The organism is Nonomuraea sp. NPDC059023 (genome assembly GCF_042740095.1).
Classification (GTDB): domain Bacteria; phylum Actinomycetota; class Actinomycetes; order Streptosporangiales; family Streptosporangiaceae; genus Nonomuraea.
In genome coordinates this window covers 1-57292 of the sequence record NZ_JBHYIO010000045.1, presented here as the reverse complement: position 1 = coordinate 57292, position 57292 = coordinate 1, and the positions used below count along the sequence as shown (strand labels likewise).

Below are 57292 nucleotides of genomic sequence, written 5' to 3'. Positions count from 1 at the left end.
GCACCGCGGACCTCGCCACCGTGCTGACGGTCACGGTCGTCATGGCGCTCTCGGCAGTCCTCGGTGCCGCGGGCACCGCGCTGACGATCGTGGTCGCCACCCGCGTCTACCACTCCATCCTCGCCGCGCTGCGCGAGCGGCTCGTGGGCCACGCGATGACGCTCCCCCAGCACCTCGTCGAGCGCGCCGGCACCGGAGACCTGATCTCGCGATCCAGCGACGACGTCACCGCGGTCGCCGACGCGGCCCCCGCCGTGATCCCGGCGCTCACCGTCACCGCCTTCACCATCATCGTGTCGCTGGGCGGGCTCGCGGCACTGGAATGGCCCTACGCGGCCGCCTTCGCCGTCGTGCTGCCGGTCTACTTGCTGGCCGTGCGGTGGTACGTGCGCGCCGGACCAGGGGTCTACCGCGCCGAGCGCACGGCGATGAGCGCGCGTGCCCAGCAGATCCTCGAGTCCCAGCGCGGCTACGCCACCGTGCTCGGCTTCGGGCTCGCCGAGCGACGACACCGGGCCGTGATGACGGACTCCTGGCGCGTCGTACGGCAGACGCTACGCGCACGCACCGTGCTGAGCATGCTCAACGCCCGGCTCAACCTCGGGGAGTGCCTGAGCCTGGCCGCCGTACTCGTCGTCGGCTTCGTCCTCATCGACCACGACGCGTCGACCGTCGGCGGCGCCACCACCGCCATGCTGCTCGTGCTACGCCTGCTCGGACCGGTCAACCAGCTGCTGCTGGTCATCGACACCCTCCAGTCCGCCCTCGCATCGCTGAGCCGCATGATCGGGGTCGTCACGATTGCGGGCAGCTCGCCGGATGTCCCCGTGCGGGCCGCGAGCACCGCCGTACAGCTCGACGAGGTCTCGTTCCGTTACGGCGAGGGGCCACGGGTGCTCGACGACATCACCCTCGACATCCCGTCCGGTCAGTGCGTGGCCGTCGTCGGCGTGTCCGGGGCGGGCAAGAGCACGCTCGCCGGCGTGGTCGCCGGCACCCACCTACCCGCGGGCGGGAGGGTGGCTCGCCCCAGCCGTACCGCGATGATCACCCAGGAGGTCCACGTCTTCGCGGGCACCCTGCGCGACAACCTCACCCTCGCCGCACCCGGGGCCACCGACCGCGACCTCCACGCAGCGCTGGTAGCCACCGGCGCCGCATCGATCCTCGATGTTCTGCCCGACCGGTTGAACACCCTGCTGGGTGTCGGCGGACACCCGCTCACCGACGCACAGGCGCAGCAGCTCGCCCTCGCCCGCCTGCTGCTCACCGACGCTGACCTGGTGATCCTCGACGAAGCGACCGCCGAGGCCGGCTCCACCTACGCCGGACAGCTCGACCGTGCCGCTGACGCCGTCCTCGCCGGCCGGACCGCGGTCGTCATCGCGCACCGGCTCTCCCAAGCGGCGACCTGCGACCGGATCATGGTGATGGAGCACGGCCGCATCATCGAGACCGGCACCCACGGAGAACTGGTCGATGCCGGTGGCGTCTACGCCGGGTTGTGGAGGGCCTGGGAGACCGCTCAGTGACAACACCCCGATGCGTCGTCGTCCCTTCGCTGTTGGAAGGAGCGAGCGTGCGGGCGATGCCGTGGATGAGAATGGTGAGCATGTCTGGACGAATGCCCCCATGAAGGCGGGAAATCTGGTCGCGGTGAGCGACCTGCACGTCGCCTATGCCGAGAACCGGCGTTTCGTCGAAGGGTTCGTGCCGGAGCACGAGGACGACTGGCTGATCATCGCCGGTGACGTCGGCGAGCGCGCCGCGGACATCGAGTGGGCGCTCAGCCTGCTGGCCCGCCGGTTCGCCCAGGTCATCTGGGCGCCCGGCAACCACGAGCTGTGGACGCCGAAGGGCGACCCGGTCCAGCTTCGCGGCGACGACAGATATCGCTATCTCGTGCGGATGTGCCGCCGCCTGGGCATCCGTACCCCCGAGGATCCGTACCTGGTCTGGGACGGACCCGGCGGCCCGGTCACCATCGCGCCGCTGTTCGTGCTGTACGACTACTCCTTCCGCGTTCCCGGCGTGAACACGAAGGAGGAGTCGCTGGAGCTGGCCTACGAGAGCGGTGTCGTGTGCACGGACGAGCTGCTGCTGGATCCGGCTCCCTATCCGACCCGGGAGGAATGGTGCTGGGCCCGCGTGGAATGGACGGAGCGCCGCCTGGACGCGTGCGATCCCGATGTCCCGCTCGTGCTCGTCAACCACTATCCGCTGGTACGCCAGCCCACTCGCGTCCTGCGCTATCCGAGGTTCGCCCAGTGGTGCGGGACCGAGCTGACCGCCGGCTGGCACCTCAGGTACCGCACGGCCGTGGTCGTCTACGGCCACCTGCACATCCCGCGCACGACGTACTACGACGGCGTCCGCTTCGAAGAGGTCTCCCTGGGCTATCCACGGGAATGGCGCAGACGCGGTACGGTCCCCCGCCCCGCCCGGCAGGTCCTCGTGGCCCACGAGCTCACGCCATGATCGAGGCGCCGTCGCGAGACGTCCGCTCCGGGTCACTCACATCAGTCCCTCCAGGTAACAGACACACCACCGTGTGCGACGTACCGTCGTGAGCATGGCCAAGGACGAGAAACCGGTGTGCGATACCTGCCTCGGCGCCGGCGGGGAGTGGATGGAGCTCAACGGTACGCGGGACCGGGAACGCACCTGGGTCGCGTGTACGGCCTGCCAAGGCACCGGCAGAGCGTGACCGACCCCATCGAGTGTCCCGAGTGCGGGGGCCGGAAGGGTCAGCGCGTCGGCGGCCTGTTCCTGGGCTGTCGGTTCTGTGGTGGGCTGGGCTGGGTCGGGGGGGACAATGAGCCGGCCGAGCGGGGGGCCGAGCGTCAGGCTCCTCCTTTGCCGCCGGCCTGGCAGCATCGGGTGTGGCAGGACCCCTTCGTGTCCGCCGCCTTCCCCTGCCGGCTCTGTTTCGGGTCGGGGAGCCTCACGCACGTGGACGCGCAGCAGGGGACGCTGATCACCATCGCCTGCGCCTGCGTCGAGGAGGTAAATGAGGTGTGACGCGGCACGCGTACCTCTACCAGCCGATCGACGACGAAGGCGAGCAACTGCCGCCGGAGTCCACGCGGGTGCAGGTGCAGGCCGACGACCCGGCCGAGACCTGGAGCCAGGACGTGCACACCGAGGCGTGGCGGACCGAGCCGGTCAAGACGACCCGGACCAAGAAGGTGCCGCGCAACCACGTGCTGGCCGAGGCCACGGACAAGCACCCGGCCCAGGTGCAGGTGTTCACCGAGGACATCGTGGTCGGCTACTGGACGAAGGTCGCCTTCTCCGGCGCGCTGCCGCAGCGCCGCGTCAACGAACTGCTGGCGCGCGTGCAGAAGCTGCAGGACGCCGTCAAGTTCGCCCGCGAGGAGGCCAACGGCGCCGACATCGTCGACCGGAAGATCGGCGAGAAGGTGTTCTCCTACCTGCTCGGGTAGGAGCCATGAACCCCCTCGCCTGCGTGCGAGGGTGCGCCAGGAGCGCAAGCTGAGGCTGAGGCTGAAGCTGACCAAACGGCCACAGTGAAGGTTCGACACCTTCCCGGGGCACCACGCGTCCCGGTAGCCCAAGAGGTAGAGGCAGCCGATCAAGTTCAGATTCTCGCTCCAGATTCAGCATCGCCGTCGAGCGCCAGATCGACCGAGGTGGACTGTGATGGTTGAGGTGCCGGTTCGAATCCGGCCCGCGGCTCTTCGTGCCGCGGTGGCTCAATGGCAGAGCACACGTCGTAAGGACTGATCCATCCTCTTAAAAGCAGCTGGCGCCGCACATGGCGGCAACTTCTAAGGCCCCCCGGCTTGGGTAGTCCGGGGGGCGCCGGCGTTCGGCGGGGAACGGGGGAGTACGCTGCTTCTCGTCCATACCATACGGTATGGTATGTTTCTGGGAGGTTGTCATGGAGCCGTGGTCGCGTCGCCTGTTCTACGCCGGGGCCGTGCTGATCGGGTTGATCGGCGTGGCGCACCTGCTGATGTTCCATTCGCCGCTCACCGGGCCGCTTCCGGCGGGGGAACGGGCCGTCGCGGATCTTGCGGCGGTCACCGCGAGCCCGATGTTCGAGAACGGGCGCCAGGTCACCGTGCGGGACTTCAACGACGGGACCAGCGCCGAGATGGGGATGCTGGCGATGATGTTCTCGGTCGTGGTGGTCGTCGCCGTCCGTGCGGCGCCGGGGCTCCTGCGGCGTTGGTCGCCTTTCACGCTGGCGTGCACCGCGGTCTCGGGATTCTCGGTGTGGCTGTGCGTCGCGTACTTTCCCGAGCCGCTCATCGTGCTCACCGCGATGTCCACGGTGTGCTTCGGGCTCGTCTTCGCGGCGCCGTTCCGTCCGGCCCCGCTCAGATCGGCCTCGTATAGGTGACCTGCGGGAAGGGCGTGAATCCGAACGACTCGTACAGGGCGCGCGCCGGTGCGTGGAAGTCGTCGCCGCCGGTGCCGATCGAGATCATCTCCACAACCCCGGTGGCCTTGATCTGGTCCAGGGCGTGTTCGAGCAGCGCCCGGCCGAGCCCCAGCCGCCGGTGCGCCGGGTGGACGGCCAGGATGTCGATCTCGCCGTGACGTTCGGATTCCTGTACGGCCCAGCCGGCGAAACCGGCCACCTGGCCGTCGACCAGGGCAGCGGCGGCGAACTTCCCGTTGGCCGGGTCATGGACACCGGCCAGGTGGCGCCGGTAGTCCCCCTTCCAGTCGCCGTGCCGGTTGGCGAAGACGGTTTCGCCGACCACGGGCAGGAAGGAGTCCAGGTAGAACGGCCCGAACACCGTGCAGGCGAGATCTACCAGGGCCGGAAGGTCGGCGGGCTCAACGGGGCGAATTTCCATGGGGAAGGTACCTTTCAACTGTTTCGTCCGGCGGTGAGTGCGAGGGCCGCGTCGAGCAGTGCGGTGGTGAGCGCCGGGAGCCGGTCCGGGGTGCCGTCCAGCAGGAACAGCCAGGCGAAGATGGGTCCGACCACCAGGGCGTTGAGGACGGCCGGGTCGGGCCGCCTGGCGAGCTCGCCGCGCAGCGCCGCGCGGTCGAGGATCTCCTCGAAGGTCTGCCGCTGGGCGCCGACGTACCTGGTGACGAACCGCTGGTGGAGTTCGGGGTCGGCCTGGATGTCGGCCAGCAGGCCGGGGACCGTACCGGGTGGGGCCGAGGCGAAACTGTCCGCGCTCTCGGCCAGCACGGCCGCCAGGTCGGCGCGCAGCGACCCGCGGTCGGACGGCACCGGCAGGAACGCGCCCTCCACGAGCACATCGAAGATCATTTCTTGTTTGCTGGCGTATCGCCGGTAGATCGCCGCCTTCCCCGCTCCGGAACGCGCGGCAACCTCGGCCATCGTGAGCCGCGCGTACCCCGTCTCGGACAGCAGTTCCCGCACGGCGGCGGCGATGGCGTCATCGACGCGGCTGTCCCGGGGCCGGCCCCCGCGGCCGCGGGCTTGCTTTCGATCGGTCATGGATGCATGATACGGGACTAGGAGTTACGGAACTCGCAGTTGCGGAACTTGGAGTCTCGAAGCACCTGGCACCCAGGAAGGAATGACAGATGCGCATCCCGGCAACCGCCCATCTCGCCCAGCCATGGCGGATCCACGAGTTCACCCCCGACTTCCGGGTCGAGGACGTGTGGACCTTCCGCACCCCCGGCGCCGGCCCCGGCGACTTCCCCGTGATGCTCGCCGCGCTCCGGGCCGCCTACGACGCCGGTGGGCAGCCCGCCGTGGTCCGATTCCTGCTCGGGCTGCGCTGGAAGATCGGCGCCCTGTTCGGCTGGGACACGCCCAGGACCGGACTGGGGCACCGGGTCGCCTCGCTGCGCGAGCGGCTGCCGCGTGAGCTGGCCGAGACCGCGGACGGCGTACCCCCGTGCACCGACCCGTTCACGGAGGTGTACTTCCTGGACCGGGAGGCCGCCCGCGAACTGGCGAACAAGACCGTCCACACGATCATGCACCTGAGCTGGCTGCCGACCGGCGACGGCACGTACCACCTGAGGTGCACGGCCCTGGTCAAGCCCAACGGCCTCTTCGGGCGCCTGTACATGGCGGGCATCGCCCCGTTCCGCCACCTGATCGTCTACCCCGCGCTGACCCGGCAGTGGGAACGCGCCTGGCGGGACCGCGCGCGCCTGCTCGCCCGGGAACAAGCCGGTTGATCGAGTTCTTCGGGGTACGGTGCGGCATACCCTAAGGTACGGTCGACGCACGTACCGCAGAAGGAGCTTCGTGGCGAACCGACAGGATTGGCTGGACGCCGGGCTGGTGATCCTCGCCGAGCACGGCGCACCGGGACTGACCATCGAACGGCTGATGGCCCGGCTGGAACTGACCAAGGGCTCTTTCTACCACCATTTCAAGGGCATGCCCGGGTTCAGGACCGCCCTGCTGGAGCACTACGAGGCGACGATGACCACCCGCTACATCGAGACGGCCCTGGCGGGCGACCCGGACCCGGAGGAGAAGATCAAACGCCTGCTGGAACTGGTGGCCAAGGAGCCCACGTCGGACCCGGAGGTCGCGGTCCGCGCCTGGGCGATGCAGGACCAGGACGTCGCCGCCATGCTGCGCAGGGTGGACCACACCCGGATCGAGTTCCTGCGTACGGTGTGGCGGGAACGCTCCGGCGATCCGGCCGCGTCCGAGGTGATGGGCAAGCTGCTCTACCTGATCCTGGTCGGCGCCAACCACATGCTGCCGCCGATCACCGGCCGGGAACTGCGCGCCCTGTACGCCGTGGTGCTCGGCGCGGACTTCGGGTGAGACGGCACCTGTCCATCGCCCTGCGGGGGCCGGCGGCCGAGCGGCTGGAACGGTTGCGGCGGACCTGGGACCCGCGCATGGCCCACGTGGTGCCGGCGCACGTGACCCTCGTGTATCCCGAGGAGACCCTCGACGAGACTCTGCTGCTGAAGCGCGCCGCGTCGCAGGCCGCCGAGCGGCCGCCCTTCCGCCTGCGCTTGGGCGACGTCTTCGCGATGGACGGCGGCGTGTTCGTTCGCGTTCTCGACGTGGACGGCGCCTGGGCGGGCCTGCGCCGCACGCTGCTGCCGCCGCCCATGGCCGCCATGGGCTTCCCGGCCCACGCCACGATCGCCCACCCGCGCACGTCCACGCTGGGTGCGCGGTGCGCCGCCGCGCTCGCGGGGCGTGAACTGGCGGGGGAGTTCAGGGTGACGGAGATTCAGTTCACCGAGGCCGGCGCCGGATCCTTCTCCGTATTGCGCCGGTTCCGTCTCGGCCAGGCGCGCACCGCTTCTGGTCCCGGGTTCGGGGGGCGGGGTTCAGGCCAGGTGGCAGGCGACCTGCCGGCCGTTCACCTCGCGTAACTCGGGCGGGGTCACGCGGCAGCGGTCCTGTGCCAGGTGGCAGCGCGGATGGAAGGAGCAGCCGGGCGGCGGGGCGGCCGGGCTGGGCGGGTCGCCTCTGAGCACGATCCGCTGACCGCTCGCCTCCTCGTCGGGGTCGGGCACGGGGATCGCGGACAGCAACGCCTGGGTGTAGGGGTGGGCGGGTTCGGCGTAGAGCCGTTCGCGGGGGCCGATCTCCACGATCCGGCCCAGGTACATGACCGCCACGCGGGTGCTCACATGGCGTACCACGGCCAGGTCGTGCGCGATGAACAGGTAGGCCAGGCCGAGCTCGGCCTGCAGGTCGGCGAGCAGGTTGACGATCTGGGCCTGGATCGAGACGTCGAGCGCGGAGACGGGCTCGTCGCAGACGATCAGCTTCGGCCGCGACGCCAGCGCGCGGGCGATGCCGATGCGCTGGGCCTGGCCGCCGGAGAACTGGTGGGGGAAGCGGCCGGCGTGCTCGGGCGAGAGCCCCACCCTGGTCAGGAGTTCGGCCGTGCCCGCGTGGTCGAGCAGGCGCCGCGGGCCGGAGATGATCTGGTGGACCGTCTGCCGGGGGTTCAGCGAGGCGAACGGGTCCTGGAAGATCATCTGCATGTCCTTGCGCGAGGACAGGAGATCGCGCCGGCCGGTGTGGGTGATGTCACGCCCGTCCAGGTGGACGCTGCCGGCGGTCGGCTCCAGGAGGCGGACGATGGCCCGCCCGGTGGTGGACTTGCCGCAGCCGGACTCTCCCACCAGCCCCAGCGTCTCACCGGCGGCCAGGTCGAAGCTGACCCCGCTCACGGCCCTGACCTCGGCGCGGCGGCCGGTTTTGAACCCCACCCGCAGGTCGCGGACGGACAGCAAGGTCATGGCTGCGCTCCTTCGAGATGACAGGCGATCATGCGACGGGTGCCGGTCAGCGCCGGGGCCTCTGCCGAGCAGACCGCCATGGCCGAGGGGCAGCGCGGGTGGAACCGGCACCCGGCCGGGAACGCCGGCGGCGAGGGCGGGGCGCCGGGGATCGCCCGGAGCCGGCCCGCCCGGTCCGGGCCCATCCCGGGAATCGATTCCAGCAGCCCCTGGGTGTACGGGTGGCGCGGATCCTTGAAGAGCGGCCTGGCCTCGGCTCGTTCCACCGCGCGCCCGCCGTACATGACCAGGACCTCGTCCGCGACGCGGGCGACCACACCGAGATCATGCGTGATCATGATGACGGCCAGCCTGCGGTCTTCCTGGATCTGTTTGATCAGTTCGAGGATCTGCGCCTGGACGGTCACGTCCAGGGCGGTCGTCGGCTCGTCGGCGATGAGCAGGTCGGGCTCGCAGGCCAGCGCCATCGCGATCATGACCCGCTGGCGCATGCCGCCGGAGAAGCGGTGCGGATGCTCCCCGGCGCGCCGGCGCGGGTCGGGGATGCCGACCTCGGCGAGCATCTCCACCGCCCGCTCGCGCGCGGCCTTTCTGCCGGTACGGCGGTGCAGCCGGTAGGCCTCGGCAATCTGTTCCCCCACCGTGTAGAAGGGGTGCAGCGAGGTCAGCGGATCCTGGAAGATCATCGCCATCCGGGAGCCGCGCAACCGCCGCAACCGCTCGGCGGGCGCGCCGACGAGTTCGTCCCCGTCGAAGACGATCGAGCCGGTCACGGTGGCCGCGCGGTGCAGCCCCATGACGGCCAGCGACGAGACGGACTTGCCGGAACCGGACTCGCCGACGATGCCCAGCGTCCGGCCGCGGTCCACCGACAGCGAGAGGCCGTCGACCACCGTGGTGGCGCCGAAGCTGACGGACAGGCCGGTGACGTCGAGGATCACGAGTACCTCACCCTCGGGTCGATCACGCCGTAGAGCAGGTCCACGGCCAGGTTGGCGAAGGTGACGAAGAACGCCGCCAGCAGCGTGACACCGAGGACCACGGGCTGGTCGGACCTGGCGATCGCGTCGAAGGTCAGCTTGCCCAGCCCCGGCAGCCCGAACATCGTCTCGGTGATCATGGCTCCCGCCAGCAGGCCGCCCAGGTCGATGCCGAAGATGGTGAGGATCGGCGTCATCGTGGCGCGCAGCCCGTGCTTGACCACCACCGTCCGCTCGTGCAGGCCCTTCGCCCGCGCGGTCCTGATGTACGGCTCCGCCATGGTCTCGATCATCGAGGCCCGCGTGAGCCGGATGTACATGGCCGCGTACAGGGCGGCCAGCGCGATCCACGGCAGGATCAGGCTGGTCAGCCAGGCGGCCGGGTCCTCGAGAAGCGGCTGGTAGTCGGGGAAGGGCAGCAGCTCGCCCCGCAGGACCACGACGTACAGCAGAAGCGCGGCGACCAGGTAGACCGGCACGGAGGTGGTCGTCAGCGCCGACAGCACGATCCCGCGGTCCAGCAGCGACCCCTTGCGCAGCGCCGCCACGACGCCGAGCGCCACGCCCGTCACCAGCCACAGGACGGCGGCGCCCGCGGCCAGCGAGGCGCTGACCGCCAGGCGGTCGAGCAGCAGGTCCCAGACCGGGGTGGCGAACTGCCAGGAGTAGCCGAAGCAGGGCGCCGCGCACTCCAGTCCGGTGGTGCCCAGCGTGCGGCCGGTGAAGATGCCGGCCAGATAGGTCGCGAACTGGACGATCACCGACTGGTCCAGGCCCATCGCGTGCCGGACGTCTTGGAGCCGTTCGGCCGTGCAGCTCTTGCCGCAGGCGTCCAGCGCGGGGTCGTCGGGCAGCAGGTAGAAGACGGCGAAGGTGATGGCGCAGATGGCCAGCAGGATGAGGGCCATCGCGCCCAGGCGCCGTAGCGCGTATCCGATCACGCGCTCGCCTCCTTCGGGTCGAAGGCATCGCGCAGGCCGTCGCCGAGCAGGGTGAAGGCGAGCACGGTGAGTCCCAGGAAGAGGCAGGGCACGGCCAGGTACATCGGATCGGTCATGAACCAGCCCCGGGCATTGTTGATCATCTGGCCCCAGGACGGGGTGGGCTGCCTGACGCCGACGCCGAGGAAGCTCAGCGCCGCCTCGGCTCCGATGTAGGCGGGGATGGCCTGGGTGGCGTAGACGAGGAGCGGCGCGCTCAGGCCGGGCAGCACCTCCTTACGCAGGATGTGGCCGGTCATCGCGCCGCCGACCCGGGCGGCCTCGACGTACTCGCTGTGCCGGAGCGTGAGCACCTGGCCGCGGACGATGCGGGCCACCACCGTCCAGCCGAAGATCGCCATGACGGTGACGAGCAGCACGATCCGGTTGATGTCGCGGACCACGGACAGGATCGCGATCATGAAGATCAGGCTGGGGAAGGACATCAGCAGGTCGATGAGCCTGCTGATCACCGTGTCGACCCAGCCGCCGAGGAACCCGGCCAGCATGCCGAGGACGATGCCCGTGATCACGGTGATCACCGTGGCGAGCAGGGCGATGAGCAGTGAGATCTGCCCGCCGTACAGGATTCTGCTGAGCACGTCGCGGCCCGTCACCGGCTCGACGCCGAGCAGATGGTCGGCGCTGACGCCGCCCCACGGGCCGCGGGGGAGTCCGCCGAGGTTGGGGTCCACGGCGGCCTTGTCGAGGGTCTCCGGCGCCCAGCCCGTCCACGCGGTGATCACCGGAGCGAGGACGGCGAGCATGACCAGCGTGCTCGCCAGGACGAGACCGGCCATCGCCGGGCGGTCGGCGCGCAGCCGTGCCAGCGCGATGCTGCCCGGAGAGCGTGGCCGGGCCGCGGTCGCCACGGTCACTTCTTGACGCCGATGACCGCGTAGTCGAGCTGGGCGGCCCAGACCGGATGGTTGACCGCGCCCACGACGTTCTTGCCCACCAGGTAGCCGCGCTTCTCCAGGTAGAGCGGCGCCTGCGGCAGCTGTCGCATGATCTGGGAGTCGAGCTCCTGCCAGGCCTTGTTGGAGGCGTCCTTCTGGAGGATGGCGTAGATGTCGTCGATCTTCTTGTCGATCGCGGCGTCCTTGAAGTGGGCCACGTTGCCGCTGTTGCCCGTCTTCTTGATGCCGCGGCTGTCGAAGAGCGGCGGGAGGAAGCTGGAGCCGTTGGGGTAGTCGGGGCACCAGCCGTAGACGCCCATCTCGTCGGCCTTGGCCTGGTCGCCGAGCAGGTCGTAGTAGACGGAGCCGTCGACCGCGTTGATCTCGACGTCGATGCCGATCTTCTTCAGGCTCTCCTGGATCGCCACCTCGACGTTGTTCGACGAGCCGGTGGTGGCGGTCAGCTTCGCCTTGAGCGGGGTGGCGATCCCGGACTCGGCCAGCAGGGCCTTGGCCTTGGCCACGTCGCCGGCGGGCGGGATGGCGTACACGTCCTGCTTGGCGCCGCCGGTCATGGCGGGCGGCAGGTAGGCGGTGGCGATGTCGGCCATGTTCGGCCCGCCCATCGCGGTCTGCACCGACTCCTTGTCGAGCGCGTAGTGGATCGCCTGGCGCACCTTCGGATCGTCGAAGGGCTTCTTGGTCATGTTGAACACCAGTGTGCTCGTGCAGCCGGTGACGCCGGTGAACAGGCGCTCCTTCGCCCGCGGGTCGGGAAGGATCTTCGACAGGCTCTGCGGTCCCGCCGAGCCCCAGGCCACGGCGGTGGCGTCCTCGCCCGACGCGGCGATCAGGCGGTCGGTGATGGTGTCCTTGTCCTGGCCCTGCTTGACGTGGATCCGGTCGGGTAGCGCGAGCCGTACCGTGTCGGTCCTGGGGTCCCAGTGCTCGTTGCGCACCAGGACGAGCTCCTTGCCGCGGTCATACTTCTCGATCTTGTACGGGCCGGAGGAGAACGGGCGGTTGTCGTACTCGACCTTGGTGTCCTTGGCCGGCGGCACCGGAGAGAAGGTGGTCAGCGTGACCGTGTACGGGAACTCGCCCGCCGGGCGCCTGAGCTTGAAGATGATCGTCTTGTCGTCGGGCGTCTCGACGGAGTCGAGGCTCTTGCCGTCGTAGGGGCCCTTGTAGTCCGTGCCGCCGACGAGCAGCTTCTGCGCGTAGTCCGGCCCGCTGCTGATGTCGGGGGACATCGAGCGCTCGACGTTGTACTTGATGTCGGCGGCCTTGATCGGCGTGCCGTCCTCGTACTTGAGGCCGTCCTTGAGCGTGAACTTCCAGGTCGTGCCGCCGTCGGCGGAGGTGCCCAGGTCGGTGGCGAGGTCGGGAACGATCTCCGAGCTGCCCGCCCTGTACGTGGTCAGCGTGCGATAGATCAGGCGGGTGCCGAACATCATGTCCGGCATGGTCCAGTTCCGCGCGGGATCCAGGTGCCCGAAGTCGCTGATCGCGAGGACGGTGAGCGTTCCGCCCTTCGTGCCGCCCTCTTCGGCGGGCGGGCCGCCGCTCACCTGCTTGACGCCTCCGCAGGCGGCGCATAAGAGGGCCGCGACGGCCAGCAGGCCGAGCTTCTTCGGCATCGATTTCATGATCACTCCGTTGCCTGTGCCTGTCCCCGAAGACTGCTGTATAACATTGCACATGGCACATAGCACTTCAAGACCCTAGATCGGGCTCGGGTGCTCGGCGCACAGGCAGCCGACCCCGCGTTCGATCCACTCCCGCATCCGCCACTCGGGATGCCGTTCCACCAGGAGGGTGGTGACCTCGCGGGCGATCGTCTCCTCGGGCATGGCCGAGTCTCTGCGCCTCCAGGTCTCCTCGCGCAGTTCCTTGAGGTAGTCCCGGACCTCGGCCAGCAGGCGCGCGTCGCCGACGTCGCCGTGGCCCGGCACCACCACCCGGGGCCGCTCCCCGGACAGCCGCTCCATGACCTCGATCCAGCGCACGCCCGAGACGTCCGTGTCGTGCGGGGGAAACCACGGGAAGATGGCGAACTGCCCGGCCTCGGCCAGATCGCCGGTGAACATCACGCCGGCGTCGGGGACGGTGATCACCTGGTCGCCCTTGGTGTGCGCGCGCCCGGTGGGCCGCAGGCGCACGACCCGGCCGCCGAGGTCGAGTTCGTAGGAGCCGTCGTAGGTGACGTCCGGCGCGGGGACCCGGGCGCCCTCCAGTTCGCGGGCGACCGGCTCTCCCAATCCACCGAACATGGCGAGATATCCGGCGCCTTTGGCGGCCAGGTCGCCGGCCTGCGCCGCGTTCACGAGATAGGTCGCCGCCTCGCCGAACACGCTCGCGCCGAACGCGTGCTCGGGATGGAAATGGGTGGTGGTCAGGTACAGGCGGCGGCCCTTCGCGTATTCGGCGGCGAACGCGAGCACCTTCCCGGCGTTGCGCGGGCCCAGGCCGGTCTCGACGACCAGGACCGCCTGCGTGCCACCGATCACGCCGATGTTCGGCACCAGTTCCACGTCCCGGTTGGGGATCACCACGAGGTCGCGGCCCACTTCCTGAACGTCCGTGACGTCCACGACGGGATCGGGAAAGGAGTATTCGGACATGCGGCGCTCTCCTTGACATAGGGGACTGATCACGTCCAGTGCAGCACCGCGCCGGCCGCGCCGTCCAAGTCCGTCTGGGTGGCGCCGATACCGTGCGGGTATCGTCGCGGGTCATGGAGCTACGCACGCTGCGCTACTTCGTGGCGGTCGCCGAAGAACTCCACTTCGGCCGGGCCGCCGCCCGGTTGCACATGAGCCAGCCGCCGCTGAGCCGGGCCATCAGGCGGCTGGAGTCGGACCTGGACGCCACCCTGCTGCGCCGTTCCGCCGCTGGCGTCACTCTCACCGCCGCCGGCGCGGCGCTGCTGGACGACGCGCGCACCCTCCTCGACCAGGCCGACCGGGTACGCGCCCGCGTCGCCGTGGCCGCCGGGGCATCGTCGATCACCGTCGGCTTCCTGAGCGACAGCGCCGACCGGGGCGCGACGCGGCTGGCCACCGAGTACCGCCGGTCGCACCCCGGCGTCGAGGTCCGCATCCGCGACACCGACCTGACCGATCCGACCTGCGGGCTGCGCGCCGGACTGGTCGACGTGGCGCTGACCCGCGGGCCGTTCGACGAGAGCGGCCTGACCGTGCACCAGCTACGCGCCGACCCGGTGGGCGCGGTGCTGCGCGCCGACGACCCGCTGGCCGGCCGCGACCACCTGACCCTGGCCGACCTGGCCGACCGGCGCTGGTTCCAGTTCCCCGACGGGACCGACCCGATCTGGCAGGCGTACTGGAACGGGGGGCTGGCCAGGGAGGGGCCGGTGGTGCGGGCCGTACAGGAGTGTGTGCAGGCCGTGCTCTGGAACGGGACGGTCGGGCTGACCCCGCTCGGCCACCACCCGCCCGCGGAACTGGCCGTGGTGCCGCTGATCGACATGGCGCCCAGCCCGGTGGTGGTGGCGTGGAACGAGGGTGACACCAACCCGCTCATCCGCTCGTTCGTCCGGACCGCGGTGGCGAGCTACCGCGAGCGTCAGGGCCAGTAGCTGTCGGTGATCCGCTCGCCGCTCAGCAGTTCGCCGAAGAAGTCCTCCCACATCGGCATCACCACCTCGATCGCGTATCCGCCCGCGGTATTCGCCGCCGCCGCCCCCATCCGGAGGCGTTCGGCGCGGTCGGACATGAGGCGGTCGAGGGCGGCGGCGAAGGCGCCGACGTCCCCGGGGGCGATGATGAGGCCGTCGCGGCCGTCGGTCAGCACGTCGGCCGGGCCGGTCGGGCAGTCGAAGGCGACGATCGGCAGCGCGTGGGTCATGGCCTCGATCATGACCATGGGCAGGCCCTCGAAGCGGGAGCTCAGGGCGAAGACGGAGGCGCCGGCGAGCTTGGCGTCCAGGTTCTGGGTGCGGCCCATCAGGCGGGCCTTGGCCTGGAGGCCGTGGTCGCGGATGAGGGCGGTCAGCTGGGGGTGTTTGGGGCCGGTGCCGTAGATGCGGAGTCTCCACTCGGGGTGCCTGGCCGACACCTGGGCGAAGGCGGGGATGAGCAGGTCGAAGCCCTTCTGGTGGACCAGGCGGCCGGCCGCGATCACCACGGGGTTGTTCTGCGTGGCGGCGGCGGTGTCGGCGGTGTGCACGGCGTTGGGGATGCGGACGACGGGGGTGGCGGGCAGGGCGGTGCGGTACTCGTCCCGGCTGGCTGCGGTCAGGACGGCCACGGCGTCGAGCTTGGCGTAGTGGCGCAGGATCTGCGCGCGCACGGGCTCACGGTAGGCCGACAGCGGCATGTGCTCCTGCGCCACGCGGATCACCCGGCGCGAACCCCGGCGCGCGGCGATCAGGCTCAGCGCGGGCCGGGTGGTGACCAGGACGCCGCCGCGCACACCGGCCACGTAGTCGATGACGGAGCGTTCCACACGTTCGGTGAAATAGTCGGCGGCGAACTCGCCGAGCGGCACGATCTTGCCGCGCACGCGCCGCCACGCCTTGCGCGCCGTGGAGTCGGCGGCGATCCCGGCACGCTGGTCGACCAGCGTGGACACGCGCAGGCGCGGCTCGAAGGGGAAGTGCGGCTCGTCGCGGCGGCGTACCACGCTGACGACCTCCACCTCGTGCCCGAGGCGGGCCAGCGCCCCGGCCTGGCCGAGGACGGTGCGCACGGTGCCGCCCATGCCGTAGGCGTGCAGGAGCAGGTATCGGACTCTCATGGTGTGTATCCCCATGCCTCGCAGATGGGCCGGAGGATCTCCGGGGTGCCGGCCGGGGCCTCGCGCGCGGGCTGCACGACACCGGAGGCGATCTTGTCCGTCCAGTCGCCGAGGCCCTTGCGGATCACGTCTGGCCGGCCGTACTCGATCATGCCGGGCTCCCACGCGAGGCCGAGGAAGTCGCAGACGGCGCGGGTGGCACGCTCGGGGGCGGCGGTGAGGTCCTCGTAGCGGACGGTCGGTCCCGGCAGGGCCTGCCTCGCGCGCTGGACCGCGTTCATGTAGCGCAGCGCGTCGGCCGCCGCCTCCTCGCGGGTACGCCGCTCGGGCGCGGCCTCGTACCAGGAGGCGGCGATCGCGGCCGGATGCCGCACCAGGAACACGAACCGCGCGTCCGGCCAGCAGGTGGCGAGCCGCCGGTAGGCGAAGGCGTTGGCGGGCGTCTTGTCCACCAGGTACGGCTTGCCGCTGCGCACCAGCTCGCGATGGAGCACCCGGTCCCACAGCAGGTGTTCCAGATCGGCGCGATTGTGCCCGAGCTCGGTCATGGCGTGCTGCGCGAGCTTCGTCCCGAATCCGACGGTCAGGCGGCGGATGTGCAGCTCGTGCGGGGCGTGCAGCTGGGAGTGCGCGTTGAGCATCGCCCGCAGCAGCGTCGAGCCGGAGCGCACCGGGCAGATCACGAAGACCGGCGCGACGAGCAGCCGATCGGTGCCGGGATGGGCGGGCGGCCGGACGGTCCCGAGCTCAGCGGGACGGGTTCCCCCCTTTTCCGGGCGCTTGAGTTGGTATCCCGTGTACCTGGCCAGCGCCTTGTTGAACCTGCGCTGCCATGTCATGCCGCCGGACGGTACTCCGCGAATCTGAAGCCCAGCTGGCAGCCAGATCCTTTGCCCTTTTTAGGTTGTTTGCCGCGTTCCTATTGTTAAGAATCCTTCGAGAAACCCGGTCAAGGGAGTCAGGACAATGATCGCCTGGATTGTGTTGTTCTACGCAACGCTGACGGTCGTCGGAGTATGGGCGACCGTGCGGCTGACGTGCCCGCGCCGCCAGAAGCTCCCCGCCCCGCCCGACCCCTCGCGCCTCCCCGCCCGCACCTCCTAGCGGAACCTCCTTGCGGAACTTCAGCAGGAAGATGTTGCGCGGGTCGCGGCCCTGCCATTCGAGGATGGTGCGGTGGAAGGTGGACTCGGCCTGGTGTGACTGGATCGTCGCGCGCACGAGCCCGCTCGGGCTGAACTCCTCCATGACGAACTCCGAGATCGGAAGGTCGCAGATGAGGCGGCCGACGATGCGGTCCACGCCTTGGGTCGCCACCCTGCCCATCGTGAAGATGATGTAGTCGTGCTCGCGTTCTCTGGTGAACGTGTCGTTCCACCGGCAGCTGACCTTGAGGAAGAACTCGCCGCCCGGCGGCAGCGGGGGATCGAACGCGATCGCGATGGCCTTGAACAGGGGCATGTCCTTGACCAGCTCGACCTTCGGGTCCTCCTCCGGCCTGAGCATGTCCACGACCGTGATGTCGAGGGCCTTCGCGGTGGTCGGCCGGTCGCCGTAGAACTTGACGTGGAGCCGCTCTGACGGATGTTCCGTGGCGTTGTGCCCGCGCAGGGTCCAGTTGTACGTGCCGTCGTCACCGTGGATCGCGTACTCCTCGGTGACATGGGTGAAGTGGTGAACGTAGTCGGCGCGCGGCTCCTCGGTGAGGTAGGAGACGAAGCCGGACAGCACTTGGGTGAGGCTCTGCACGTTGGCGCTCTCCTTGGTGTGGGCCGTCAGCTTCTGGCAGCGGGCCTCCAGTTGCCGGATCTCCCTCTGTCCGGTGTAGATGCGGGTCGTCAGCATGGCCGTGATCACCAGGAGGGCGTACACCACCAAGGGGAGGATCTGCTGGGTCAGGTTCCAGATCGCCACCCCGAGACCCAGATATCCGACCAGTGCGCCGCCGAGTCCGGCGACCTGCGCCAAGCCCCACTTGTCGTGTTTCACTCGCCTCCTCCGCCGGAAGGTGTGAAAGATGCGGAAATATCGCCCAGCGTCAGAGGGTAGTCGAGTGGGTCTGACTCCGCAGGTAAGTGGCGGATCTTGGGTGGGTTGGCTGGTGGGGTGGGTGGGCTGGTGGCGCAATCTCGCCGTTATCCCTATTAACCTACCGGATTGCTAGGTTTGGCCGTGTGGAGACACGGCGACGGGCGGATCGGGCCCGGCAGGTGGCCGATCTGCTGCGCGGGCAGATCGTGGACGGGCAGTTCGGGCGTGGCCGGCTGCCCCGGGAGGCGGCGCTGGCGCGCGACTTCCGGATCTCGCGCAACACCGTCAGGGCCGCGCTCGATCTCCTGCGGGAGGAAGGGCTGGTCGAGCGGTGCCCGGGCGTGGGCACCACGGTGGCGGCGGAGAAGTATCCCCACGGGCTGCACCGGCTGCTCGGCCTCGCCGAGACCCTCCACGAACACGGCGAGGTGGTCAACCTCGTCCGGACCATGACCTTCATCGAGCCCCCGGCCGCGGTCAGCCGGCGGCTGCGGGTACCGCCGGGCGAGGAGGTCGTCTACCTCGAACGGCTCCGGCGGCTCAACGGCGTGCCGCTCTCCCTCGACCTCACGTACCTGGTGCGCGAGGTCGGGGAGCCGCTCTTCGACGCCGACCTGGCCCACAACGACATCTTCGTCCTGCTCGAAGCCATCGCCGGGCAGCCGCTCGGCACGGCCGAGCTCAGCCTGGAGGCGGTCAACGCCGACGCCCACACCGCCGCCGCGCTCGAAGCGCCGCGCGGCGCCGCGCTGCTCATGGTGGAGCGGCTCACCCACCTGTCCGACGGCCGCCCGGTCGACCTGGAGTTCATCCGCTTCAGGGGCGACCGGCTGACCATGCGCGGCCACCTGAACCGGGAGTAGCCATGGCTCTGATCACCCAGCGGGTCGAGGTGCCCGTCACCATCGACGAGACCCTCTGCATCGACGGCTGCACGCTCTGCGTGGAGGCCTGCCCGCTCGACTCGCTCGCGATCAGCGACGAGACGGGCAAGGCGTACATGCACGTCGACGAGTGCTGGTACTGCGGCCCGTGCGCGGCCCGCTGCCCCGTCGACGCCGTCACCATCGACATCCCCTACCTGCTGCGCTGAACTGAAAGGACGAGCCATGCGCGTGGTCCTCGCCGCCGCCCTCCTGCTGGCGCTCGCCGGCTGTTCACTCTCCGGTACGGCCGCCGCCCCCGGCAAGAAGAAGCTGGTCGTCGGCTACCAGTCCAAGACCATCAACACCGTGACCGCGGGAACCCTGCTGCGCGAGCTCGGCTACCTGGAAAAGCGCCTGCGCGGCGGGTACGCCGTCGAGTGGCAGGACCACGACACCGGCGCCCCGATCACCGCCAAGATGGTCGCCGGGAAGATCGACATCGGCTCGATGGGCGACTACCCGCTGCTGATCAACGCCGCCCGCGCCAAGAACACCGAGCTGGTCTCGATCACCGGCTACAACCTGCGCGGCGGCCTCAACATGGTGGTCGTCCCGCCCGCCTCGAAGGTCACCACCCTCGCCGGGCTCAAGGGCGCCAAGGTCTCGGCCAGCGTGGGCTCGGCCGGGCACGGCACGCTGGTCCAGGCGCTGGAGAAGGCCGGGCTCGACCCGGCGGCCGACGTCGAGGTGGTCAACCACCAGCCACCGGTCGGCGCCTCGCAACTGGAGGCCGGCGGCGTGCGGGCGTACGCGCAGTTCGTGGCCTGGCCGGGGCTGCTGGTCTTCCAGGACAAGGCCAAGCTGATCTACGACGGCTCCGCCCTGGGGGTGCCGACCTTCCACGGGGTGGTGGTCCGCGAGCCGTACGCGAAGGAGAATCCGCAGGTCGTGGACGCCTTCCTGAAGGCGCAGCTGGACGCCACCCGCTACCTGCACGAGAATCCGCTGCGCGCGGCGGAGCTGGTGGCGAAGGCGACCGGGCTGCCGCCCGAGGTGGTCTACCTGTACAACGGGCCCGGCGGCATCGCGACGTTCGACGTCACGCTCAAGCCGCAGCTGAAGGCCGCCCACCAGCACGACATCCCCTACCTCAAGCGCATCAGCCAGGACTTCGCGGGCGTGGACCTCTCCCGCTTCGTCAACGACTCCTACCTCCGCAAGGCGTACGGCCCCGCCTACGACGCCGACACCGCCTCGACCGCCAACCCGGCGAAGATCACCGGCACCGACCCGGCCTGTGGCGTCCCGGTGGCCGACCCGCGTACCGCCTCGGAACTCTGGCTGGCGGCGGGCGGCACCCAGCCCGCCGCCACCCCCACCTGCCTGCTGCGCCAGATCGCCGCCGCGGGAGCGGGAAAGGTCCGCGCGGCGTACGTGCCCGACGCCGCCACCGGCACCCGCTGGTTCGCCGACAAGGCGGTCTGGCTCCGGGAGAAGGACTCCTACCTGCCCTTCACCACCCGCGACGGCGCCGACGCCTACCGCGCGGCGCACCCGGGCGCCAAGCCCGTCACCTACGCCGAAGCCCTGGAGAAAGAGGCGGCGCGATGAGACAGGCCGCCAGGATCGGCTCGCTGCTGGCCGCCGCCGCGCTCTGGCAGGTGCTCACCGTCACCGACGCCCGCCTGTGGCTGCGCTTCGACCGGCTGCCGTCGCTGGACGAGGTCGCGGTGCGCTTCGCCGCCGAGCTGACCACCTCCCTGTACTACCTCGACCTGCTGCAGAGCCTGCTGCGCATCCTCACCGGCTTCGCCATCGCCGCCGTGGCCGGGGTCGCGGCGGGCGTGCTGGTCACCCGTTCGCGCCGGGCGGGGCCGGTGCTGCTGCCGCTGCTGGAGGTGGTGCGGCCGATCCCGGCCATCGCGCTGGTGCCGATCGCGATCCTGCTGTTCCCCGCCGACGAGCAGGGCATCGTCTTCATCACCTTCGCCGCCGCCTTCTTCCCGATCATGGTGAGCACGCGGCACGCCGTACGCGCGCTGCCGACGCTCTGGGAGGACGCGGTCAGGACGCTCGGCGCCGGTCGCCGCCACGTGCTGTGGCACGTCGTGCTGCCCGGCATCCTGCCCGGCGTGTTCGGCGGGCTGTCGGTCGGCATGGGCGTGGCCTGGATCTGCGTGATCTCCGCGGAGATGATCTCCGGCGCGTTCGGGGTCGGCTACCGCACCTGGAACTCCTACACGCTGGTCGACTACCCCGCCGTGATCGTCGGCATGGCCACCATCGGCCTGCTCGGCTGGCTCACCTCCGCCGCCGTCGAGCTGGCCGGGCGCCGGCTCACCCGCTGGCTGCCGCGCGGAGAAGGGAGCGTCGCGTGACCACGCTGACCGAGCGGCCCCCCGCCGTGCGCGGGCTGGCCTTCGCCGTCGAAGCGCTCACCCTCGGCTACGGCCGCGCGCCGGTGCTGCGCGAGCTGGACCTGGCGATCCGGCCGGGGGAGGTGCTGGCCGTGGCGGGCGCGTCGGGGTCGGGCAAGTCCACGCTGCTGCGCGCCCTGGCCGGGCTGCTTGCGTCCGCCGCGGGCCGGGTCCTGGCCGACGGCGTCGTGGTGTCCGCCACCTCCGCCGATCGCGCCATGGTCTTCCAGGACGACGGCCTGCTGCCCTGGCGGACCGTGCGGCGCAACGTGGAACTGCCGCTCGCGCTCAGGAAGGTGCCGCGGGCCGAGCGCCGGGCCGCGGCGGCGTCCTGGCTGGATCGCGTGGGCCTCACCGGGTCGGCGGACCTGCTGCCCCGCGAGCTGTCCGGCGGCATGCGGCAGCGGGTGCAGCTCGCCCGCGCGCTGGCCGGGGCGCCGCGGGCCGTACTCATGGACGAGCCCTTCGGCGCGCTGGACGCGCAGACCCGCGCCGAGATGCAGCGGCTCCTGCTCGGAGTGCTGCGTGAGACCCGCGCCACCGTCGTGTTCGTCACCCACGACGTGGACGAGGCGCTGCTGCTCGGCGACCGCGTCGCGGTGATCGGCGGCGGCGCGCTGCGCACGGTGATCGAGATCACCCGAGAAGAGGTCACCCGAGAAGACGACCTGCGCGCCCGCGTGCTGAAGGAGCTGTAGATGGAGATCCCCGAGCTGAGCGAGCGCCTGGAGCTGGAGTGCGAGGTGCTCGTCGTCGGCGGCGGCACCGCCGGCACGATGGCCGCGATCACCGCGGCCGAGCGCGGCGCCCGCGTCCTGCTCCTGGAGAAGGCCCACGTACGGCACAGCGGCGCCCTGGCCATGGGCATGGACGGCGTCAACAACGCGGTCATCCCCGGCAAGGCCACCCCCGAGGACTACGTCGCCGAGATCACCCGAGCCAACGACGGCATCGTCAACCAGAAGACGATCTACCAGACGGCCACGCGCGGCCACGAGATGGTCCGCCGCCTGGAAGGCTACGGCGTGAAGTTCGAGAAGGACGAGTACGGCGAGTACGCCGTGCGGCGCGTGCACCGCTCGGGCAGCTACGTCCTGCCGATGCCGGAGGGCAAGGACGTCAAGAAGGTCCTCTACCGGGTGCTGCGCAGGCGCGACATCCGGGACAAGGTCCGCATCGAGAACCGCGTCATGCCCGTGAGGGTCCTGGTCGAAGCCGGCCGGGCGGTGGGAATCGCCGGATTCGACACCCGCTCCGGCGCCTTCGTCACGGTCAGGGCGGGCGCGGTGATCCTGGCCACCGGCGCCTGCGGCCGCCTCGGCCTGCCGGCCAGCGGCTACCTGTACGGCACCTACGAGAACCCCACCAACGCCGGTGACGGCTACGCGATGGCCTACCACGCCGGGGCCGAGCTCAGCGGCATCGAGTGCTTCCAGATCAACCCGCTGATCAAGGACTACAACGGGCCCGCCTGCGCGTACGTGGCCAACCCGTTCGGCGGTTACCAGGTCAACAACAGGGGTGAGCGCTTCGTCGACTCCGACTACTGGTCGGGCCAGATGATGGCGGAGGTGGCGGCCGAGATCGCCTCGGCCCGCGGCCCCATCTACCTGAAGCTGACCCATCTGCCGGACGAGACGATCAGCGCGGTGGAGACGATCCTGCACTCGACCGAGCGGCCGACCAGGGGCACCTTCCACGCCGGGCGCGGGCACGACTACCGCACCCACGACGTCGAGATGCACATCTCCGAGATCGGCCTGTGCGGCGGCCACTCCGCCTCCGGCGTCTGGGTGGACGAGCACGGCCGGACCACCGTGCCCGGCCTGTACGCGGCGGGCGACCTGGCCTGCGTCCCCCACAACTACATGATCGGCGCCTTCGTCTTCGGCGACCTGGCCGGAGCCCACGCCGCCGCCGCGGCCACGCCCGTACCGGCGACCTTGCCGCTCGACCAGGTGAGCGCCGCCCACGAACTGGTCTACCGCCCGCTGCGCAACCCGGACGGACCGCCCCAGCAGCAGGTCGAGTACAAGCTGCGCCGCTTCGTCAACGACTACGTCGCCCCGCCCAAGACCGCCGCCAAGCTGGACCTCGCGCTGGAGTCGTTCGAGCGCATGCGCGAGGAGATCGCCGCGATGGGCGCCCGCACCCCGCACGAGCTGATGCGCTGCGCCGAGGTGGACTTCATCCGCGACTGCGCCGAGATGGCCGCCCGCGCCTCCCTCACCCGCACCGAGAGCCGCTGGGGCCTCTACCACGACCGCGCCGACCTGCCCGCCCGCGACGACGCCGCGTGGTTGTTCCACCTGAACCTGCGCAAGCGCGCCGACGGCGCGATGGAGTTCCTCAAGCGCCCGGTCGAGCCCTACCTCGTCCCGGTCGAGGAGTTCGCGCCGACCGCCGCCGCCCCCGCCGTCCTGGCCGCCCACACCTGCGCCCCGGTACGGCGGGCCGCCCCCGTCACCACCGGGCGCACCGGCGTGGGCCGCCGCTCCCCGCGCATACTCGAACTGCACCGCCTGGCCGAGCAACATCCCACCACCGAGCAGCTCGCCCCCTACCTGGCCGACCCCGACCCCAAGGTGCGCAGGGCCGCGATCGCCACCCTCACCGAGACCGTCCCCGACGGCGCCGGCCCCGCCCTGGTCGCCGCCCTCGCCGACGAGCACGGCACGGTACGCCGGGCCGCCGCCACCGGCCTGCGCGAGCTCGCCGAGGTGCTCCGCCCGCCCCTCGCCCTGGACGCGGCGCTGGCCGGCGGCGACGCGCTCGTCCGCGCCACCGCCCTGGACCTGCTGCGCGCGCTGCGCCTGGGCGGCAGAGACGTCTTCGCCGCCGCGACCGCCGACGCCGACCACCGGGTGCGCATCGAGGCCATCCGCGGCCTGGTCTCGCTGGACGAGCCCGACCTGGTGGCGGCCGCCGCCGGTGACCCGTCGCGGGAGGTACGGGTCTGGGTGGCCAAGGGGCTCGGCATCATCGGCAAGCCCGCGCCCGTGCTGGAGACGCTGGCCGCCGACGCCGACCCGCTGGTCAGGGCCGCCGCCCTGGAGTCGTCGGCCGGTGCGGGCGGGCCGCTGGTGGCGGCGGCCGTACAGGCGATGGACGACCCGCGGTGGCAGGTGCGGGTGGGCGCGGCCCGCGCGCTCGCCGCCGACCGCGCCAGCGCGCTGCCGCCGCTCGTGGCGGCGCTGTCGGACGAGAACCTCGACGTGCGCAAGGCGGCCGTGCTGGCGCTGACCCGCTGGGCCGGCACGGCGGCAGCGGGCGCGGCGCTGGAGGCGGCGCTGGGCGATCCGGACGCCGACGTGCGCGCTTACGCGCGACGGGCGCTGGCCGGGTAGCGCCGCCACGCCGCCTCTCCATCCCTCAGGCCGGTCAGCCGGTCGATTCCGGCTCGGCCGACGGCGAGACCACGCTGCCGTCGTCCGCGTTGACCTTGACCTTCGCCTTGGTGCCGTCGGCGGCGGTCACGTCGGCCTCCCAGACCACCGTGCCGTTGTCCCTGTCCAGGGACAGCTCGGTGATCTTGCCGTCCGGGTACTCGCCGGCGACCTTCTCCGCGGCGTCGGAGTAGCTGGTCTTGGCCGCCTCGGCGCGCGCCTTGTGCTTGGCCTTCTCCGCGTCGTCGTCGGCCTCCGCGGACGGCGTGCCGACGACCTTCCAGGTCATCGCGTCGACCCGGACCTTGCTCTCGGCGCCGTCCGCGCCGATGACGGTGACCTTCCACACGCCGTTGTCGGAGTCCAGGCCGGTGACCGTACCTTCGACGGAGGCCAGCGCGGCCTCGCCCGCCTTCTTGATGTCGTCGGCACCGGTACCGGCGCCCGGCGAGCCCATGTCGCTGGGATCGGCCGGCGGTGTGGCAGGACTCTGGACGGCGAGGCCGGCGGTGTTCTGGGCGCCCCCGGAACCGCAGGCCGCGATCGTGAACAGCGCGGCGGCGGCCGCGGCCGCGCGAATAGCGTACTTCTTAGAATTTTCCCCCATGACGTGCACGCTGCCCCGAATATCTCCTAGGCATTCCCGCAGGTCAGTAGATCATGAAGACGTACGGCCGGGCGGGCAGCGCTCCGGATATGCCACGATAGATCCCGAAATAGGCGACGGCGGATCGAGGAAGCCGGTGTGAACCCGGCGCGGTCCCGCCACTGTGATCGGCGAGCGAGCCCCGACGAAGCCACTGCCCCCGCGGGCGGGAAGGCCGGGGTGAGCGTTGACCCGAGAGCCAGGAGACTCACGCGGTCGCCACCTCACGACCTTGGGGCGGATCTCCCCATGAGAGGAACGGTGGACGGCATGTCCTTCCCCGCGAGCCCGCGCGCGCTCGTACCCCTGCTCGTCGCCTCGGCCCTGCTGGCCGGCTGTGCGAGCACCCCCGCACCCGCCGCCGAGCAGGCGGCCGGAGCCCCCGCCGGATTCCCCGTCACCGTCGTGAGCTGCGGCGTCAGCACCACCTACGAACGGCCGCCCCGCCGGGCCGTCGCGCTCAACCAGCACGCCACCGAGATCATGCTCGCGCTCGGGCTGGAGAAGTCGATGGCGGGCACCGCTTACCTCGATGACGCGATCTTGCCCGAGTACAAGGCGGCATATGACCGGATCAAGGTACTGGCCAAGGAGTACCCCTCCTTCGAGGCGTTGCTCTCGGCCGAGCCGGACTTCGTCTACGGCGGCTTCGAGAGCGCCTTCGACGCCAAGGAGGGCCGCGGCCGGGACGTGCTGGCCAAGTCCGGCATCGACACCCACGTCAACTCCGAGGAGTGCCCGAACGGCCCGGTCACCGCGGCCCAGGCCGAGGAGGAGATCCGTACCATCGGCCGCGTCTTCGGCGTCGGCGAGCGCGCGGAGCGGCAGGTCACCGCCATGCGCACCGTCCTGGACGGCGTCAAGAAGAAGCTCGGCGACGTCGAGCCGGCCAAGGTGTTCGTCTACGACTCCGGCGACAAGACCGCCTTCACCGCGGGCGGCGCCGGGATCGGCAACGAGATGATCAAGCTGGCCGGCGGCGCCAACCTCTTCGCCGACCTGCCCAAGGCCTGGGGAAACGTCTCCTTCGAGCAGGTCGCCGAACGCGCGCCCGAGATCATCGTCATCTACGACTACGGCCAGACCACGGTCGAGGCCAAGAAGAAGTTCCTGCTGGCCAGCCCGGCGCTCAAGGACGTGCCCGCGATCAAGAAGCAACGATTCGCCGTGCTGCCCCTGTCGTCGGCGGTCCTCGGGGTGCGGGTGCCGGCCGGGGTGGAGGCGCTCGCCCGGCAGATCCATCCGGACCGGTTCAAGTGACGCAGGCGGTACGGCGTGCGCCGTACCCGCTGATCCTCGCGGTGCTCGCCGCGCTACTGCTGCTGGCCGCGACGGCGGGCGTCGCGGCCGGGTCGGTCGGGCTGCCGTTCGGGGAGGTCTGGTCGATCCTGCTGCACCGGCTCCGGCTGCCGCTGGGCGAGCCCACCTGGCCGGCCGTGCGCGAGACGATCGTCATGAACGTACGGCTGCCGCGCGTGCTGCTCTGCGCGGTCGTCGGCGCCGGGCTGTCGGTCTGCGGCATGGCCCTGCAGGCGCTGGTGCGCAACCCGCTGGCCGACCCGATGCTGCTCGGCGTCTCCTCCGGCGGCACCGTCGGCGCGGTCTCCGTGATGGTGCTCAACCTGTCGGTGTTCGGCGCGCTGACACTGCCCCTGGCCGCCTTCGCCGGCGCCCTCCTCGCGCTCTTCCTCGTGTACGGCCTGGCCAGGGCGGGCGGCCGGATGACCACGATCCGGCTGGTGCTGGCCGGAGTCGCCACGGCCGAGGTGCTGTCGGCCGTGGCCAGCTTCCTCATCGTCACCTCCAACGACCCGCACAAGGCCGACTCGGCGCTGCGCTGGATGCTGGGCGGCCTGGCCGGCACCACCTGGGACCTGCTCTGGGTCCCGGCGGCCGCGGTCCTGCTCGGCACCGCCGTGCTGCTGGGCGTCAGCCGTCCGCTCAACCTGCTGCTGGCGGGGGAGGAGGCCGCCGCCGCGCTCGGGCTGGACGTGCACCGCTTCCGCGGCGCGATGTTCGTGCTCGTGGCGCTGATGATCGGCGCGATCGTCGCGGTCAGCGGGGCGATCGGGTTCGTCGGGCTGATGATGCCGCACGTGGTGAGGCTGCTGGTCGGCGCCGACCACCGGCGGGCGCTGCCGGCCGCCGCGCTGATGGGCGCCGCCTTCCTGATCGCCGCCGACCTCGCCGCCCGCAGCCTCATCGCCCCCGAGGAGATCCCGATCGGCATCCTGACCGCGGTGACGGGCGGGCCGTTCTTCCTGTGGCTCATGCGGAGAAAGGCGGCCCGATGACCCCCGGTGAGCTGCGCGCCGAAGGCGTGAGCGTCGTGGTGAACGGGCGGGCCCTGGTCAGCGAGGTCACCCTGGCCGTCGCGCCGGGGGAGCTCGTCGCGCTCGTGGGCCCGAACGGGGCGGGCAAGTCCACCCTCCTGCGGACCTTCTACCGCGCCATGCGGCCCACCTCCGGGCGGGTACTCCTGGACGGGCACGACATCTGGCGCATGCCGGCCAAGCGGCTGGCCCGTACGCTGGCCGCCGTTCTGCAGGAGTCGCCGGGTTCCTTCGAGCTGACCGTGCACGACGTGGTGTCGATGGCGCGCACGCCGTACAAGCGGCCCTTCGAGGGCGACGACGACTCCGACCGGAGCATCGTGCGGGGCGCGCTGACCGAGCTGGACGTCGCCGACCTGGCCGAGGCGCCCTTCGACCGGCTGTCGGGCGGGGAGAAGCAGCGCGTGCTCATCGCCCGCGCGCTCGCCCAGCAGCCGGGCACGATGATCCTCGACGAGCCGACCAACCACCTCGACCTGCGCCACCAGCTCGACGCCCTGCGGCTGGTGCGGCGGCTGGGCGTGACCGCCGTGGTCGCGCTGCACGACCTCAACCTGGCCGCCGCCTTCTGCGCGCGCATCTGCGTGATGGACGGCGGGCGGCTCGTCGCCGACGGCCCGCCCGCCGACGTCCTCACCGAGGACCTGCTGGCCGAGGTCTACCGGGTCTCGGCCGAGATCCGCCCCCATCCGCGCACCGGAGTGCCCCAGGTCAGCGTGCCCGGCGACTGACCAGCGCCTTGGTTCGGCGACTATCCGAGCAGGGCCCTAGTCCGGTGGTGGGCCTAGCAGGGCTCGGGCCCGCGTCGCCAGGGAGGTCATGCCGCAGGGGAGCGCGGTCTGCAGGACCTTTTCCACCAGGGGCGCCGCCTCCTCCGGGCGGCCCTCCAGCACCAGCGCCCTGGCCTGGTCGTAGCGGAGCCTGGCCAGCTGCGGGCGCATGCCGCCGGTGAACTCCTGCGCCGTCCGCAGCCGGCTCAGGGCCAGGTCGCGATCGCCCGCGGCCATCGCCGCCACCGCGCCGAACCGGGCCGCCGGGCCCATCAGCACCGTCGGCCACCCGGCCAGCGCGACCTCCCGCTCGTGCGGGGTGAACAGCTCCGACACCCGCGCGGCCAGCGCCGTCAGCTCACTCCCGCCCGCGCCGGCCTCGTGCAGGTTCCCGCACGACTCGGCCAGCAGGCTCAGCGTCGGCACCCGCCAGCCGTGCGGCGGGAACGCCGCGAAGCCCCGGGTGTCGTCGGCCAGTTCGGTGAACCCGTCCATCGCCTCGCCGTACCGGCCGGTCTCGGCGTGCGCCAGCACCAGCGCGGCCCGCCAGATCGGGAAGTAGCCGTGCTGCTCCACCCGGCCGGCCAGGTCGGAGCGCAGCAGCACCTCCAGCTCGCCGCGCTCGCGCAGCAGCCAGTAGACCTGGCCGTCCCAGGTCTGGCGCAGCGTGCCGGCGGGCAGTACCCGGGCCTCCTCCAGCTCCTTGACCGAGCGCTCCGCCTCGCCGAACAGCCGGGCCGCCGCCTCGTCGAACCGGCCGCGCCACAGGTCCATCAGCGTGTCGAGGGCGGTCTGCAGCCACTCGCCCAGGACGCGCGGATGGTCGGCGATCTGGCTGCGGTGCCGTTCCACCAGGGCGGCGGCGGGCTGCAGCGCGCCGAGCCGCATCTGGTCGATGGCCAGCGCCACCAGGGCCTCGCTGTGGAAGTAGGCCGAGCCCGCGCGGATGCCCGCGTCGTGCAGGGACTTGGAGATGCCCACCAACTCGGCGGGCGGCGCGAAGTCGTACAGGCCCCAGCGGCACTCGTTGAGCACCTCGCAGCGCACCTCGGGCGGGCAGCCGGGGCGCAACCCGGCCAGCGTACGGCGGGCCAGCTCCGGTCCGTCCAGCCACTCCCCGGCGACCGTGCCGGGGCCGACCGCCATCGTCGCCTTGTGCGCCAGGTGCGCGCTGAGCTGGGAACGCAGGTCGGCGGCCTCCTCCTCGTCGTCGTCGGCCAGCGCTTCGAGCGCGTCCTGCAGCAGGCGCAACAACTGCTCGTCGACCTGCCCGGGGTCCGTCCAGCGCCTGGCCAGCTGGACCGCGGCGCTCGCGCGCAGCCTCGGCAGCTCCGCCGCCGTGTCGTGGGCGTCGCGGTAGTGCACGCCGGCCGTGTGCATGTCGCCCTGGGCGTTGCGGACGTCGCCCAGCGTCATGAGCAGGCCGAACCTGGTCACCGGGCCGCTGGGCAGGCGCATGCCGTACTCGGCCCAGGAACGCGCGGAGCCGACGCCGAAGGCGGCGAGCTCGGCGCGCGCGGCGGTCAGGCAGGCGGTGGCGACCTGCTCGTCGGGCACGTCGGGGCGGGCGGCGCGGGCGTGCACGGCCATGCGCACGGGAAGGTCGGCGGTCACCCGCTCGGCCGTGCGCAGGTGCTCACCGAGCACCTCGAACGCCCGCTTGTGCAGCCGCCTGGCCAGGGCCGGGTCCTCCTCCAGCGTGGCCAGGACCTCCTCGCGCCACAGCTCGTAACGGAAGCGCACGCCGCTGTGCGCCTCCACCGCGCGCTGCGTGACGGCCTCGGCCTGCTGCCTGTCGGCTTCGGCCGGTTCCAGCCCGAGCACCGCGGCGACCAGCGCGGTGTCGATCTCGCCTCCTCCGCAGGTGATCGCCGCCGCCGCCAGCCATGGCAGCAGCGGGCCCGGCCGCCGGCCGAAGCCGGGCAGGACCGACAGCTCGCCCTCGGAGTCGCGTACCTCGCACAACCGCTGCGGCAGCCCGCCCGTCAGCCGGAACGCCTCGGCCACCTCCCGCTCGGACGGCTCGCGCCCCCACACGGCGGCCAGCCACGCGGCCACGTCGAGCGGGCCCAGCGGACCCACGGTCACCGGCGACGCCGGGGCCTCGCGCCACGGTCCCTCCGGCCGCCCGGCCAGTACGAAGCCCACGGCCGCCTCGCCGAGCCCGCGGCGTACCTCGACCAGCAGGTCGCAGGCCGCGCGGCTGAGCAGCTCCGCGTTGTCGAAGGCGACGATCAGCCCGCCGCCCCTGGCCGCCCAGCGCAGCAGGCCGGCCAGCAGCGACAGCAGGCGCTGCCGGAAGTCCTCCAGGACCGCGGGCGCGGGGGAGCCGGGCATGGCCGAGATGAAGTCGACGAGCGTGCGGTGGTCGGCGGGGGCCAGCGGGTTGTCGCCCGTGCCCAGGTCGCGCTGGAGGCGCGCGTACACCATGCCGGCCAGCGAGCGCCACGGCTGCAGCTCGCCGCTGTCCTGGCAGCTCACCACCACCGTGCGCGGACGGCTGGCCGCCGTGCGCGCGGTCAGCTCGGCCAGCAGCCTGCTCTTGCCCGCGCCCGGCACGCCCCGCACCGCCAGCAGCCCCGGCAGGCCGGTGCGCAGCGCGAGCAGGGCGGCGAGATGTTCCTGCCTGCCGACCAGTTCGCCGGGCACCTCGGGCGCCCGCGTCCGCGCGCGCGTGCCGTCTGGCGGCCGGTGCACGTCCACGCCGTGCTCGTGCAGCAGCAACAGGGAGAACGCCCGGTCGACGGCCTCGTCGCGCGGGTGCCGTTCCTCCAGGAGGCTTTCGGCCGCCGCCGCGCCCTCGTCGCGCAGCGTGCGCATGAAGCGCAGCAGCCAGATCGGGCCCAGGCCGTCGTGCCCCTCGCCCACCGGCCCGGCCAGCAGCGCGGCGACCTCGTCGTAGCGGGCCAGGCGCAGCGCGGTCTGGGCGAGGTTGCGTACGAGGTCCAGGCGCAGCCGTTCCAGCCTGCGCGCGTGGCGCGCGCAGGCCTCGGGAAGACCTTCCCGCCACGACGCGTACGGCCGGCCGCGCCACTCCCCGGCCGCCTTCGCCAGAACGGCCAGCGCCCGCGCGTCGTCCCCGGCCCCGAGCCCGAGCAGGCCCTCCTTGACCGCGCGCTCGAAGCGGTGGGCGTCGACCACCTCGGACACGTCGCCGTCGAGCACGTACTCGTTGGAGCCCCGCTTGGAGCTGATGACGAGCCCGGCCCGCGCGAGGGTCGGGCGGAACCTGGACACCAGCGGCGCGATGCCCTCGCTGAGCGGCGCCTTGCCCTCCTCCCACAGGGCGTCGGTGAGGATGTCGCGCGAGACGGACCTTCCCGCCGCGATGAGCAGGGTGAGGAGTCTCGCGGTCTTGCCCGGCACTTGCTGCGGGCGCCCGTCCACGATCACTTCAGTACGGCCGAGCACCCGAATCTCAAACGTCACAGCGTCTCCACCCATCAATGCAAGATCATTGCAATGAGCGGCCCGCACAGTAGTAAACACGGCGATCGATGAAGTTTCTACCTATTGCGGGGGTGTTTGCTGATGTCACCGCCGAGGCATTTGTCGGCCGAGCAACTAGAGCGCATAAAAGCGGATGTTCTGCATAAATACGAAAAAGAGGCTTCTAAGCCGCTTTCTGTGGTCATCATGGGGCAGACCGGTGCCGGTAAGTCCTCGCTGCTCAACGTGCTGTTCGGTGCCGACCTCCCGACCGGTGACGTCCGCCCGGTCACCAAGGAGCCGGAAGCCATTCACCTTCCCGGAAAATCCGGCCATTCCCTTACTTTTTGGGATATGCCGGGAATAGGGGAATCGGTCGGCGCGGACGTCGATTATATGGCGATGTATAGGGAGAAACTCATCGGGTGTGACGTCGTCATCTGGGCGCTCCACTCCGACAACCGATCCACCACCTACGAGGCGTCCTGCCTGCGCCGCCTCCTGACCGCCGTAGGCGGCACAGGCAGCACCGGCGGCACAGACGGCACAGACGGCACAGACGGCGCTGCCCTGGCCAACAAGCTCACGTTCGTGATGACCAAGGTGGACATCCTCACGCCGCCGTCCTGGATCTTCGCCCTGCACCGCGACAGCGGCGTCTTCGCTCCCGGCGCCCGGCTGGCCGACAAGCTGGCCGCCAAGGCCCTGCACTACGAGGAAGTGTTCGTCCGGCCGTGGGCGCACGCCCTGGTCTCCACCACCTACAACCCCGGCGGCTTCGCCCACAGCGACGACCGCCTCGGCTACGACGACTACACCATCCGCTACCGCGGCTACGTCAGCGCGGAGGTGTGCCAGAACTACCAGCGCCGCTTCCCGGCCGAGGCCGAGGTGTTCGCCCGGCTGCGCGACAACCACCGCGTACTGGCCTGCTCGGCCCTGTTCCGCTTCAACCTGGCCCAGCTCATGGTGGCCGTGGTCAACAAGCTCGGCCCCGGCGCCACCGCCCGCTTCCGCCGTCTTCTCGGCGAGACGGAACGGCTGGCAGAAGTGCCCGTCGACACCATGCGCGGCCTCGGCAACTTCCTCATCTGGGACGGCGCCCGCAAGCTGCTCGACCTGTCCGACCCGACCCTGCCACCGAAGCTCTGAGAGGAGCGCCGATCCATGGCGACGATCAGCGACGAAGACATCCTGTACGCGGTCAACCAGCGCAGCAGACAGGACTCCGAATACCGCCGGCAACTCGACAAGGCCATCAAGCGCAAGGACGAGGACGACATCGCCCGCCTCGTCCGCAAGGCCGTCAAGAAGATCCTCGGCATCCTCGTGGACGTCACCTTCGACATCATCGAGCGCATCCTGGGGAGGTGGTGAACCCGATGCGGAAGCGGCGCAAGAGCGGCGACTCCCGCGTCCTGCCGGCGGTCGTGCTGGTACTGAGCTGGTTGATCACCACCCCGGCGCCGACCGGCTCGCCCGTGCCCACCGTCTCCCCGGCACCCAGCACCTCCCCGACCACGACCTCCTCGCCACCCGTCACCTCCTCACCGACCTCGGGTTCCTCACCGACCTCGGGTTCCTCACCGACCTCGGGTTCCTCACCGACCTCGGGTTCATCGCCGTCCGCCACCTCGGCGGCCCCCACCCCAGCCCTGGCCTCCGCGCCTCTCTACCGGGTCGGTGGCATCGGCTGCGACGGCCACCCGCACCAGGAGCAGGCCGGAACCGTCACCCTCACCCGCGACGGCGGCTCACTCAAGGTCGACGTCGAGGTGACCGACACCCTCTACCCCTCGCGCACCTTCACCGTCGAGGCATGGGAGGAGGCGCCGGGCTGCTACCCCGACAACGCGCTCAGAGTGCCCGGCGTGGGGCTGAGCACGAACTCCTCCGGCTCCGGCTCGACCTCCTTCACGCTGGCGCTGCCGTGGAGCCGGCTCTTCCCCGACGGCAGCACAGTCGTGCTGGGCGACGGCCAGGGCAGCGAGAGCCTCGTCGTCGTCCTGGACCGGGACAACTCGACCGGCGCCGGCGACAGCTACGCCGCCGGGCCCATCCGGCTCGACCCCGGCGGCCAGGCGCACGCCGACTTCACCACCACGCCGGAGGAGTCGGGCACCGACATCAGGTTCGACGCCTCGGCCAGCACCGTGCCGGACGGCGCCACCGCCCGCTACCGCTGGGACTTCGACAACGACGGCGCGTACGACGAGGAGAGCACCACCCCGGTGGTGCGCCACACCTACCCCGACAGCGCGGAACGGCAGGCCACGCTCACCGTCGTCCCGAGCCAGGGCGCCCCGGACACCGCCACCAAGGCCGTGGCCGTGCCCGCCGACACCGTCGTCGTCCTGTTACGCGGCATCGAGGCGTTCGGCGTCACCCCCAAGGAGAGTGCCTACAAGCTGGTCACCGAGGCCGCCGCCTTCCGCGACCTGCTCAACCGGCTCGGCTGCACCGACCTGGCCGAGGTCAACAGCGTCACCAAGCGCTGCAACACCAGCACCCGGGCCAGGCTGCACTGGTCCCCGTACTCCTACCGCGGACCGAACGGCCAGGCCGCCCCCCTCACCTACGGCGGCGCCGACACCTGGCCCGCCCTGAGCACCACCTCCGCCCACCTGGACCGCCAGATCAGGGAGATCGGCCGCAAGCACCACGGCGCCAACGTGGTGCTGGTGGGCTTCAGCGAAGGCGGCACCGTCGCCACCCGCTGGGCCGCCGACACCTCGAACACCTCCACGCCCATCGTGACCATCGACTCCCCGCTCTACGGCTTCTGGCCGGAGGACCGCGCCAGCGTCTGGCCCGAGGACATCCTCAACTACTGCGGCATCTCCGTCGCCGGCAACAAGGTCGCCGCACCCGGCCCCGACTGGACGTTCTCCCAGGTCTGCTCCCGATGGAACCAGTTCGGCTTCCGCAGTCCCGTCTCCTACGACTGGCGGGCCGGCCGTTCGTTCGGCGAGGCCGGGCAGTTGTCCAGGGCGGTGCCGCTACAGCTCTTCAGCGCCACCAACCTCAACGACCTGGTCGCCCCGCCGTGGTGGGCCCTTTCCCCGCTCGCCGACGGCAACCGGATCACCACCTGCTCCAGTCTCGCCGACGGCCACCACGGCTGCGCCCTGCACGACGCGGGCGTCCTGACCGCGGCCAAGGGCGTCGTGGACGCCTCTCTCACAGCAGCCAAGCACCGCGTACGGCCGGACGTCGCCCAGACCAGGGCCGGTTGGGGCGCCGGCCTCGGCTCGCAATGGTTCGACGGTCACACCGCCACCGTCACCGCCCTGGGCGGCCTCGGCAGGATCGTCTCCGTCGGCCACTTCGGCACCGGCGACGGCGCCGCGGCCGGCCGCCTGACCTGCACATGGACAGGCAATTCTCCCGCGCGGAGCGTCCCGCTGACCGTCACGGACTGGACCGCCCGCTCGTACGTGGTCTTCTGGCGCCCGCCGGGCATCGACATCCTGTTCCGCAGCCGGGTCCGCGTCCTGCCGTACGGCAACGGCAACACCTACACCGCCGACGTCACCGCCAACGACTCCAGCCTCCTCCTCACCCCCGACCCCTGCCACCCATAACTCTGCACCCCCGCCCCAGCCTCCACCCTCGCCCAGGCCGCCACCCCCGGGGAATCCCGACACCCCCGGCCGAGCCGGGCAGCCCCCGACAACCTCGGACACGTCGGGGGCTGCCCGGCTCGGGGGAGCCCACCAGGCTTCCCCACCACCACCCCCCACCGCCCCACCACCCCACCACCCCACCGGCATGCCGCTCCCACCCCACGGGCGTGCCGCCCCGCCCCTAGGTCGCCTGCCACTCCGCCACTCCGCCACTCCGCCGCTCCGCCGACCGGCTTCCCGCTGGGGTGCCCGGTCCACTGGCCCGGCGCAGCGGGGAAGTGGGCCGCATCCCGATTGGGCTGGTCCGGTGTGCGGGGTGATGCCGGGTGGCGGGGCCGGGGCGGGTTCGGGGCAGGGTGTCCCACGGGCAGGTGGGTCGGGTGGGTAGGCGGGTAGGGGAAAGGGGGCAAATCCGTACGACGTTCCGGATCCGCACCTGCGGGCCCTGGACGTCATAGCCTTGGGCGCACAGCCGAGCGGAGGTGCGGGGTTGGGGCGCAGGCCGACGATTGACCGGGACGAGCTGGCGAGGCTTGTCGCGCGGGGGCTCAGTGTGGCGGAGCTGGCCGGGCACTTCGGGGTCAGCGAGTCCGGGGTGCTGCAGGCCAAGCGTTCGGCCGGGCTGGTGAAGGGGCTGCTCGACCACAAGGCGGCCCTGCCGTGGAAGGTGGCGCGCGAGCACACCCAGTCGGGCCCCGCCACGAACCTGCGGAACCTGTCGGCGGCCGCGCAGGGCAGAGCCCCCCAGCCGGAGCGGCTCAACACCGCCCTGCGCTGGGCGCAGCGGCTCGTGGACAACGACCTGGACGTGGCCTACGACCCGGCGGAAGGGTTCAGGGAGGTGCCGGTCGCGGGTGTCTCGCACGTCGGGGCCGTGCTCGCCGCCGCCAGACAGGCTCTGGCCCGCGAATAAACCCTCTCATTCAGGGCAGCCGAAGGTCTCAACCAAACAGACCGGAGGCGATGAGAGATGACCGCCGAGACGTGGATCTGGGTGGCCGTTGTCGTGGTCGTCCTGGCGGCGATCGCCGCCGTGGGTTACGTGGTACTGCAGCAGCAGAGGCGGAGCAAGCTTCGCTCGCGGTTCGGCCCCGAATATGAGCGCATCATGTCCGAGCACGACACCCGGCGTGAAGCCGAGCAGGACATGCTCGCACGTGAGCAGCGGCACGCCGAGCTGGACATCCGGCCGCTCAGTCCCGAATCCCGCGACGCCTACGCCAGGCGCTGGACCGAGGTGCAGGAGCGCTTCGTGGACGCGCCCGGCTTCGCCGTCACCGAGGCGGACCAGCTGGTCACCGCGGTGATGGCCGAGCGCGGCTACCCGACGGAGGACTACGGGCAGCGGCTGGCCGACCTGTCGGTCGCGCACGCCGCGACGCTCGACCACTACCGGCAGGCCCACCAGATCAGCGGGCGCGCCGCCCACAAGGAGGCCTCGACCGAGGAGCTCCGCCAGGCGATGGTGCACTACCGCGCGTTGTTCGAGGAGCTGCTGGAGGAGACGACCCGGGAAGGGCGACGAGATGGCTGACCACGAGCGCCGCGAGGACGAACTGCTCGTCCCCGCCCCGCGCGACGACGACAACGCACCCAACGACAACGCACCCAACGACATCACGAACGACGACACCAGAAACGACGACACCCGCGACGGCTACGACACGAGGGCCGTGTACGACACGCAGCCTTCAGCTGCCCCGGTGGAGGCGACCGAGGAACACGAGGCCGACCGGAGCCGTGAGCCCTACACCTTGCCGGCCGACGACAGCGTGCCGCCGGCGCCGCCGTACCCCACAGCCGTCGATACGGCGCGGGCGAGCGGTCAGGAGTTCGGGGACGGCGCCTACGCCGGCGGCGGCCAGATAGCCGATCGCTGGCGCGACGTCCAGGCGGGCTTCGTGGACGATCCCAGGGCCGCCGTGGAGCGTGCCGACGACCTGCTGGAGGAGCTCCTGCAGGACGTCACCCGTCAGGCCGGTGAGATGCGCGAGAGCTGGAAGAGCCAGCAGGACACCGAACAGCTCCGCCTGGCCCTGCGCGAGTACCGGTCCGTCATGGAGCGCCTGATGGCGTTCTCAGAGAGGAAGTGACCCCCTATGCTGGCCATCGTCTCAGCGATCATTTTCGGCCTCGGCTTCCTGCTCGACCTGTTGAACACCAGGATCGCGGGCGGCATCACCGGGACCACGTTCATGCTGCTCGGTCTGTGCCTGCTGGCCCTTCACCAGGCCGGCATCGGTACGGCCAGCATTCGCGGCGGCACCGGCTCCTGGAGGGGCCGTAGCAGGCGATGACGCGTACACGAACTCCCGCCGCGGCTCGCGGCGGGAGTGCGGCACCAGCGCGTCACCCTTTCCCCGCGAAGCGGAGAACGACCGTCGTCCCATCCTGGTCAGGATGAATCTGCACGCTCGCTGACAGAAGCCGCGCCACCCACAGCCCCATGCCGCGGGTGGCGTTCGGCGCCGGACGGGTCCGGCCGTAGTCCTCGTCCGTCCAGACGCCGCGGTCGTGGATCTCGATGACCAGGTCGCCGCCGTCGCTCCAGGAGCGCACCCGGGCGGTGGGCGAGCCGTGGGTGACGGCGTTGGTGGCGACCTCGTTGACGGCGAGCACGAGGTCGCCCGCCTCGTCGTCGTGCAGTCCGGCCTCGCGGGCCTGCGCCTCGGCGAAGAACCGGACCTCGGGCAGGCCGCTCAGGGTGAACTCGAACCCGGACACGGGGGCACCCGGCGGGGGGCCGAACGCCCTCGTGCGCGGGTCGGTGTCTCCGTTCACCCGATGGCCTGCCAATCAGCTGGTGAGATCCTGCCGCAACTGGTCGAGGACCTTTCTGAGAATGCGGGAGACGTGCATCTGCGAGATGCCGAACTCCGCCGCGATCTCCGCCTGTGTGAGATTACCGAAGAAGCGCAGCAGCAGGATGTTCTTCTCCCGGTGCGGAAGCGCGTCGATCAGCGGCTTGACGGACTCGCTGTCGATGAGCTTGCTGAGCGAGTCGTCCGTCTCCGGGATGACGTCGCCCAGTGAAGCGGCGTCGTCGTCGCTGCCGAGCGGCGCGTCGAGCGAGAGCGTGCTGTACGCGGCGGAGGCGTCGAGCGTGAGCAGGACGTCCTCCTCGCTGATGTTCATCTTGGCCGCCAGCTCGGCGACCGTGGGCGAGCGCCCCAGGTCCTGGCTGAGCTCGGAGACCAGGCGGTTGAGCTCAGAACGGCGCTCCTGGTACACGCGCGGAACCCGGATCGCCCAGGTGCGGTCGCGGAAGTGCCGCTTGACCTCGCCGGTCATCGTCACCACCGCGTAGCCCCTGAAGGCGTGGCCCAGCGTGGGGTCGAAGCCGTTGACGGCCTTCATGAGGCCGACGTACGCGGCTTGGAGAAGGTCCTCGATGGGTTCGCCCCGGTAGCGGTAGCGGCGGGCGATCTCCATGGCGAGCGGGCGGTGCATCTCGACGATGCGTTCGCGCAGCCGCTCCTTGACGCTGTCGGGGGTGTCCGGCTCGGTCGTCTCGGCCAAGAGCTGTTCAGCGGTCAGCTCTTCGAGGGCGTATTCCTTCACAGCCATAGCTGCTCCTTGGTCCAAGCCATGGAACGGCCGTCCGCCCGAAAAGCGAAAAAGCCCAGGCAGAGGCACGCCTCACAGCGTTGCAGACGGAAGCCCTCTGCTGGACTTCGAGGATCAGTATCCCCACTTTCGCCGGAAGTATTCCACCCTTCTCGGGTGACAGTAAGGTTGCCTCGTGACACTGACCCTGACGTCCTCGCCGCAGGACGGGCTGACGGTGATCCGGGTGGACGGTGTCCTCGACGCCACCACCCGCGATCAGTTCGCCGACTACCTGTCGGCCGCCGGTTCCGACCTTGTCCTGGACCTGTCCGGCGTCACGTTCATGGACTCGCGCGCGCTGGGCCTGGTCGTTCACCAGTGGCAGACCAGCCTTGAGGCCGGTTCCCGCTTCGCGCTGATCGGCGTGCGGTACAGCACCGCGAAGGTGATGTGGATCACCGGGCTGGCCAGCCGGCTGCCGCTCTACGACACGCTGGAGGAAGCCAAGAGCGCCCTCGCTTAGCCGTTGTTGCTGCTGTGCTCCTCCACCAGCAGCTTGGCGAGGTCGGCGACCTTGATCTGGTGGTGCTGGGAGATACGGCGCAGCTCCTCGAACGCCGCCTCGGCCGAGCAGCCGCTCGACTTCATGATGATCCCCTTGGCCTGGTCGATGATCGCCCGGCCGGCCAGCGCCTCCTGCATCTGCGCGGCGTCGGTGCGTACCTGCTCGAAGTCCCACAGGTTGGCCATGGCCACGCCGACCTGCTCGGTCAGCATGCCGGCCAGGGCGTGGGCGTCGTGGCCGGGCAGGACGCCGGGCCGTACCGCGTAGAGGACGACCACCAGCAGGACCGGGTCGACCCTGATGGGCAGGGCCAGCACCGAGCGCACCCCCCAGCCGACCGCCAGCCCCGCGTACTCCGGCCAGCGGGGCTCGCGCAGCAGGTCGGGGGCGCTGACCGGGCTGCCGGTGCGCCGCGCCTCGACGCTCGGGCCCACGCCGAGTTCCCGCTCGCCCTCGACGAGGCTGATCAGCTCGCTGTGGGAGCTGGCGACGAGCACGCGCTCGCCCTGCCACTGCTCGGCCGAGCCGCCGGAGCAGCCGGGCACCCCCGCCGCGACCGCGTTGGTCAGGCCCCGCAGCACGCTCTCGGTCGAGTTCTCGTTGTCCAGACGCCCGAGAGTCGCAAGCTCGCGGGCCAGCACCATGGTGTCCATAACGAGTGGGAACCTTCCCTATATGGCCGTCTTAATCCCTGATGGCGTAGCGTCGGCGTCATGACGACCCCGCTCGAACGCGCCCTCGACTCGCTGACGGAGCGGGTGTCGTCCCTCCGCACGGCCAGGACCGCCTACCCCGATCAGGCGGGTGAGACACTGGACGCCGCCCTCGCCGAGCTCGACACCGCGCTCGAACTGCTCGCCGAGGCCCGCAAACAACTCCGCCAGACGCCCAAACAGGGCGCCAAGAGCGGCGCGCAGCGTGAGCTCAAACTTCTGCGGCAGGTGCTGCGCGTCTTTCCCGTCCCGGTGTTCGTCCTCGACGGCGGCGCGGTGATCAGGCGGATCAACGCCGAAACCTCCCGGGTGCTCGGCAGCCCCGACGGCTACCTGGTGGGACGCTCGTTCCCGCTGCTGGTGGAGACCTCGCGCCGGGCGGCGTTCCGCTCGCATCTGACCTCCGTGCTCCAGACCGGGCAGTCTGCCACGTTCGAGACACGTCTGAGCCACCAGGGCCGCACGCACACCGTCCAGCTCGTGCTCACCAGGCTCACCCTGCCGGGCGAGCCGCAGCCGCTGGTCGCCGCCGTCGCGCTGCCCACCGAGCTTCAGATTCAGGGGTACGGCGCCGCCCCCGCCGCCGCCCGCCCCGACGCCGCCCTGCTCATGGCCGCGGCCCGCCGGCAGGAACTGCTGGCCGAGACGGCCCGCATCCTGCTGGACGAGGAGAGCCTGCGCCGCCCGGTCGCCCTGGCCCGCGCCGCCAGGCTGCTGGCCGCCGACTGGGCCGACTGGGTGATCGCCGACGTCGTCCGCGACGGTGTGGCCCGCCGTACGACGGTGCTCGCGCCCAAGGACGAGCCCGTCGGCGAGCTGGCCCGGGAGGTGGAACGCGCCGACCCGCTGGCCGGTCCGCTGGTGGCCCAGGTGATGGAGCAGGCGACCGGCGTCCTGCACGAGATGGTCGACGACGAGGCGGTGCTCGGCACGTACGCCGGCGGGCCGCTGCTGACGGCGATGGGCGCCGTGTCGGTGATGTGCGTGCCGATCGGCCCGGGGGAGGGGGCGCTGACGCTGGTCAGGACGCACAACCGGGCACCGTTCACGCTCGGCGACCTCGGCCTGATGGAGCAGGTCGGCGTCCAGCTCGGGCTGGCCGTGCGCGCCCAGCGCAGCTTCCAGAGCAGTTCGCGGGCGGCCGACGCGCTCACCGCGAGCGTGGTGCCGCGCACGATCCCCGAGACGCCCGGCTTCGAGGCGGCGGCGATCTACCACCAGGGCGCCTCGGTCGGCGCCGAGTTCTACGACGTCTTCCCGGTCTCCACCGGCTGGGGCTTCGCGCTCGGCGGCGCGGCGGGCAAGGGTGAGGAGGCCGCGTCGGTCAGCGCCATGGTCAAGGGCGGGCTGCGCGTGCTCAGCGTGTGGGAGAAGGACCCCGACCAGGTGGTCAGGCGGGTCAACGAGGCCATGGTGGCGCAGGGTGGCGGGATGTTCGTGATGGCGCTGGCCGGTTTCGTGAACGGCCGCCGCCTGACCCTGTCCTCGGCGGGTCACCACCCGGCGGCGCTGGTCTCGGCCGACGGCTCGGTCCGCTTCGTCTCGGGGGGCGGGGTGCCGCTGGGCATCGCGCCTGTGGCGGAGACCGCGAGCGAGGAGCTGACGCTGGCCTCGGGGCAGACGCTGGTGCTCTACTCCGACGGGCTGGTCTCCTCCAGGAACGAGCGCGGCGAGCCGTACGGGGAGGAACGGCTGGCCGACGTGCTCGGCCGGCACGCGGGCCGCCCGCCCGCGACGGTGGCCAAGGCGATCGAGGACGACCGGCACGCCTTCTCCGGCGGCCAGGTGTGGGACGAGATCGTGATCCTGGCCTTCCGACCTGCATAGGTTTGCGATCGGGGCGAAACAGGGTAGACATAGGGGCGTAGATCGCGTGCCTAAGACGCAGGCACACCTTGAACGCGCTATCGCTGAGGTGTGCCATGAATATCGCCATTGTCGCTTCGACCACCGGCAACCAGCGTCGTCATCTTCTCGCCGCCGCCCGTGAGCTCGGACACGACCACCGGGTCACCATCTACAGCCGCCGCACCAGCGCCGAGCCCAAGCAGCGCACCCGGCTCACGCAGGGCGTCACCATTGAGCACATCGACGCCGGGCCGGCCCGTGACCTGCCCGCCGACGACGTCGTCTCCTATCTGCCCGAGCTCGGCCGCTACCTGATGCGCAGGTGGAGCGCCGAGCGGCCCGACGTCATCCACGCCCACTCCTGGACGACGGGCCTGGCCGCCGTGGCCGGCTCCGAAGGACTGGGCGTGCCGGTGACGCAGACGCTGCATCCGTCCGAAACCACGCACCTGAAGCTGGAGCAGGCGCTCGGCCGCCGCGCCAGCGCCGTCATCGCCGGTTCCGGCGACGAGGAGTCGGCGCTCATCCGGCTGGGCGTGCCGCGCCGCAGCATCGCGGTGATCCCCGCGGGCGTCGACGTCAGCAGGTTCCGCCGCCTGGGCGCGGTCGCCGCCCGCGGCACCCGCAAGCGCATCCTGCACGTCGGCTCGCTCACGCCCGGCATGGGCGCCCACACGGCCGTGCGCGCGCTGAGCGCGATCCCCGACGTCGAACTCGTCATCGCCGGCGGCCCCGACCCCGCCGACCTGGACACCGACCGCGAGGCGCGCCGCCTGACCGACCTGGCCGCCAACCTGGGGGTCGGCGACCGCGTACGCCTGCTCGGCCGGGTGCCGCGCGCGCAGGTGCCGCGCCTGATGCGCAGCGCCGACGCGGTGATCACGCTGCCGCGCGAGGCGCCCAGCGGCGTCGTCGCCCTGGAGGCCATGGCCTGCGGCGTCCCGGTGATCGCCTCGGCCGTCGGCGCCCACCTCGACTCGGTGGTGGACGGCGTCACCGGCATGCTGGTCCCGCCGGACCGCCCCGCCCGTACCGCGCGGCTGGCCCGCACGCTGCTGACGGACATCACGCTGCGCACCGCCCTCGGCTACGCGGGCGCCGACCGCGTCCGCTCCCGCTACTCGTGGGAACGCATCGGCCAGGAGCTCCTGCGGGTCTACGAGGACGCTCTCGTCCGCGCATGATCACTCAGCTGTACGGCGGCGCCGCCCGGAGACCCCGGCGGCGCCGTCCACATGTTCCGGACGGGCCGAAACGCGGCCTTAACGGCCCCTGCGATGGCGATTGTCCATGTCAGGTGGGATATGGCCTGTCTAGGGGCTTCACACGTGATTTTTCCGTCGTTGACAGGCTTCGCAACTGATGTTTATTTAGGCATGCCTTGCCTAAGTTCAGTAAGGCGAGCCTAACCTTTGGAGTGGTAAGCGTGCTGAAGGACCTCATAGGGCCGCCGCCGCTGCCCGTGACGGGCGTCAGATGGCAGGTCACCCCGGTGGATCCACAAGCGGGTGACGCCGAGATCGTCCACACGTGGATGAACGAGCCGCACGTGGCCACCGCCTGGGACCAGGCCTGGCCGCTCGAGCGCTGGAGCGCGGAACTCGCCAGACAGCTCGGCGGCGATCACTCCCGCCCCTGCCTGGCCCATCTCAGCGGCGACCCGGTCGCCTACCTGGAGATCTACCGGGTCGCGCGCGACCGCCTCGCCCCGCTCTACCCCCACCGCCCCGGCGACCTCGGCGTACACATCGCCATCGGCGCTCCGGGCAACATCGGCAGGGGCCTCGGCCGCGACCTGCTGCGTACCGTCGCCGACGGCCTGCTGGCCGCCGACGACTCCTGCACCCGCGTGGTCGCCGAGCCGAACATCCTCAACACGGCCTCCATCCGCGCCTTCACCGCCGCCGGGTTCCAGCGCGCCGGCGAGGTCACGATGCCGCACAAGATCGCCGCTCTCATGGTCCGCCCGCGCGACGAGGGGGATCTCCCCACATGGTGAACTCGGTCCACGACCTGGTGGGGATCGGTTTCGGCCCCTCCAACCTGGCCCTGGCCATCGCCCTGAACGAGCCGGAGGGCGCGGGCCTCGACGCGATCTTCCTCGAGAAGCAGGAGTCCTTCGGCTGGCACCGCGGCATGCTCATCGACGGCGCCACCATGCAGGTGTCGTTCCTGAAAGACCTGGTCACGATGCGCAACCCGGCCAGCCCCCACAGCTTCGTCGGATATCTGCACGACAAGGGCCGGCTGGCCGAGTTCATCAACCAGAAGACCATGTACCCGACCCGGCTCGAGTTCCACGACTACCTGGAGTGGGTGGCCGGCCGCTTCGAGCACGTCGCCCGCTACGGGACCGAGGTCATCACCGTCGACCCGGTCGTCCGCGACGGCGTGGCGCGCTGCCTCGACATCGTCAGCCGGGCCGACGGCGAGTTGGTCACCCACCGCGCGCGCAGCGTCGCCATCGCCGCCGGGCTGCGGCCGGTCCTGCCCGAGGGCGTCATCGCCGGTGACCGGGTCTGGCACAGCCAGGAACTGCTGAGCCGGCTGGAGGGGTTCGCCGAGCCGTACCCGCGCAGGTTCGTGGTCGTGGGGGCCGGGCAGAGCGCGGCCGAGGTCGTCGAGCACCTGCACAGCCGCTTCCCCTCCGCCGAGATCTGCGCGGTCTTCTCCCGGTACGGCTACAGCCCCGCCGACGACAGCCCCTTCGCCAACGCGATCTTCGACCCGGCCGCCGTCGACCACTTCTTCGAGGCGCCCGGCGACGTCAAGCGCATGCTGCTGGACTACCACGGCAACACGAACTACTCCGTCGTCGACCTCGACCTGCTGCAGGAGCTCTACCGGCGCATCTACCAGGAGAAGGTCGCCGGCCGCCCGCGGCTGCGGATCCTGAACATGTGCCGGGCCGCCGGCCTGGAGACCCACCGCTCCGGGGTGTCGGTCGGCGTGCGGTCGCTGGTCACGGGCGAGGCCGAGACGCTGCGCGCCGACGCCGTCGTGTACGCCACCGGCTACCGGCCGACCGACCCGCTTGACCTGCTCGGCGCGGCGGGCGAGTACTGCCTGCGCGAGGAGGACGGCGGGCTCAGGGTGGGCCGCGACCACCGCGTGGAGACCGCGCCCGAGCTGCGCTGCGGCATCTACCTGCAGGGCGCGACCGAGCACACGCACGGCATCACCTCCACGCTGCTGTCGACCACGGCCGTGCGGGCGGGGGAGATCCTTCGGTCGCTGCGCGCCCACGCCCGGTCCGAGGTGGAGGAGCCGGCCCGGTGACCGACTCGCTGCTGGAACTCATCGAGAGCCGGATCGCGGCCGCTCCCGGTACGGAGGCCGTGCGCCACGGGCCCGCCTCGCTCACCTACGCCGAGCTGGACCGGGCGGCGAGCGCGCTGGCGGCCCGGCTGGCGGCGCGCGGAGCGGGGCCGGAGCGGATCGTCGCGGTGTCGCTGCCGCGCTCGCTCGAACTCGTGGTGGCGCTGGTGGCCGTGCTGAAGACGGGCGCCGCGTACCTGCCGGTGGATCCGGAGTATCCGGCGCACCGGGTGGAGTTCATGCTCGCCGACGCCCGCCCCGTCGTGACGCTGCGCCCCTCTGACGTGGACCTTTCCGCCGGTACGGCGGCGCCCGGCGTGCGGACGGACCCGCGCAACCCCGCCTACGTGATCTACACCTCCGGCTCGACCGGGCGGCCCAAGGGCACGGTGATCACGCACGAGGCGATCGTCAACCGGCTGCTCTGGATGCAGGACGAGTACGGGCTGAAGCCGGACGACCGCGTCCTGCAGAAGACGCCCTCCAGCTTCGACGTGTCGGTGTGGGAGTTCTTCTGGCCGCTGATCGCCGGGGCCACGCTGGTCCTGGCCGATCCCGGCGGGCATCGCGATCCGGCGTACCTGGCGGCGCTCATCCGGCGCGAGCGGATCACCACGGTGCACTTCGTGCCGTCCATGCTGCGGGCGTTCCTGGCCGAGCCGGGGGCGCGGGAGTGCGTCTCGCTGCGGCGGGTCGTCTGCAGCGGCGAGGAACTGCCCGCCGACCTGGCGGCCGAGTTCCACCGGGTGCTCGGCGACCGGCTGCACAACCTGTACGGGCCCACGGAGGCGGCGGTGGACGTCACCTCGTGGGCCTGCCGGCCTGGTGCGGCGGGCCCGGTGCCGATCGGGCGGCCTGTTTGGAACACCGCGATCCGCATCCTCGACCCGGATCTGCGCCCGGCCGCGGAAGGCTCGGAAGGGGAGCTGTACATCGCCGGTGTGCAACTGGCGCGCGGCTATCTGGGGCGTCCTGGGCTGACCGCCGAACGGTTCGTGCCCGACCCGTTCGGGCCCGGCCGCATGTACCGGACCGGTGATCTGGCGCGGTTGCGGGACGACGGCGCGATCGAGTACCTGGGGCGGACCGACGATCAGGTGAAGATCCGGGGGTTCCGGGTGGAGCCCGGCGAGATCGCCACGGTGCTGGCCGAGTGCCCGGGTGTCCGCCACGCCGTGGTGGTCCCCCGCACGGCTCCCGGTGGCGTTCAACTGGTCGCCTATGTCGTCCCAGAGGCCGGTTTTTCGGGAAATATCGAGCTTTGGCGGGAGTTTCTGGCGGAGCGGTTGCCCGCTCACCTCGTGCCGTCGGCGTTCGTCGCCATCGCGGAGCTGCCCGTGACCGTGAACGGCAAGCTCGACCGCGCCGCCCTGCCCGAGCCCCAACGCGAGACCGGCGGCGAAGCCCCCGCCACCGCGGCCGAGCGCACGCTGGCCAGGTTGTTCGCCGAGGTGCTCGGGCTGCCCGAGGTGGGCGCCGGTGACGACTTCTTCCGGCTGGGCGGGGACAGCATCCTGGCGCTGAGCCTGGTCGGCCGGGCCCGCCTGGAGAACCTGGCGCTGACGGCCGGTCAGGTGCTGGAGCTCGGCACCGTACGCGCGCTGGCCGCCGCGGCCCGCGCGGGCGTCGTCGAGGAACCTCCCGAGCAGGCCCTCGGCACCGTCCCGGCCACCCCGATCATGCGCAGGCTCCTGGAGCGCGGCGGGCCCATCGACGGGTTCAGCCAGTCGGTGGCCCTGCGCCTGCCCGCCGACGTGGACGCCGGCCGTCTCACCGGGGCCCTGCAGGCCGTTCTCGACCACCACGACCTGCTGCGTGCCCGCCTGGTGGACGATCACCTGGAGGTACCGCCCCCCGGAACCGTCCGGGCGAGCACGATCCTGCGCCGCGCCACCGGGAAAGCGGACAACCTGGCCGGGAAAGCGGACGACCTGGCCGGGGAAGGGGACGACCTGGCCGGGGACGCGGAGGCGGCCAGGAAGCGGCTGGCCCCCCGTGAGGGCGTGATGCTCCAGGCCGTGTGGTCGCCGCAGGCACGCGTCCTGCGCCTGGTCGCCCACCACCTGGTGATCGACGGCGTCTCCTGGCGCATCCTGGCCGAAGACCTCGCCCGCGCCTACGACGGCGCGACCCTGCCCAGATCCGGATCCTTCCGGCGCTGGGCCACGAATCTGCCCGAGCACGGCCGCCCGGACGAACTGCCCCACTGGATCACGACACTCACCGGCACGGCACCGGACGCACCCGGCACGCGCGGGAGCGCGGGACGGCTGACGCTCACGCTGGAGGCCGATCTGGGGCGGACGGGTACCGCCGAGCTCCTGCTCACCGGCCTCGCGGCAGCGCTGGCGCGGGCCGGGGACGGCGGCGCCGTACTGCTGGAGCTGGAGGGGCACGGGCGTGAGGACGAGCACGCCGACCTCTCGCGCACCGTCGGCTGGTTCACCAGCATGTTCCCGGTCCGGCTCGACCCGGGCCGCCCCGCCTGGGACGACCTCGTGGCGGGCGGGCCCACGGCGGGCCGTACGCTGGCGCGGGTCACCGAGCAGCTGGCCGCCGTGCCGCGCAAGGGCATCGGGTACGGCCTCCTGCGCCACCTGAACCGTTCCCCCGAGCTGGACGGCCTGCCGCACCCCGCGATCTGCGTCAACTACCTGGGCCGCTTCACCGAGTCCGCCGCCGGCTGGGCCATGATCACCGAGCCCGGCGCGCTGGCCGACGCCGCCGACGAGGGCCTGCGGCCCGCCCACGAGCTGACGATCGACGCCGCCGTGGTGGAGACGCCCGCGGGCCCGCGCCTGGACGCCACGTTCACCTGGGCGTCCATGGACGAGCGGGCGGTGCGCGAGCTGGCCGCGAGCTGGTTCGCCGCGCTCGGCGGGCTGGCCCGCCCGGAACCCCTGGTCACCCTCGGCCAGGACGAACTTCACGACTTCGAGGAGATGCTCCGTTGAGCCGTGTCCAGGACGTCTGGCCACTGACCCCTCTGCAGGAAGGCCTGCTCTTCCACGCCCTGGGCGACGAGGCCGACCCGTACGTCGTGCACACCGCCCTTGACCTGCGCGGCCCGCTCGACGCCGCCGCGCTGCGGCAGGCGGCCGAGGAGCTGGTGCGCAGGCACGACAACCTGCGCGCCGCCTTCACCCACCGCAGGAACGGCGAGCCCGTCCAGGTGATCGCCGCCACGGCCGCCGTGCCGTGGCGCGAGGAGGACCTGACCGGACGGCCGGAGTCCGAGGCGGAGCTGGTCAGCGCCCGCGAGCGGGCCGCGCGCTTCGACCTGACCGCGCCGCCGCTGCTGCGCTTCGTCCTGCTGCGGCTGGCGCCGGAACGGCACCGCCTGCTGGTCACCAACCACCACCTGCTGCTCGACGGCTGGTCCCTGACCCTGCTGCTGCGCGAGCTCATCGACCTGTACGGCGGCGCCGAGCCACCGGCGGCCGTGCCGTACCGCGACTATCTGACCTGGCTGGCCGCGCAGGACCGGCAGGCGGCGATCACGGCCTGGCGCGAGCACCTGAACGGCCTGCCCGGCCCCACCCACCTCGCGGGGGGCAGGAGCGGCGGAGCGGTGCGGGAGCTGGTCACCGAGCTGCCCGCGGACCTGACCGCGCGGCTCGGCACGCTGGCCCGCGAGCGCGCGGGCACGCTGAACATGGTCGCGCAGACCGCCTGGGCGCTCGTGCTGGGCACGCTGACCGGCCGCGACGACGTGGTGTTCGGCACCACCGTCTCCGGCCGCCCGCCCGAGCTGCCCGGCGTGGACCGGATGACGGGACTGTTCATCAACACGGTCCCGGTCCGGGTACGGCTGCGGCCGGACGCCCCGGCCGGCGAGCAGCTGTCCGGGCTCAGGGCCGGGCAGGCGGCGCTGAACGGGCTGTTCCACGTGAGCCTCGCCGAGATCCAGGCGGGCGGGCTGTTCGACACGTTGCTGCTGTTCGAGAACCACCCGACCGGCGGGCTCGGCGGCGCGCGGGGCCTGGTGGTCGCCGCCGCCGCCGAGCGCGACGCCACGCACTACCCGCTCACGGTCTGCGTGCGCCCCGGCGAACGGCTGCGCGTCGAGCTGTCCTACCGCGAGGACGCCTTCGAGCCCGCGGCGATCGAGCGGATCATGGGCTACTTCGTCCAGGCCCTGACCCGGATGGCCGAGGACCCCGACCGGCCCGTGGGCGAACTCGACCTGCTCCCCGCCGCCGAACGCGCCACGATCCTCACCACCTGGTCCGGCACCCGCCCGGCCGCGCCGCCGGCGACGCTCGCCGAGGTGTTCCGCGCTCAGGTCGGCGCCACCCCCGGCGCGGTCGCGGTCGTCGGCCCGGACGGCGCCGCCCTCACCTTCGCCGAACTGGACGCCGCCGCCAACCGGCTGGCCGGAACGCTGGCCGCCCGCGGCATCGGCGCCGAGGACGTGGTCGCCCTGCAGTTGCCGCGTGGCATCGGGATGGTCGCGGCCGTGCTGGGCGTCTGGCGGGCGGGCGCCGCGTACCTGCCGCTCGACCCGCGCTATCCCGCCGACCGCCTCGCCCACATGCTGTCCGACGCCCGCCCCGCGCTGGTGATCACCGACCCGCCGGACCTCACCGCCGGCCCCGGCCAGGATCCGGTGGTGCCGGTCCGGCCGTGCCTGCCCGCGCATCCGGCCTATGTCATCTACACCTCCGGCTCCACCGGGACGCCCAAGGGCGTGAGCGTGCCGAACGCCGCCGTCGCCAACCTGCTGGAGTCGCACCGCGGCGACGCCATCGCCCGCGCCGAGGCGGCGGTGGGCGGGCGGCGGCTGCGGGTGGGACACGCGGCGTCGTTCTCGTTCGACGCCTCCCTCGACCCGCTGCTGTGGATGCTGGCCGGTCACGAACTGCACGTCCTGGACGAGGAGACCTGCCAGGACCCCGAGCTGCTCGCCGCCTACACCGCGCGCGCCCGCCTCGACTACGTCGACGTCACCCCCTCCTACCTGCCGCCGCTGCTGGCCGCCGGGCTGTTCGGCGAGGGACGCCACCGGCCCGCCGTCGTGGCCGTCGGCGGCGAGGCCGTCGCCGAGCCGCTGTGGCGCCGCCTGCGCGCGACCCCCGGCCTCGTCGCCCGCGACCTCTACGGCCCGACCGAGTGCGCGGTCGACGCCTACCAGCGGCGCGAGGACGGCAGCGCCGCGCCCGTCGCCGGTCACCGCGTGTACGTGCTCGACGCCCGGCTGCGGCCGGTGCCCGCCGGGGTGACGGGCGAGCTGTACGTGGCGGGCGCCGGGCTGGCCCGCGGCTACCTCGGCCGGGCCGGGCTCACCGCGGAACGCTTCGTGCCCTGCCCGTTCGGGCCGCGCGGAGAGCGCATGTACCGCACGGGCGACCTGGCCCGCTGGCGGGAGGACGGCGTGCTGGAGTTCGCCGGACGGGCCGACGACCAGGTGAAGATCCGCGGGTTCCGGGTGGAGCCGGGCGAGGTGGAGTCCGTCCTGGCCGGGCACCCCGGGCTGGCCCACGCCGTGGTGACGGTCCGGCGGGACCGGCCGGGCGAGCGCCGCCTCGTGGCCTACGCGGTGCCCGCCCGCGACGGCGTGGACGAGCGGGAGCTGCGCGGCCATCTGGAGGCGCGGCTGCCCGCGTACATGGTGCCCGCCGCCTTCGTGCTCCTGGACGGGCTGCCCCTGCTGCCCAACGGCAAGGTGGACCGGCAGGCGCTCCCGGCGCCCGGCGGGTCCGCGACGGCGGCGGGGCGCGAGCCCAGGGACGCCGTCGAGCGGCGGCTGTGCGAGCTGTTCGCCGACGTGCTCGGCCTCGATCGGGCCGGGGTCGATGACGACTTCTTCGCGCTGGGCGGGCACTCGCTGCTGGCCGCCCGCCTGGTCAGCAGGATTCGGGCCGAGCTGGGCGCCACGGTGCGGGTGCGCGCGGTGTTCGACGCGCCGACCGTGGCCGGGCTCGCGGGCCGGCTGGGGCCGTCGGGCGAGCGTCCCGCGCTGGTCGCGCTGGATCGTCCGGAACGGCTGCCGCTGTCGCACGCCCAGCGCCGCCTGTGGTTCCAGCAGCAGCTGGAAGGCCCGTCGGCCACCTACGCCATGCCGGCGACCCTGATGCTGGACGACCCGATCGAGCCCGGCCCCATGCGCGCGGCGCTCGGGGACGTGGTGGCCAGGCACGAGGCGCTGCGCACGGTGATCGGGCAGGCGGACGGCGAGCCGTACCAGGTGATCCTGGACTGCGCCGAGGCACTGCGGCGGCTGGCCGTGCGGGACGGGGAGGGCGATCCCGCGGCGCCCTTCGACCTGGCGGCGGACCTGCCGATCCGGGCCTGGGCGGACGGGCGGCGGCTGCTGCTGGTGCTGCACCACATCGCCGGGGACGAGTGGTCGATGCGCCCGCTGCTGGACGATCTGTCGCTCGCGTACGCGGCGCGGCTGGCGGGAAACGCGCCTGAGTTCGTGCCGCTGCCGGTGCAGTACGCCGACTACGCGTTGTGGCAGCGGCGCTGGCTGGGCGCGGCCGACGACCCGGCCAGCCCGCTCGCGCGGCAGCTCGCCTACTGGCGGCACGCGCTCGACGGCGCGCCGGCGGCGATCGAGCTGCCGGTGGACCGGCCCTGGCCCGCGGAGATGTCGTGGCGGGGAGGAAGCGTGGACTTCCGCCTCGACGCCGACGGCCTGGACGCGCTGGCGCGGCGGGCCGGTGTGACCACGTTCATGGTGGTGCACGCGGCGGTGGCGGCGTTGCTGACCCGGCTGGGGTCGGGCACCGATATTGCGCTGGGTACGCCGGTGGCGGGCCGGCCGGACGAAGCCCTAGCCGATTTGGTCGGATTTTTCGTGAACACGGTGGTTTTGCGGGCCGACACCGGCGGCGACCCGACCTTCCTGGAACTCCTGGAACGGGTGCGGGAGAGCGACCTGGCCGCCTTCGACCATGCCGACGTGCCGTTCGACCTGGTCGTCGAGGCCGTCAGACCGGAACGCGCCCAGGGACGGCACCCGCTCTTCCAGGTCATGATCGCCTACCAGCACGCCGCCGAGACCACCGCCCGGGACATCGGGCTGGACGTCGCCAAGTTCGACCTCACCTTCGCCTTCACCGAGACCGGCGACGGACTGGCCGGGCAGGTCGAGTACCGCGCCGACGTGTTCGGCGCCGCCACCGCCCACGGACTGGCCGAGCGGCTGGCGAACGTGCTGGAGCAGGTCGTGGCCGCGCCCGATCGGCCGATCGGCGAGCTCGCGGTCACGGCCATGGACTCCGCCGCGCTCCCCGCGGCCGTCCCCGGCGGCGGCGAGGCGCCGGACACCCCTGAGGCGCGGACCCTCGCCCGCCTGTTCGCCGAGGTGCTCGACGTGCCCCACGTGGGCGCGCACGACGACTTCTTCCGGCTCGGCGGCCACTCCCTGCTCGCGGTCAAGCTGGTGAGCCGGATCAGGGCGGCGCTCGGCGCCGAGGTCGCGCTACGGGAGGTCTTCCGGCATCCGACCGCCGCCGGGCTGGCCGGGCGGCTCGTCGCCGCCCGCGACCCGGGGCCGGTGCCCGCGGTCAGGCCGGAACGGGTGCCGCTGTCGCACGCGCAGCGCCGGTTGTGGTTCCTGCACCGGCTGGAAGGGCCGTCCGACACCTACAACATCCCGATCTCGCTACGCCTGCGCGGGCCGCTCCGGGCCGGGGCGCTCCGGGAGGCGCTGGGCGACGTGGTGGCCAGGCACGAGGCGCTGCGCACGCTGGTCGGCGAGGAGGACGGCCTGCCGTACCAGGTGATACTCGACGCGGCGCCGTTCGCGGTGCTCGACGGGGCGGGCGATCCCGGCCATGCCTTCGACCTGGCCGCAGAGCTGCCGATCCGGGCGTGGCTGCGCGCGGACGGGCCGGACGAGCACGTGCTGCTGCTGGTGCTGCACCACATCGCCGGGGACGAGTGGTCGATGGGGCCGCTGCTGGACGATCTGTCGCTGGCCTACGCGGCGCGGCTGGAGGGGAACGAGCCGGAGTTCGCGCCGCTGACGGTGCAGTACGCCGACTACGCGCTCTGGCAGGCGGACCGCCCCGTCGACCTGGACTTCTGGACCCAGGCGCTGGCCGGGCTGCCCGACCGCGTCGAACTGCCCACCGACCGGCCGCGGGCCGGCGACCGGCGGGGCGGCACGGTGGAGTTCGCGGTGCCCGCCGGGGTACGCGACGGGCTGGCCGCCCTGGCGCGGCGGGCCGGCGCCACCGCCTTCATGGTGGTGCACGCGGCGGTGGCTTCCCTGCTGGCGCGGCTCGGTGCCGGGACGGACATCCCGCTCGGTACCCCGGTGGCGGGCCGGTCGGACGAGGCCCTGGCGGACTTGGTCGGATTTTTCGTGAACACGGTGGTGTTGCGGGCCGACCTCGACGGCGACCCGACCTTCCTGGCGTTGCTGGAGCGGGTGCGAGAGAGTGACCTGGCCGCCTTCGACCATGCCGACACCCCCTTCGACCAGGTCGTCGAGGCCGTCAACGCCTCCGGCAGGGACCTGTTCGAGGTCATGGTCGCCCACCAGAGCGGCGAGTCCGCGCGGCTGCGCCTGCCCGGGATCACGGTCACCGAGGAGCCGGTCGGACACGCGAGCGCCAAGTTCCCGCTCACCTTCGCCTTCACCGAGACGGACGGCGGCCTGGCCGGGCTGATCGAGTACCGCACCGGGCTGTTCCGCGAGGACACCGTGCGCCGCCTGGCCGGATACCTCACCAGGCTGCTCGCCCAGGTCGCCGACGACCCCGCCACCCGGCTCGGCGACCTGGAGCTCATGTCCGACGACGAACTGCGCGAGGTGCTGGCCACGGGGGACGGCGAGGCCGCCGATGGCCCGCCCGCCACCGTGCCCGAACTGTTCCGCGCCCAGGCCGCCGCCACCCCGGACGCCGTCGCCGTCGTCTGCGCGGACGACTCGCTCACCTACGCCGAGCTCGACGCGCTCACCGACCGGCTCGCCGATACGCTGGCCGCCCGGGGCGCCGGTCCCGAACGGGTGGTCGCGCTCGCGCTGCCTCGCGGGATCGGCCAGGTCGCCGGGGTGCTGGCCATCGCCAAGGCGGGAGCCGCGTACCTGCCGATCGACACGGCCTATCCGGCCGAGCGGATCGCCATGATGCTCCAGGACGCCGCGCCCGTGCTGGTGCTGGCCACCCCGGACAGCCTGCCGGAAGGGCCGGTGCCGGTCGTGCATCCCGGCGAGGACGGGTCCGGCACGCCCGTGCCGCCGCTGCCGCACAACCCCGCGTACGTGATCTTCACCTCGGGCTCCACCGGGCGGCCCAAGGGCGTCGTGCTGGAGCACGCGGGTGTGCGGCAGCTCGTCGCCACCGCCGTCGAACGCTTCGGCGTCGGGCCGGGCAGCCGGGTGCTGCAGTTCGCCTCGATCAGCTTCGACGTGGCGTTCTGGGAGATGACCATGTCGTTGTGCACCGGCGCCACGCTGGTCATCGTGCCCGCCGAACGGCGCGTGGCCGGGCCCGAGCTGACCGGCTACGTCAACGAGCACCGCGTCACCCACCTGGCCCTGCCGCCCGCGCTGCTGTCGGCACTGCCCCCGGACTGCCTGCTGCCCGAGGGCTCGACGCTGCTGGTCGGCACCGAGACCGTGACCCCCGAACTCGTCCGCCGCTGGACGGACCGGCACCGCCTCTTCGACGCCTACGGCCCCACCGAGGCCATGGTCAACTCCACGCTCTGGGAGGCGGCGGGAGACCTGGAGAACCTGACCAGCGTCCCCATCGGCCGCCCAGACGTGGGCAAACGCGTCTACATCCTGGACGAGCGGCTGCGCCCGGCGCCTCCCGGCGTCACCGGCGAGCTGTACGTGGGCGGAGCCGGTCTCGCCCGCGGCTACCTCGACCGGCCGGGGCTGACGTCCGAGCGGTTCGTGCCCGACCCGTTCGGCAAGCCGGGCGAGCGCATGTACCGCACCGGCGACCTGGCCCGCTGGCGGCACGACGGGGCCGTGGAGTTCGGCGGACGGGCCGACGGCCAGATCAAGATCCGCGGGTTCCGCATCGAGCCGGGCGAGGTGGAGTCGGCCCTGCTGTCCTGCCCCGGCGTGCGCGAGGCCGTCGTCACCGCGCACGAGTACGCCCCCGGCGACACCCGCCTGGTCGCCTATGTCACCGGCGCCCGGGACGACCCGGCGGAGCTGCGGGCCCACGTGGCCGCCCGGCTGCCCGCCCACATGGTCCCCGCCGCCTACGTCACGCTGCCCGCGCTCCCGCTCATGGTCAACGGCAAGGTGGACCGCAAGGCCCTGCCGGCCCCGTCCGGCGGCGCCGCCGTGGCCGCGCGCGCTCCGCGCACGGCCGCCGAGCGGGCGCTGTGCGAGATCTTCGCCGACCTGCTCGGGCCGGCGCGCGTGGGCATCGACGACGACTTCTTCCACCTGGGCGGCCACTCCCTGCTCGCGGTACGGCTGGCCGCCAGGATCCGCGCCCGCTTCGGCACCGAGCTGCCGCTGGGGACGCTGTTCGGCGCCTCCACGCCCGCCGCGCTGGCCGCCACGCTCCAGCACCTCGGCACCGCGGGCGCCCGCCCCGCGCTCGTCCCCGCCACCCGGCCGTCGCCGGTGCCGTTGTCGTCGGCGCAACGGCGGCTGTGGTTCCTGCAGCGGATGGAAGGGGCCTCCGCGGCCTACAACATTCCGATCCGGGTACGGCTGGGCGACGCCCCGGCCACGCTGGAGGCGCTGCGGGACCTGGTGGCCAGGCACGAGGTGCTGCGGACGGTGATCGGGGAGCGGGACGGCGAGCCGTACCAGGTGGTGCTGGGGGTGCGGGAGGCGCTGCGGCGGTTCGCCGTGGGGGAGGTGGACCCCGGCGCGCCCTTCGACCTGGCCGCTGAGCTGCCGATCCGGGCCTGCTTGCCTGCCGATGGTGAGGTGCTGCTGGTGCTGCACCACATCGCCGCCGACGAGTGGTCGATGGGGCCGCTGCTGCGCGATCTCTCCTTTGCTTATGAGGCGCGGCTCGCCGGGCGTGCGCCGGAGTTCGCGCCGCTGCCCGTGCAGTACGCGGACTACGCGCTCTGGGAACGGCGGGCGCTAGGGGCGCCCGGCGATCCGGACGGGATGCTGGGACGTGGTCTCGCGTTCTGGCGGCGGGCGCTGGACGGGATGCCCGAGGAGATCGCACTGCCGCACTCGGCCGGTGACGGTGGGTCGGTGGGCTTCCGGCTCGGCGCGGGCGGGCTGCGGGGGCTGGCGCGGCGGGCCGGAGTGACCACGTTCATGGTGGTGCACGCGGCGGTGGCTTCCCTGCTGGCGCGGCTCGGTGCCGGGACGGACATCCCGCTGGGCACGCCGGTGGCGGGCCGGTCGGACGAGGCCCTGGCGGACTTGGTCGGATTTTTCGTGAACACGGTGGTGTTGCGGGCCGACCTCGACGGCGACCCTTCGTTCCTGGAGCTGCTGGAGCGGGTGCGGGAGAGCGACCTGGCCGCCTTCGACCATGCCGACGTGCCGTTCGACCTGGTCGTCGAGGCCGTCAATCCGGAACGCGCGCCGGGACGGCACCCGCTCTTCCAGATCATGATCGCCTATCAGCACGCCCTGGAGACCGCGCTCGCCGTGGAGGAGCCGGACACCGGGCAGGAGGCCAAGTTCGACCTCGCCTTCGCCTTCACCGAGACGGCCGAGGAGATCGACGTGCTGGTCGAGTACCGGGAAGGACTGCCCGGCGAGGCCCTGGCCGCGGCGCTGGCCGCGCTGCTGGAACAGGTGGCCGCGGAGCCCGGCCTGCGCCTGGCCGAACTGGACCTCCCCCCAGACGACCCGGACCTCCCCCCGGGCGACCCGGGCCTCCCCCCGGGCGAGCCTGGCCTGTCGTCACACGGCTCCGCCTCCCGGGCGCGCTCCGTGGCCACCCGCCGTGCGGCCACGGCGCTGCGCCGGGAGCCGCGGGGGCCGGTCGAGACCCGGATGGCGGAGATCTTCGCCGACGTGCTCGCCGTGCCCTCGGTGGTCGCGCTGGACGACTTCTTCCACCTGGGCGGCCA

49 protein-coding genes and 1 riboswitch (1 of these 50 cut by a window edge) are annotated in these 57292 nt (G+C 72.0%); of the genes, 33 read left to right on the top strand and 16 right to left on the bottom strand.

The genetic code is table 11. The features are described from left to right. The 6 genes from ACFWYW_RS49390 to ACFWYW_RS49365 all read left to right on the top strand — a co-directional run. On the top strand, positions 1-1532 hold the 3' portion of the coding sequence (locus ACFWYW_RS49390) for an ABC transporter ATP-binding protein (protein WP_379617518.1). 211 nt of this gene lie to the left of the window's left edge; the window shows 1532 of its 1743 coding nt (coding positions 212-1743); its start codon lies beyond the left edge, outside the window; it ends in the stop codon at positions 1530-1532. Between the two features lie 100 nt (positions 1533-1632). Beyond that, on the top strand, positions 1633-2478 hold the full coding sequence (locus ACFWYW_RS49385) for a metallophosphoesterase family protein (RefSeq protein ID WP_379617516.1): 846 nt from the start codon (positions 1633-1635) through the stop codon (positions 2476-2478). Between the two features lie 94 nt (positions 2479-2572). Continuing rightward, the gene (locus ACFWYW_RS49380) at positions 2573-2707 is read left to right on the top strand and encodes a hypothetical protein (protein ID WP_379617514.1); all 135 of its coding nucleotides are present in this window, start codon (positions 2573-2575) and stop codon (positions 2705-2707) included. Positions 2708-2856: 149 nt separating this feature from the next. Further along, complete coding sequence (locus ACFWYW_RS49375) at positions 2857-3021, top strand: hypothetical protein (protein WP_379617512.1); 165 nt, start codon at positions 2857-2859, stop codon at positions 3019-3021. After that, positions 3018-3446 carry a hypothetical protein gene (locus ACFWYW_RS49370; protein ID WP_379617510.1) on the top strand — a complete coding sequence of 143 codons (429 nt, stop codon included), beginning with the start codon at positions 3018-3020 and terminating at the stop codon, positions 3444-3446. The genes ACFWYW_RS49375 and ACFWYW_RS49370 overlap by 4 nt, the downstream gene beginning before the upstream one ends. Positions 3447-3904: 458 nt before the next feature. Beyond that, on the top strand, positions 3905-4369 hold the full coding sequence (locus ACFWYW_RS49365; protein WP_379617508.1) for a hypothetical protein: 465 nt from the start codon (positions 3905-3907) through the stop codon (positions 4367-4369). Here ACFWYW_RS49365 and ACFWYW_RS49360 read toward each other — a convergent pair. Together ACFWYW_RS49360 and ACFWYW_RS49355 are read right to left on the bottom strand one after the other, a co-directional pair. Next, entirely contained in the window at positions 4347-4832 is a 486-nt protein-coding gene (locus ACFWYW_RS49360; protein ID WP_379617506.1) for a GNAT family N-acetyltransferase, read from the bottom strand. The two genes, ACFWYW_RS49365 and ACFWYW_RS49360, sit on opposite strands and share 23 nt — an antisense overlap. A gap of 14 nt (positions 4833-4846) precedes the next feature. Then, positions 4847-5452: a TetR/AcrR family transcriptional regulator gene (locus ACFWYW_RS49355; RefSeq protein WP_379617504.1), complete on the bottom strand. Its 606-nt coding sequence runs from the start codon at positions 5450-5452 to the stop codon at positions 4847-4849. An 89-nt stretch (positions 5453-5541) separates the two neighbouring features. Between ACFWYW_RS49355 and ACFWYW_RS49350 the strand changes: the two genes are divergently transcribed. The 3 genes from ACFWYW_RS49350 (at position 5542) to ACFWYW_RS49340 (ending at position 7320) form a co-directional block, all read left to right on the top strand. Beyond that, positions 5542-6150 (top strand): DUF2867 domain-containing protein, encoded by a 609-nt coding sequence (locus ACFWYW_RS49350; RefSeq protein WP_379617502.1) that lies wholly within the window; start codon positions 5542-5544, stop codon positions 6148-6150. 70 nt (positions 6151-6220) lie between these two features. Beyond that, entirely contained in the window at positions 6221-6754 is a 534-nt protein-coding gene (locus tag ACFWYW_RS49345; RefSeq protein ID WP_379617500.1) for a TetR/AcrR family transcriptional regulator, read from the top strand. Beyond that, positions 6751-7320: a 2'-5' RNA ligase family protein gene (locus ACFWYW_RS49340; protein WP_379617498.1), complete on the top strand. Its 570-nt coding sequence runs from the start codon at positions 6751-6753 to the stop codon at positions 7318-7320. The genes ACFWYW_RS49345 and ACFWYW_RS49340 overlap by 4 nt, the downstream gene beginning before the upstream one ends. Here the strand turns inward: ACFWYW_RS49340 and ACFWYW_RS49335 are convergent. The 6 genes from ACFWYW_RS49335 to ACFWYW_RS49310 all read right to left on the bottom strand — a co-directional run bounded on the left by ACFWYW_RS49335 (position 7276) and on the right by ACFWYW_RS49310 (position 13682). After that, entirely contained in the window at positions 7276-8199 is a 924-nt protein-coding gene (locus tag ACFWYW_RS49335; protein ID WP_379617496.1) for an ABC transporter ATP-binding protein, read from the bottom strand. The genes ACFWYW_RS49340 and ACFWYW_RS49335 overlap by 45 nt on opposite strands. Next, entirely contained in the window at positions 8196-9140 is a 945-nt protein-coding gene (locus ACFWYW_RS49330) for an ABC transporter ATP-binding protein (RefSeq protein ID WP_379617494.1), read from the bottom strand. The genes ACFWYW_RS49335 and ACFWYW_RS49330 overlap by 4 nt, the downstream gene beginning before the upstream one ends. Further along, entirely contained in the window at positions 9137-10120 is a 984-nt protein-coding gene (locus ACFWYW_RS49325; protein ID WP_379617492.1) for an ABC transporter permease, read from the bottom strand. The genes ACFWYW_RS49330 and ACFWYW_RS49325 overlap by 4 nt, the downstream gene beginning before the upstream one ends. Then, positions 10117-11031 (bottom strand): ABC transporter permease, encoded by a 915-nt coding sequence (locus ACFWYW_RS49320; RefSeq protein WP_379617490.1) that lies wholly within the window; start codon positions 11029-11031, stop codon positions 10117-10119. The genes ACFWYW_RS49325 and ACFWYW_RS49320 overlap by 4 nt, the downstream gene beginning before the upstream one ends. 2 nt (positions 11032-11033) lie before the next feature. After that, a complete protein-coding gene (locus tag ACFWYW_RS49315; RefSeq protein ID WP_379617488.1) occupies positions 11034-12707 on the bottom strand; it encodes an ABC transporter substrate-binding protein in 1674 nt (557 codons plus the stop codon). Positions 12708-12782: 75 nt separating this feature from the next. After that, positions 12783-13682: an MBL fold metallo-hydrolase gene (locus ACFWYW_RS49310; protein ID WP_379617486.1), complete on the bottom strand. Its 900-nt coding sequence runs from the start codon at positions 13680-13682 to the stop codon at positions 12783-12785. 113 nt (positions 13683-13795) lie between these two features. On the opposite strand from ACFWYW_RS49310, the gene ACFWYW_RS49305 reads away from it, so the two are divergent. Next, positions 13796-14659 carry a LysR substrate-binding domain-containing protein gene (locus tag ACFWYW_RS49305; RefSeq protein ID WP_379617484.1) on the top strand — a complete coding sequence of 288 codons (864 nt, stop codon included), beginning with the start codon at positions 13796-13798 and terminating at the stop codon, positions 14657-14659. Here the strand turns inward: ACFWYW_RS49305 and ACFWYW_RS49300 are convergent. From ACFWYW_RS49300 to ACFWYW_RS49290, 3 genes are read right to left on the bottom strand one after another with little or no spacing between them, the layout of a single operon-like run. Beyond that, the gene (locus ACFWYW_RS49300; protein WP_379617482.1) at positions 14647-15819 is read right to left on the bottom strand and encodes a glycosyltransferase family 4 protein; all 1173 of its coding nucleotides are present in this window, start codon (positions 15817-15819) and stop codon (positions 14647-14649) included. The two genes, ACFWYW_RS49305 and ACFWYW_RS49300, sit on opposite strands and share 13 nt — an antisense overlap. Then, positions 15816-16658 (bottom strand): sulfotransferase family protein, encoded by an 843-nt coding sequence (locus ACFWYW_RS49295; RefSeq protein ID WP_379617480.1) that lies wholly within the window; start codon positions 16656-16658, stop codon positions 15816-15818. The genes ACFWYW_RS49300 and ACFWYW_RS49295 overlap by 4 nt, the downstream gene beginning before the upstream one ends. Next, on the bottom strand, positions 16567-17787 hold the full coding sequence (locus ACFWYW_RS49290) for a hypothetical protein (protein WP_379617478.1): 1221 nt from the start codon (positions 17785-17787) through the stop codon (positions 16567-16569). Before ACFWYW_RS49290 ends, ACFWYW_RS49295 begins: the two co-directional genes overlap by 92 nt. Positions 17788-17993: 206 nt before the next feature. Between ACFWYW_RS49290 and ACFWYW_RS49285 the strand changes: the two genes are divergently transcribed. From ACFWYW_RS49285 to ACFWYW_RS49260, 6 genes are read left to right on the top strand one after another with little or no spacing between them, the layout of a single operon-like run. Beyond that, positions 17994-18713: a GntR family transcriptional regulator gene (locus ACFWYW_RS49285; RefSeq protein WP_379617476.1), complete on the top strand. Its 720-nt coding sequence runs from the start codon at positions 17994-17996 to the stop codon at positions 18711-18713. 2 nt (positions 18714-18715) lie between these two features. Further along, positions 18716-18943, top strand: coding sequence for a ferredoxin family protein (locus ACFWYW_RS49280; protein ID WP_379617474.1), 228 nt, complete (start codon positions 18716-18718; stop codon positions 18941-18943). A gap of 16 nt (positions 18944-18959) precedes the next feature. Continuing rightward, positions 18960-20327 (top strand): ABC transporter substrate-binding protein, encoded by a 1368-nt coding sequence (locus ACFWYW_RS49275; RefSeq protein ID WP_379617472.1) that lies wholly within the window; start codon positions 18960-18962, stop codon positions 20325-20327. Continuing rightward, a complete protein-coding gene (locus tag ACFWYW_RS49270; protein WP_379617470.1) occupies positions 20324-21094 on the top strand; it encodes an ABC transporter permease in 771 nt (256 codons plus the stop codon). Before ACFWYW_RS49275 ends, ACFWYW_RS49270 begins: the two co-directional genes overlap by 4 nt. Further along, a complete protein-coding gene (locus tag ACFWYW_RS49265; protein WP_379617468.1) occupies positions 21091-21831 on the top strand; it encodes an ABC transporter ATP-binding protein in 741 nt (246 codons plus the stop codon). The genes ACFWYW_RS49270 and ACFWYW_RS49265 overlap by 4 nt, the downstream gene beginning before the upstream one ends. Then, positions 21832-24480, top strand: a complete 2649-nt coding sequence (locus ACFWYW_RS49260; RefSeq protein WP_379617466.1) for a fumarate reductase/succinate dehydrogenase flavoprotein subunit — start codon at positions 21832-21834, stop codon at positions 24478-24480. Between the two features lie 34 nt (positions 24481-24514). On the opposite strand, the gene ACFWYW_RS49255 is transcribed toward ACFWYW_RS49260, so the two are convergent. Further along, entirely contained in the window at positions 24515-25126 is a 612-nt protein-coding gene (locus ACFWYW_RS49255) for a PepSY domain-containing protein (protein ID WP_379617464.1), read from the bottom strand. A 126-nt stretch (positions 25127-25252) separates the two neighbouring features. After that, a riboswitch (cobalamin riboswitch) is annotated at positions 25253-25375 on the top strand. A gap of 39 nt (positions 25376-25414) precedes the next feature. Here ACFWYW_RS49255 and ACFWYW_RS49250 point away from each other — a divergent pair. The 3 genes from ACFWYW_RS49250 to ACFWYW_RS49240 are packed head-to-tail and all read left to right on the top strand — an operon-like array spanning position 25415 to position 28229. Then, complete coding sequence (locus ACFWYW_RS49250) at positions 25415-26425, top strand: ABC transporter substrate-binding protein (protein WP_379617462.1); 1011 nt, start codon at positions 25415-25417, stop codon at positions 26423-26425. After that, a complete protein-coding gene (locus tag ACFWYW_RS49245; protein WP_379617460.1) occupies positions 26422-27459 on the top strand; it encodes a FecCD family ABC transporter permease in 1038 nt (345 codons plus the stop codon). The genes ACFWYW_RS49250 and ACFWYW_RS49245 overlap by 4 nt, the downstream gene beginning before the upstream one ends. Further along, positions 27456-28229 carry an ABC transporter ATP-binding protein gene (locus ACFWYW_RS49240; protein WP_379617458.1) on the top strand — a complete coding sequence of 258 codons (774 nt, stop codon included), beginning with the start codon at positions 27456-27458 and terminating at the stop codon, positions 28227-28229. Before ACFWYW_RS49245 ends, ACFWYW_RS49240 begins: the two co-directional genes overlap by 4 nt. Before the next feature lie 36 nt (positions 28230-28265). On the opposite strand, the gene ACFWYW_RS49235 is transcribed toward ACFWYW_RS49240, so the two are convergent. Then, positions 28266-31697 carry an AAA family ATPase gene (locus tag ACFWYW_RS49235; RefSeq protein ID WP_379617456.1) on the bottom strand — a complete coding sequence of 1144 codons (3432 nt, stop codon included), beginning with the start codon at positions 31695-31697 and terminating at the stop codon, positions 28266-28268. A gap of 102 nt (positions 31698-31799) precedes the next feature. Here ACFWYW_RS49235 and ACFWYW_RS49230 point away from each other — a divergent pair, with 102 nt between their 5' ends. The 7 genes from ACFWYW_RS49230 (at position 31800) to ACFWYW_RS49200 (ending at position 37620) form a co-directional block, all read left to right on the top strand. Further along, positions 31800-32849, top strand: a complete 1050-nt coding sequence (locus ACFWYW_RS49230) for a GTPase family protein (protein WP_379617454.1) — start codon at positions 31800-31802, stop codon at positions 32847-32849. Between the two features lie 15 nt (positions 32850-32864). Continuing rightward, on the top strand, positions 32865-33074 hold the full coding sequence (locus tag ACFWYW_RS49225; protein WP_379617452.1) for a hypothetical protein: 210 nt from the start codon (positions 32865-32867) through the stop codon (positions 33072-33074). A gap of 5 nt (positions 33075-33079) precedes the next feature. Continuing rightward, positions 33080-35281 (top strand): PKD domain-containing protein, encoded by a 2202-nt coding sequence (locus tag ACFWYW_RS49220; protein ID WP_379617450.1) that lies wholly within the window; start codon positions 33080-33082, stop codon positions 35279-35281. A 532-nt stretch (positions 35282-35813) separates the two neighbouring features. Continuing rightward, the gene (locus ACFWYW_RS49215; RefSeq protein ID WP_379617448.1) at positions 35814-36236 is read left to right on the top strand and encodes a hypothetical protein; all 423 of its coding nucleotides are present in this window, start codon (positions 35814-35816) and stop codon (positions 36234-36236) included. Between the two features lie 57 nt (positions 36237-36293). Beyond that, a complete protein-coding gene (locus tag ACFWYW_RS49210) occupies positions 36294-36857 on the top strand; it encodes a hypothetical protein (protein ID WP_379617446.1) in 564 nt (187 codons plus the stop codon). After that, a complete protein-coding gene (locus ACFWYW_RS49205) occupies positions 36850-37416 on the top strand; it encodes a hypothetical protein (RefSeq protein ID WP_379617444.1) in 567 nt (188 codons plus the stop codon). Before ACFWYW_RS49210 ends, ACFWYW_RS49205 begins: the two co-directional genes overlap by 8 nt. Before the next feature lie 6 nt (positions 37417-37422). Continuing rightward, positions 37423-37620, top strand: a complete 198-nt coding sequence (locus ACFWYW_RS49200) for a hypothetical protein (protein ID WP_379617442.1) — start codon at positions 37423-37425, stop codon at positions 37618-37620. 52 nt (positions 37621-37672) lie between these two features. Here the strand turns inward: ACFWYW_RS49200 and ACFWYW_RS49195 are convergent, their stop codons facing one another. Together ACFWYW_RS49195 and ACFWYW_RS49190 are read right to left on the bottom strand one after the other, a co-directional pair. After that, a complete protein-coding gene (locus ACFWYW_RS49195; protein ID WP_379617440.1) occupies positions 37673-38047 on the bottom strand; it encodes an ATP-binding protein in 375 nt (124 codons plus the stop codon). Between the two features lie 72 nt (positions 38048-38119). Continuing rightward, positions 38120-38890, bottom strand: coding sequence for a SigB/SigF/SigG family RNA polymerase sigma factor (locus ACFWYW_RS49190; RefSeq protein WP_379617438.1), 771 nt, complete (start codon positions 38888-38890; stop codon positions 38120-38122). Positions 38891-39065: 175 nt separating this feature from the next. Between ACFWYW_RS49190 and ACFWYW_RS49185 the strand changes: the two genes are divergently transcribed. Continuing rightward, positions 39066-39395 (top strand): anti-sigma factor antagonist, encoded by a 330-nt coding sequence (locus ACFWYW_RS49185; protein ID WP_379617436.1) that lies wholly within the window; start codon positions 39066-39068, stop codon positions 39393-39395. Here ACFWYW_RS49185 and ACFWYW_RS49180 read toward each other — a convergent pair. After that, positions 39392-40090, bottom strand: coding sequence for an ANTAR domain-containing response regulator (locus ACFWYW_RS49180; protein ID WP_379617434.1), 699 nt, complete (start codon positions 40088-40090; stop codon positions 39392-39394). The genes ACFWYW_RS49185 and ACFWYW_RS49180 overlap by 4 nt on opposite strands. 60 nt (positions 40091-40150) lie before the next feature. Between ACFWYW_RS49180 and ACFWYW_RS49175 the strand changes: the two genes are divergently transcribed. The 6 genes from ACFWYW_RS49175 to ACFWYW_RS49150 form a co-directional block, all read left to right on the top strand. Continuing rightward, a complete protein-coding gene (locus ACFWYW_RS49175) occupies positions 40151-41977 on the top strand; it encodes a SpoIIE family protein phosphatase (RefSeq protein ID WP_379617432.1) in 1827 nt (608 codons plus the stop codon). Between the two features lie 95 nt (positions 41978-42072). Beyond that, the gene (locus ACFWYW_RS49170) at positions 42073-43182 is read left to right on the top strand and encodes a glycosyltransferase (RefSeq protein WP_379617430.1); all 1110 of its coding nucleotides are present in this window, start codon (positions 42073-42075) and stop codon (positions 43180-43182) included. A 242-nt stretch (positions 43183-43424) separates the two neighbouring features. After that, positions 43425-43997, top strand: coding sequence for a GNAT family N-acetyltransferase (locus ACFWYW_RS49165; RefSeq protein WP_379617428.1), 573 nt, complete (start codon positions 43425-43427; stop codon positions 43995-43997). Further along, entirely contained in the window at positions 43991-45277 is a 1287-nt protein-coding gene (locus ACFWYW_RS49160; protein ID WP_379617426.1) for a lysine N(6)-hydroxylase/L-ornithine N(5)-oxygenase family protein, read from the top strand. Before ACFWYW_RS49165 ends, ACFWYW_RS49160 begins: the two co-directional genes overlap by 7 nt. Continuing rightward, positions 45274-48270 (top strand): amino acid adenylation domain-containing protein, encoded by a 2997-nt coding sequence (locus tag ACFWYW_RS49155; RefSeq protein WP_379617424.1) that lies wholly within the window; start codon positions 45274-45276, stop codon positions 48268-48270. The genes ACFWYW_RS49160 and ACFWYW_RS49155 overlap by 4 nt, the downstream gene beginning before the upstream one ends. Beyond that, a partial coding sequence (locus ACFWYW_RS49150) for an amino acid adenylation domain-containing protein (protein WP_379641315.1) occupies positions 48267-57292 on the top strand: 9026 nt, incomplete at its 3' end. The genes ACFWYW_RS49155 and ACFWYW_RS49150, both read left to right, overlap by 4 nt.

Coding starts and splice junctions, on each gene's coding strand:
- ACFWYW_RS49385 (WP_379617516.1), top strand. CDS start 1,633: ATGAAGGCGGGAAATCTGGTCGCGGTGAGCGACCTGCACGTCGCCTAT.
- ACFWYW_RS49380 (WP_379617514.1), top strand. CDS start 2,573: ATGGCCAAGGACGAGAAACCGGTGTGCGATACCTGCCTCGGCGCCGGC.
- ACFWYW_RS49365 (WP_379617508.1), top strand. CDS start 3,905: ATGGAGCCGTGGTCGCGTCGCCTGTTCTACGCCGGGGCCGTGCTGATC.
- ACFWYW_RS49360 (WP_379617506.1), bottom strand. CDS start 4,832: ATGGAAATTCGCCCCGTTGAGCCCGCCGACCTTCCGGCCCTGGTAGAT.
- ACFWYW_RS49355 (WP_379617504.1), bottom strand. CDS start 5,452: ATGACCGATCGAAAGCAAGCCCGCGGCCGCGGGGGCCGGCCCCGGGAC.
- ACFWYW_RS49350 (WP_379617502.1), top strand. CDS start 5,542: ATGCGCATCCCGGCAACCGCCCATCTCGCCCAGCCATGGCGGATCCAC.
- ACFWYW_RS49335 (WP_379617496.1), bottom strand. CDS start 8,199: ATGACCTTGCTGTCCGTCCGCGACCTGCGGGTGGGGTTCAAAACCGGC.
- ACFWYW_RS49315 (WP_379617488.1), bottom strand. CDS start 12,707: ATGAAATCGATGCCGAAGAAGCTCGGCCTGCTGGCCGTCGCGGCCCTC.
- ACFWYW_RS49310 (WP_379617486.1), bottom strand. CDS start 13,682: ATGTCCGAATACTCCTTTCCCGATCCCGTCGTGGACGTCACGGACGTT.
- ACFWYW_RS49305 (WP_379617484.1), top strand. CDS start 13,796: ATGGAGCTACGCACGCTGCGCTACTTCGTGGCGGTCGCCGAAGAACTC.
- ACFWYW_RS49300 (WP_379617482.1), bottom strand. CDS start 15,819: ATGAGAGTCCGATACCTGCTCCTGCACGCCTACGGCATGGGCGGCACC.
- ACFWYW_RS49295 (WP_379617480.1), bottom strand. CDS start 16,658: ATGACATGGCAGCGCAGGTTCAACAAGGCGCTGGCCAGGTACACGGGA.
- ACFWYW_RS49280 (WP_379617474.1), top strand. CDS start 18,716: ATGGCTCTGATCACCCAGCGGGTCGAGGTGCCCGTCACCATCGACGAG.
- ACFWYW_RS49275 (WP_379617472.1), top strand. CDS start 18,960: ATGCGCGTGGTCCTCGCCGCCGCCCTCCTGCTGGCGCTCGCCGGCTGT.
- ACFWYW_RS49270 (WP_379617470.1), top strand. CDS start 20,324: ATGAGACAGGCCGCCAGGATCGGCTCGCTGCTGGCCGCCGCCGCGCTC.
- ACFWYW_RS49260 (WP_379617466.1), top strand. CDS start 21,832: ATGGAGATCCCCGAGCTGAGCGAGCGCCTGGAGCTGGAGTGCGAGGTG.
- ACFWYW_RS49255 (WP_379617464.1), bottom strand. CDS start 25,126: ATGGGGGAAAATTCTAAGAAGTACGCTATTCGCGCGGCCGCGGCCGCC.
- ACFWYW_RS49250 (WP_379617462.1), top strand. CDS start 25,415: ATGAGAGGAACGGTGGACGGCATGTCCTTCCCCGCGAGCCCGCGCGCG.
- ACFWYW_RS49240 (WP_379617458.1), top strand. CDS start 27,456: ATGACCCCCGGTGAGCTGCGCGCCGAAGGCGTGAGCGTCGTGGTGAAC.
- ACFWYW_RS49230 (WP_379617454.1), top strand. CDS start 31,800: ATGTCACCGCCGAGGCATTTGTCGGCCGAGCAACTAGAGCGCATAAAA.
- ACFWYW_RS49225 (WP_379617452.1), top strand. CDS start 32,865: ATGGCGACGATCAGCGACGAAGACATCCTGTACGCGGTCAACCAGCGC.
- ACFWYW_RS49220 (WP_379617450.1), top strand. CDS start 33,080: ATGCGGAAGCGGCGCAAGAGCGGCGACTCCCGCGTCCTGCCGGCGGTC.
- ACFWYW_RS49210 (WP_379617446.1), top strand. CDS start 36,294: ATGACCGCCGAGACGTGGATCTGGGTGGCCGTTGTCGTGGTCGTCCTG.
- ACFWYW_RS49205 (WP_379617444.1), top strand. CDS start 36,850: ATGGCTGACCACGAGCGCCGCGAGGACGAACTGCTCGTCCCCGCCCCG.
- ACFWYW_RS49200 (WP_379617442.1), top strand. CDS start 37,423: ATGCTGGCCATCGTCTCAGCGATCATTTTCGGCCTCGGCTTCCTGCTC.
- ACFWYW_RS49190 (WP_379617438.1), bottom strand. CDS start 38,890: ATGGCTGTGAAGGAATACGCCCTCGAAGAGCTGACCGCTGAACAGCTC.
- ACFWYW_RS49180 (WP_379617434.1), bottom strand. CDS start 40,090: ATGGACACCATGGTGCTGGCCCGCGAGCTTGCGACTCTCGGGCGTCTG.
- ACFWYW_RS49175 (WP_379617432.1), top strand. CDS start 40,151: ATGACGACCCCGCTCGAACGCGCCCTCGACTCGCTGACGGAGCGGGTG.
- ACFWYW_RS49170 (WP_379617430.1), top strand. CDS start 42,073: ATGAATATCGCCATTGTCGCTTCGACCACCGGCAACCAGCGTCGTCAT.
- ACFWYW_RS49160 (WP_379617426.1), top strand. CDS start 43,991: ATGGTGAACTCGGTCCACGACCTGGTGGGGATCGGTTTCGGCCCCTCC.